A 57,671-nucleotide genomic window follows, 5' to 3' on the forward strand; every position below is an offset into this window, starting at 1 on the left:
GGAAGACGGGCAAGCGGAAGTCTTCTCCGATGGTCTCGAACGCGAGTGTCACCGGCAGGTCGAGACGGACAGCGTCAATCGGGCAATCGACCAGACGGGTGGCCATGCGGACCCCCTCGTCGAGTTCGACCACGGCGGCGATATAGGGAATGTCGGCCGCGAAGGCGGGATGTAGCGCTTGATGGACCACGGTCCACGAAAACACTGTGCCCTTGCCGCTGCTCTGCTCCCAGGCGAAGTCCGGCGATCCGCAGCGCGCGCACATGTAGCGCGGCAGATGCCGCCACGAACCACAGCTCTGGCACTTCTGGAAATGGAGGTGCCCATCCTGACAGCGGTCCCAGAACTCCTGTTCGACCGGGTCCTGCGGTCGCGGCAGCGGCTTGGGCGGGGCTGCGACTGCAGCGCGGGCCTTGGGGGGGAGATCTTCGTTCATCAGTCGAACCTCCGCAGGATGGCGATGCTGCCGTCGCCCAGATCGCCCCACCCGGTGACCAGCCCGGTCCGGGCGCCTTCAACCTGGCGTTCGCCGCAATCGTGGCGCAACTGGCGGACCGCCTCGATTACGTGGTTGAGCCCCCAGACGTGGGCTTCGCTGAGCAGGCCGCCATGGGTGTTGAGCGGATAGTTCCCGCCAAGCTCGATCTGACCGTCCTTGACAAAATCGAGCGCGCCGCCCGGTTCGCAATAGCCCATCGCTTCGAGCTGGAGCAGAACGACATAGGAGAAACAGTCATAAACCTGGAGAAAATCCATGTCGCTGCGCGATACTCCGGCCATTTCGAAAGCCTTGGGGGCGGCATAGGACAGGCCGATTCTGAACGGGTCGGGCCGGGATGGAATATCGTCGGCAGGGTACGGGTGCCCTTCGGCCGCGCCCGCAATCGTTACCGGAACGTGCGGCATGTCGCGCGCAAGATCGAGGCGCGATACCACCACCGCACAGGCGCCATCGGTTTCAAGGCAGCAGTCGTAAAGCCGGAACGGTTCCGAAATCCACCGCGCCGAATGATAGGTGTCCCAGTCCAGCGGTTTGCCATGGGTAAAGGCCTTGGGGTTGAGCTGGGCGTGCTTGCGGCAGGCCAGAGCGATTGCCGCAGTCGCTTCCGGGCCTACCCCGTAGAGCCGCGAATGCCGCATCGCCAGCCAGGCATACATCTGCACCGGCAGGAACACACCATAGGGAATGTAGTAGCCCTGGATGGTGTTGGTCAGGGTGTTCATGTTCATCGGCCGGGTCGGCGGAGCCCCGGGTTTGGGCCGAAGTGCCGAAAACCCGTTCCACCCGAGCGTGACCAGCACATGATCGCACAGCCCGGAGGCAATCGCCATCGCCGCGTTCTGCAGCGCTGTGGTCGGGCTGGCGCCGCCCATATGGACGGTCGCAGCATAGCGCAGCACCTCAATCCCAAGATTAGCGGCCAGCTCCTCGCTGGTGGTATAGATCGGCGGCGGCACCATGCCGTCGATGTCCGAAGGTTTCAGGCCGGCATCGGCAATCGCCTTGCGCGATGCTTCCAGCATCATGTCAACGGCAGTGCGCTCGGTTCCCTTGACGAAGTCGGTTTCGCCGACGCCGGTGATAGCTGCTTTGTCGGAAAAGCTCATGCCGGTTCCAGGTTTCTTTCGCGTTGCAATGCCAGTTCGCGGCGGACCTGGAATTCGACCTCGATCCGCTTGGCCTCGGGCTCAGCCGCGCGGTATCGGGGCGCGGGAGCCAGAAGTAGCGCTGCGCGAACCTCTTCGAGTGGGCGATCCAGAAATTCTTCCCACTGGATTTCGGAAAAGTTCCTGGCGGAGCGACCACGCCGCCAGGCTTCGATCATCGGACCCAATACCGGCAATTCGGGGTGCTCGCGCCTTGATTTGAACAGCCCAAGTAGAAGCAGGAAGGCAATTCCGTGATTGTAGAATTGGGCGTTGCCAAAGGTCAGCACGCAAATTTCGCCCAGTCCGTCACGGCCATAGCCGGTGACAATGTGATAGAGATCATGCGAATCTCTCATCCGGTTGCGGAAAAGGGCAACATCGGGGTCAACGAACGACCGGACACCACCTACTTTGCTCGCCTCGACCAGACCGTCGGCGCTCAGCCCTTCGCCATAGACAAATGCCAGATACCGCTGCCCCAGGCTTCCGATCGGGCAGCGTGCCAGCCGTTCGCGGTCGCGCAGGTGTTCGAGCAGATTGCTGCGGCTGGCCAGGATGCGCCTTCCGCCTTCGGATTCCGCAAATCGCCTGAAATGGTGATAATAGCTGTTTCCGGCCAAGGCCTCGACGATCCTGAAAACCTGAGCTGTGTCTTCCTTGTCGCGGAGCAGGACCTTCATCGCCGAGAAGGCTTCCACCGGTCGGATTCTGCGCTTCAGTTCTAGACCCTGCATCTTCGCCTCGCTAGCCATGTTGCCGCGGCCTCTTCACCCAAATCGCTTGGCCCCGGCCAAGGCCTTTTCGGCATCGGAGACCAGATCGCGCATCACCTCGGCCGCGGGCCGGACCGACTTGATCAGCCCGATGCCCTGTCCCGCAAAACCGGGAAGCACATCCATGCGCTTGTCGCGGATCGCCGCTGCCATGACCGGGCCGGCGACCATCGATTGGTACGGCATGGGTAATGGCTCTTTGCCGGCCTCGATCCAGGCATTGGCCCACTTGTTGGCGATCATCCGGGCCGGTTTGCCGGTAATCGATCGACTGACCACCGTGTCGCCATCGCCGCCTTCGGCGATGGCCTGCTTCTGGAAATCCTCGATCCCTGCCTCGTCAGTTGCCAGGAATGCCGTTCCTACCCAAGCCCCTTCCGCACCCAACATGAAGGCCGCTGCCACGCCGCGACCGTCAGTGATGCCGCCAGCGCCGAGCACCGGAACCCGATCGCCAACGGCATCGACCACCTGGGGGATCAGCGATATCGTCCCGACCGGCGAATTGTGCCCGCCGCCATCGTGGCCTTGCGCGACGATCATGTCGATCCCCGACTCTACAACCTGCAATGCATGTTTGACTTTGCCCACCACTGCCATGACGATCGTGCCGTTGGCGTGAAGGCGGTCCATCCACGGTCCGGGATTGCCCAATCCCGCCGCATAGACGGGCACCTTTTCCTCGATCACCACTTCCATCTGCGCCTCGAAGAATTCCTTCGAGAACAGCGGCGGGCCGCCCTCGCTTTCCGCCCCGGCGGCGGCGCGCATCGCTGCGATGGGATCGACCTCATCCAGTCCTTCGCTGGACATGAAATCGCGAGCGAACTGCTGGTATTCGCCGAACACCGCCATCGGATCTGCGGGGGCTGCACCGGTTTCCGGAGCTTTGCCCCGGCGGACCGAAGCCGGCAGCAAGGTATCGACGCCAAAAGGTTTGTCGGTGAGCGAGCGCGTCTCGCGGATCCAGCTGCGCAGGCGTTCGGGTGAGCAGGCTGCCGCTCCCAGCACGCCCAGACCGCCTGCATTCGACACGGCGGCCGCCAGGGCGGGGACACTTGCTCCGCCCATCCCGGCCAGGACGATGGGATGTTCGATCCCGAGCATTCTGCAAATTCGACTGTTCAGTGCCATTGCCCTCTCCATCCAAACCCGTTTGGCCGATCTAAGCCACCTCTCCCCACTGCACCTTTTGCGCCACAAGTTCGGGGCTTCGTTCGGCCAGATATTCGGAAGAACCCTTGACGAGCCGCTCCATATGGCGGCGGGCGGCGTCGGAATCACACAGGCGAACCGCACTCAGAATGCGGGCCAGGCAGCGCAACTGGTTGGCCCGTTCCTGTGCGGAATAGCCAAGCTCCACCGCCATGTCGCGGGTCAGCAGATGCAGAGCTGAAGTGAGCAATCCAAAGGTCGGGTTGCCGCTGGCCCAGCCCAGCAGGTCGTGAAAGCGGCGGTTGGTTTCCTCGAAAGCAGCAGTTTCGCTGTCACGTTCAAGCTGGGCATAACAATCAGAAAGCGCGGCCAGATCGGCATTGGTCGCTCGCTCTGCCGCCCGCGCCGCCATGTCAGGCGCAATTGCTTCGCGCAATTCGAGCAGCGCGCGCAGATCGGTGTCCATAAATTGCAGGATCAGCGAGAGCGAACTGGCGAAATCCCGGGTTTGCGGTCGCGATACCACAGGACCACCGCCCCTGCCCAGCTGGAGATGAATAACGCCCTGGAGTTCGAGGAACCTGAGCGCCTCGCGCAACGTCGCGCGCGCCACCTCGTAGCGCGCGAGCATGTCTTCCTCTTGAGGCAGCCTGTCACCGATTTCCCGTGCATTCGACTGGATGTCCAGAACGATTGCCTGTGCAACCTGCAATGCGCGCTTGGCCTTGATTGCGGCAACCGTGCCGGGATTTAGTGAGGCGTTCGATTTCGAAATCATAAAAAGGGTATAAGCATTAATTCATTGCGATGTCTAGGCTCAAATCATCCATCGGGCATTGGCTTGAATACAGCAGAAATCCGGACGCTCTCGCCTTGACCCCTACGTTAGGCAGTTCATGCTTGAGGGAAAGGCGTAAAAGCTGATAATCTTTATTGACTCGTGCGATCCATTTGGCTAGCAGCTGACGCATCAGGAAAGGGCAGATGCATGGCAACCTCGGCAGTCCATAACCAAACCGTCGATTCCATTCCGCTTGGCGAGATCAATGTCGCCAATCCGTACCTCTTCCAAAATGACACGGTGGGGGAATATTTTTCCCGGCTTCGCCGCGAAGACCCGGTCCACTATTGCGCAGAGAGCCGGTTCGGACCCTATTGGTCGGTGACCAAGTTCAACGACATCATGGCGGTCGATACCAACCACAAGGTCTTTTCGTCGGAAGCCAAGCTGGGCGGCATCTCAGTCCAGGACATGCACAGCGACGAAAGCGCGCTTGAGCTTGAAATGTTCATCGCGATGGATCAGCCCAAGCACGATCAGCAGCGCAAGGCTGTAAGTCCTGTTGTCGCACCTTCCAATTTGCTGCTGCTCGAGCCGGTCATCCGCGAACGTGCAGGCGCCATCCTCGATGCGCTGCCCATTGGAGAAGAGATCGACTGGGTCAAGCTGGTCTCGGTCGAACTTACCACCATGACGCTTGCGACGATCTTCGATTTTCCCTGGGAAGAAAGGGCCAAGCTTACGCGTTGGTCGGATGTCACCACCGCGTCCCCAGAGACTGGCATCGTTGAATCGTTTGAACAGCGCCGCGAAGAACTCATCCAGTGCGCGATGTATTTCAAGGGCCTGTGGGACCAGCGGATCGACCAGCCCGGCGGCAACGACCTGATCTCGATGATGGCGCATTCCCCGGCCACCCGCGATATGCCCTTCCTGGAATTTCTCGGTAATCTGTTGCTGTTGATCGTGGGCGGTAACGACACCACCCGCAATTCGATCAGCGGCGGGGTCCTGGCCCTCAACCAGAACCCCGGCGAATATCAGAAATTGCGGAACAATCCGGCGCTCGTTTCAAGCATGATCCCCGAGATCATCCGCTGGCAGACCCCGCTGACCCATATGCGCCGCACCGCGCTTGAGGACGTGAAGATTGGCGGGAAGCAGATCAGAACAGGTGACAAGGTGGTGATGTGGTATCTCTCGGGCAACCGCGACGACACCGTGATCGACCGGGCCGAAGAGTTCATCATCGATCGCCAAAATCCGCGCCACCATCTCTCGTTCGGGTTCGGTATCCACCGCTGCATGGGCAACCGTCTGGCCGAATTGCAACTTCGCATCATCTGGGAGGAAATCCTCAAGCGCTACAGCTTCGTCGAAGTTGTCGGCGAACCCGAGCGGCTACTGTCGAATCTGGTGCGCGGGATCACCCGGCTGCCGGTGAAGCTCCACGCGCACTGAAGCCTTGATTTCGCTTGAAATACGGAACATCGAAATGATCAAAGTGACTTTTGTTTCCGCCGATGGCACCCGTCGAACGGTTGAAATAGACGAGGGGCTCAGCGCTCGTGAAGCCGCCCTATTCAACAGTGTGCCGGGGATCGACGGCGATTGCGGCGGGGTCTGTGCCTGCGCCACGTGCCATGTCCATGTCGACCTGGCCTGGATGGATCGGGTCGGGCCGCCGGAAGAAGGCGGCATGGAGAGCGATCTGATCCAGTTCGCTGAGGGGACGACCGAGACTAGTCGCCTCGCCTGCCAGATTTCGATGGTCCCCGAACTCGATGGCTTGGTGCTGCATCTGCCAGAACTTCAGCACTGAGCAATACGCCATGCACATGACGTTTGACGGAAGCGGCGGCATCTCCATCGCCGCAAGCCTTGTCGGCGATGGCCTTGGTCGACCGCCAGTCTTACTGGCGCATGGCGGGGGGCAGACCCGGCGAACCTGGCGCAAGACGATGCAGCAATTGGCGCAGCACGGTTATCATTCGGTGGCGATCGACATGCGCGGCCACGGCGAAAGCGACTGGGCAGCCCCTGACCAATACCGCTTTACCGATTTCGGCAAGGACATCCTTGCGGTCTGCGACAGGCTGGATCAGCGGCCGCATGTGATCGGTGCATCGCTTGGCGGATTGGCCGCACTTGTAGCGGAAGGCGCGGTGCGGCCGGGCAGCTTTGCGTCGCTGACGCTGGTCGATGTTACGCCGGAAATGGACCCGGAGGGCGTTTCGCGAATTGTCGGATTCATGAACGCCCATGTGGAGCGCGGCTTCGCGTCATACGACGAAGCCGCGGAGGCGATCGCAGACTATATGCCGAACCGCGAGAAGCGAGGCGCCAGCGAGGGTCTGAAGAGCTATCTCCGCCTCGACGCTGACCAGCGTTACCGCTGGCATTGGGATCCTGGTTTTCTGAATCACATGGCCGCGCGCCGCGAACAGGACTATGCCCAAGCCCAGGCGGCTGCATGCGCCCTCGCGCTACCGGTCCACCTGGTGCGGGGCGGATCGAGCGACCTGATCTCCCTTGAGGCTGCGAAACGATTTGTCGCGACGGTGCCCGGCGCGCAGTTCACCGATGTCTCCGGCGCGGGACACATGGTCGTCGGTGACGACAACGACGTCTTCAGCAGGGCAATTCTCGAATTCCTCGAAAGCCAGGCCGAACCGGAGACAATCGCGTGACACTCGAAGATCTTAACCGCACACTGTTGGTCGCGCCGTTTCACCGGTGGCTGAACCTGCGAATGGTCAAAGCGGATGCCGAACACATTCTGATCGAAATGCCGTGGCGGGACGAGATGATCTCCAACCCGACGCTGCCGTCAATGCACGGCGGAATTCTTGCCTCGCTGATCGATCTGACAGGTTTCTACACTGTCCTCGCGTCAGGAAGCATGTCCAAGTCCACCGCCGATCTGAGGGTTGATTACCACCGGGCGGCGAGCCGCCAGACGCTCCTTGCCGAAGGGCGCCTGATCAAGGCCGGAAGATCGTTAAGCGTGGCCGACGTACGCATTCACGATGAAGCCGGAACACTGGTCGCCAGCGGTCGCGGGGCATACAATATGTAGTTGGCATTGTCGCACGCTCAAACCGACTTCGGTCGGGGTCGAGATCACTGATATTGGCTAACATCCTGGAGAGCATGGAGCGCATTTTGATCTGATCCCGAAAAGCTGGATCATTTTGAGTTAGAGTTTTTCGCCGTAGTCTCCCCTGGCTGGGAGGAGCGAAGGATGATGAAGGCATCCAGATTCTCAAACGCGTAGAAGGCGTTCATTCTGAAACAGGGCGCGGATGGCGTTCCGGTGGCAGACATCTGCCGCAGGGCCGGGATCAGCCAGGCGACCTGCTTCAACTGGAAGAAGAAGTATGACGGCATGCTGCCGCCGGATATGCGTCGACTGAAGCAGTTCGAGGACGAAAATGCGAAGCTGCGCAAGCTCGTGGCGGACCTGTCCCTGGACAAGGAGATGCTGCAGGATGTCATTCGCCGACAACTGTGAGGCCTGCTCGTAAACGCGAGCTGGTGAACGGGGTTCGCAGTGATTGGGGCGTGTCGAACCGCCGGGCTTGCCAGGTTCTGGAGATGGACACCTCAACCTACCACTGCAAATCCCGCCGCCGCGAGCAGGCCGGCATTGAAGCCCGCATCCGTGAGATTTGCGAGACCCGCGCCCGCTACGGCTACCGGCGGGTGCACGTTCTTCTTCGCCATGAAGGCTGGGAGATCAAAATGAAGCTAACGCACAGGATTTACAACGAGTTGGGCCTCCAACTGCGTAACAAGACGCCCAAGCGAAGGGTGAAGGCGAAGCTGAGGGAAGACCACTGCGCGGCCTCCCGCGAGAATGGTGTGTGGGGCATGGATTCGTCCATGACCAGTTGGCGACAGGCCGCAAGATCCGCGTACTGACGGAGGTCGTCCACCACATCACGTCAGCGCTTCAGCTAACGTGGCAAAGACGTCGTCCAGACCCTCGAGGTGACCTGCGCCATGGTTGGCTATCCGAAGACGATCCGGGTCGACCAGGGCTCCGAGTTCATCAGCCGCGACCTGGACCTGTGGGCCTATGCCAACGACGTCACGCTGGACTTCTCCCGGCCCGGCAAGCCGACAGACAATGCCTACATCGAAGCGTTCAACGGGCGGTTCCGGGCGGAGTGCCTGAACACACACTGGTTCCTGACGTTTGCAGATGCCCGCGAAAAGTTGGAGGAGTGGCGCAGATACTACAACGAGGATCGGCCGCATGGTTCCATCGGCAACAAGCCCCCGATCACGCTGGTAAATCCCGGTGGCGCACCCAGCCCGTCACCGTGATCAAGGCCGGGAAACTCTAACCCCGGGTGGTCCTGAGAATGGTGTAGGATCAGCAAGGCGGAAAACTCTAGACCGGAACGGTCCAAGGTTGGGCAGTAGTGTAGAAGGAGCCGGACTCTACCTCTGAATGGTAACAATCAGGGGCGCACGTCATCTGGTCCGACCGCCTCGACCTCGATGCCGAAAGCCACCTGCCGCTGCACACAAAACTGCAACTGTGTATCTGTGTCCGAATAATGCACAGGGGCCTATCCGAATAATTCAGCGCGGAAACCACCGTCGCGCGAAACGCCTCGAAATCAACAACCCGCGCCAGCACTTCCAGCGAATCGCCATCCGCCGACAACATCATCTTGTGGTCCGATAAGCCGAAAAGCCCCGATTGCCGCATCATTCGATACCATGATACGGAGCGATTGAATCATCCGTCAGCCAATTGGCGAGCGTTGAATAGAAATGTTCATTTGTGAAAAAGTTTCATACTATCTGCTAATAATATCGCCTGGACGCGATTTTTAACTCCAAACTTGGAAAATATGTTGTGGACATGCCATTTAACTGTGTCTTCGCTAATTCTGTGTTTTAGGGCGATCTCGCGATTTGAAAGACCTTCTTTGATCTTCTGGAGAATTGCCAATTCCTTTCTCGTAAGGATAGCATTTTTGATTTCTTTTGATGTGAAGGCAGGATAATCATTTAACTCGATGCGGTGGCTGCCAAAATCCTGATCGCCTGGCAGGAGATCGAGCAGCGGTATCGAGCTTGGTCCTAAAAATTCCAGATATTGACGCTCGTCAAGCAACGTTCGAAAACATCCCTTTCGTGCGGCGATATCGATGGCATCCGCTACGCGTTGCTCGGCAACCGCCAACCTTTCTGTTGCCGCATTGGCGCCTGCGAGGCACATCAGAGCTGAAATTTCCAGCCTGTTCGATTGGCTGCGACGCGCGTGATCCAACGTGGCGCTCGCTAACCGGCTCGACAGATGATGCTTCCCTTTTCGCGCTGCGATACGAGCTTCCGCGAGCGACCTCATGGCGCGTAAACATGGGCCGTGTGATGTCTGAAAAACAGGCTCGCTTTGCGCCGGCAAGATCGCAATGGCCTCGTCGGGGCCATCCAGGACCAGTAGATTGGCCAGGGCAAGACGCGCGAGCACATCAAGACGCGGGAAGGTGCATTCCCTTGCGATCAGGCGCGCTTCCCAAAGGAGTTCGCTGGCGACTCTCCGGTCGCCTTCGCGATTGGCGATGGCTGCCGCAGTACGAAAGGCCGAAAAGAGGAAATCGACCACGCCGTGTTGACGTACGAAATCCAGAATATTATCAACCCGCGAAGCGATACCGTCAAGTTGGTTCGTCTCGTATCGTAGTTCAAGCTCCAGTATTTCCAGGAGATTGGCAGAGAACGGTGTGGCATTGATCTGGGCTATGTTGTCGTTTCGCGCACATCTAAGGCGCTCGGCGGCGCCTTGCATATTGCCCCGCGAAATGTCGCTGTAGATTATCGCGCTGTGAAGCCAGCCGAGCGCATACCGATGGTCGGCGACGATGTTGACGGCGGATGCTTCAATACTCAATTTTTCCAGGTCGTCAAACCGCCGTTCGCTGGCCGCAATAAAACACAGGCATGTGAGGATTGCCCCCCTGGAGACGAGATCAGCATCACCATTCAACTTTATCCATAACTCGCATTGCCGTCTGCTTTCGGCAAGATTGTCCGCGGTTGCTTCGCCGATCGCGGCGACGAGATCGCACCACCACTTCGTCCGCCGCCGGGCCGTTTCGTCGGAAAGGCCGGCGCTGAGGGCGCGAAGTTCCGTCAGCAGCGCGGCCGCCTGTTTCTGGTCGTGACTGAAAATCTGCGCCCAGGCCGATCCGACAATGATCGTTGGGTCAGAGACAGCCTCGGAGAAGCTGCGCCGCCATAACTGGATCTGATCCACCTCGCCTTGGCGCAACGCGATGTCTATCATGCTCGTTGACGCGACCTCGGCCGCAGCGTCCAAATCGCCCGCTCGCAGATAGAGGCTGATACTTTCGCGACTATGACCGCTTGCCCGCTGCCATTGAGCAGCCCGGGCGAACAGTTCCGATTTCAGGCCGTGAAGCTCTACCGCAAACCTGTGCTCGAGAAATTCGCGGAGCAGCGGGTGAAATTCATAACATAACTGTGTTCGGTCCTGTGGGGTAAGCAGCATGCGTTCGGCGGAGAGCTTTTCGATGAAGTAGGCCCCATCGCCCCTGTTGAAAACATGGTTGAAGTAGTCGGCGGAGATCACCCCAAGGATCGAGGCGCGGATGCAGAACTCCCGCACATCACTCGGGAGACTGGCGAGTATGGCGCTGCGAAAATATCGATCCAGATCGCTATCGCGACCGGTAACACGATCGACGACCAGACGTCCCGCAGTTGCATGATTCGTTGAAGCGGCCTGTAACAAAAGGCATAGTGGTTCCGCCCAGCCTAGTGTTCGTTTCCAGAGCAAATGGATGTCCGGTTCCGAGATGAGAATTCCGGGCTCGCCACGCGCGACTGCATTCGCTTCGACAAGCGAGAAGGCGAGCGCATCCGTCCCGACTTCCCGGAGCTGTCGCCGGGCGGCGATGCGCGCAAAGCCGATGCCCGCAGTCGTTGCTGCCACGATCTCGACGTCAGCCGGCGCAGTCAGCATGAAGTCCTCGATCTCGTCCGTCAAATCCGGATGAAACCCGATGTCGTCAAAACAGAGGAGAATAATCGATTTCGTTTGATCAATGAGTTCCTGCAACCAGGCGGCGAGAGCGTGGAGCGTCTGAGGAACGGCGCCCGGAAGCGGTGGAGGGTCATTCCCGGTGGCGCGGTATGCTGCGACTATCTGCGCATGGATGCGCTCTGCGAGCAGACGGGGATTATAATCGCATTCCTTGGCGGACGTCCAGGCCACATAGGCCCCGCCTTGACGGCGATTGGCCCAGAACTGGGCCATCGCGACACTCTTTCCATAGCCAGAAGGCGCGCGAAGGAGGTGGCGGCGTCTAGCTTCATCAGCCATGAACAGGCGCGGGCGCGGAAGGCATCCAGACGCGAGCCTCGCTACCCGTTCATTGACACCATCCATGATCGTCGAACTTCCTCTCCTGCTCTAGCCTGCCTTTTCCGTCGGCTCTCAGCGGCACAACCGAACTCCTATATTACAGAGATTGTCATTCCTGCCAAACCCAGCCGGAACGCTGGTGACCATTCCCCCGCAACGCCTCCGCCGGCGATGTGCAAGGCGGGTCAGATGACGGCCTCCTTCAAAGGGATGGCGGGATTGCTCAGCTTGCTAGGGTCGATATTCGTGCGCGCGCTGATGAATTGCTTACCAACCAGGAAATCCTGTGGCGAATTGATCGCTTCGACGCACTGGATCCGATCGCCCTTCAAATGGAAAATCGCAAAGCCTGCGGCACACGGGGTGCCTCGCAGAAGGACATTGTCGACATCGGTCGCCTGGCCGGCGATCTGCAGTTTCATGTCATATTGGTCGGACCACTGCCAGGGGACTTCGTGGGTCGACGAGGGGCCGCCGACAATGGCGTTGGCGGCCTGTCTGGCTTGTTCGAGTGCATTGGGCACGCTCTCGAGACGAGCGACGTGGGCGTAGTGGGGGATGGGGCGACGGGCGACGTCGCCGATGGCGAAGATGGCGGGATCGGATGTGCGCGCTTCAAGATCGACGAAAATGCCGGCGCCTGTATTCAGCCCGGCATCCCGCGCGATTTCATCATTGGGAACGGCGCCGACGCCGACGAGGACGGCATCGCACGCGATCGTTCGACCATCGTCGAGACGCACACCGCTTACACGCCCATCATGACCTTCGAACCCCGACACGGTGACACCCAGTTCGAAGTGGACGCCCTGTTTCGCATGGTATTCGTGAAAGAAGGTGGAAAGTTCTGGGCAGGCTACGCGGGCGAGCAGCCGCAGGTCGCGCTCAATCACCGTTACTTCCGCTTCAAGCGCTCGTGCGGACGCGGCCACCTCCAGGCCGATGTAGCCGCCGCCGACTATGGCAAGGCGCCGGCCGGCTCGCAGGGCGTTTTTGAGTCGTTCCGCGTCGCCCGCCGTTCTCAATTCCATAACCCCGTCTAGGTCCGACCCCTCTACCTGCAGCTTGATCGGGCGAGCGCCCGTCGCGATGATGAGATAGTCATATTGCAGAACCTCGCCGGTCGAGAGTGTCACCGTCCTGGATTGGCGTTCCAGCTTGTCCGCCCGAATACCCAGGCGCAGGCCGATCTGGGATGCTTCGTAGAACCCGGCCGGTTTCAGGAGTGTCGGAGCTTTACCCGGTTCGGCCCGGAGCGAAGCCTTGGAAAGCGGCGGACGATGGTAGGGAAGGAGGGATTCTTCACCAACGAGCGTTATCAGCCCCTCGAATCCAAGCTGGCGAAGGATGGCTGCCGCCGTTCCGCCCGCGTGGCCCGCCCCCAGAATCACGACATGTTCATCCGCTCGGCCCATAGATGCTCTCTCCTGAAACGCTGTGGTTTGACCGGCAGGGCGATCATTCTGATCTTCAGGCTCATTCGATAGAAAATTCGGATAGGGATAAAACCCCACTTTAGTTGGGTTGTTCCACGAGATGAAGTAGCCAAGAATACAAAGCGGCACGACTTGCCCAAAGTTAGAGACGCAGGAAGTGCGTGCGCATCGAGAGGAAATGTCCATGAGCACAACCATTTTGAGTGACGGCGCGCCTGATCGCTATGTCGACAGGAAGCGTTATCTTTGGGTATTGTCGGTCGTTTGGCCGGCAGCACCGCTAATCGGGCTTTATCTCGTCCACCTGACGGGATGGAGCATCTTCTACGCATTCACTCTGTTCGTCTGGTACGGCGCAATCCCGGTCTTCGACGTCCTCTTCGGCAAGGATCCGAACAATCCTCCCGAAGCGGCAGTTGCCCGCCTCGAGGCAGACCGCTATTATCGAGTTCTCACTTGGCTTACCGTTCCGGTGCACTATGCTTCGCTGATCGGCTGTGCATGGTGGATCACGACGCAGCCGATCGCGTGGTGGGAGGTAGTGGCTCTCGCTTTCTCCCTGGGGATCGTCAACGGGCTGGCGCTGAATACTGGCCACGAACTCGGGCACAAGAAGGAACCCTTCGACCGCTGGATGGCCAAGATCGTTCTCGCCGTGGTTGGCTATGGGCACTTCTTCATCGAGCACAACAAGGGCCATCATCGCGACGTAGCGACTCCCGAAGACCCCGCCACTTCTCGCATGGGCGAGAGCATTTACAAATTTTCGCTCCGCGAAATTCCGGGCGCGTTCCTGCGCGCGTGGAATCTTGAAAAAGTGCGGCTGGAACGTGTCGGAAAGGGTGTCTGGAGCCTCGACAATGAGATCATCCCCCCGCTAATGATTACCTTGGCAGTCTACACCGCGCTTGTTCTGGCTCTCGGTCCCAATCCGAAGTTGCTGGTGTTCCTGCCCATTCAGGTCGCCTTCGGCTGGTGGCAGCTCACCAGCGCGAACTATATCGAGCATTACGGACTGCTGCGCCAGAAGATGGCGGACGGACGGTACGAGCGCGCTCAGCCGCGTCACTCGTGGAACAGCAATCACATCGCGTCGAATCTCATCCTCTTCCACCTTCAGCGGCACTCCGATCACCATGCTCATCCGACGCGCAGCTATCAGTCGCTGCGCGACTTCAAGGGCCTGCCGGAACTGCCCACGGGATATCCGGGCATGTTCTTCATGGCGATGATCCCGCCGATATTCCGGTCAGTAATGGATCCTCGCGTTGTCAAATGGGCCAATGGCGATATCGACAAGATCCAGATTGATCCGGCGCGCAGAAAGCGAATCGCCCGCAAATACGGTGCATCGCAGGGTAGCCGGCTTCCCGTAACATAAGTTCATACCGCAGGCGATCTGACTCGACTCGATCGCCCTTCAGAAGGTCGGACGTTCCTCCCAGTAGCGATGCTGGATGCAAGACCTGGCGACGGCGCCCCAGGCGGCGTCGCCTTTTCTCCGGAATTCGTCCACCGCTTAACGCAGGAAGAAAGCAGCGCGATGACCGAATATAAATGCCCAGACTGCGGCTACATCTACGACGAAGCCAAGGGCAACCCACATGAGGGCTTTGCACCCAACACGACATGGGCGCAAATTCCCGACGATTGGGCATGCCCTGACTGCGCCGTTCGCGACAAGGCGGACTTCATCCCTCTGCTGGCGCAGGGCGCGAGTGCGACGGCGATCGAGGCTTCAACAGACGCCGAACCGTTCGCGAAATGGCACTGCGTGACCTGCGGTCACATCTATGACGAGGCGGTCGGCGACCCGGCGACAGGTCTGCCGCCTGGAACCCGATGGTCCGATGTACCTGCGGATTGGTACTGCCCTGACTGCGGCGCGACGAAAGAAGATTATGAGCGTCTCGACTTCTGATGGGCGCCGGGTGCCGCGCTGTGGCTCTGGTCGCTGCGTCAGCTTGAGGGGAACTCCATGAATATCCAAGCATTCACGCGCGCCATTTCCGACTCGGGCGGCGGCATGAAGGAGGTTCAGTCCCTTTTTGCCTGTCAACGCGAGGCAGCCGAACGGGACAGAGCGCGGTTCGGCCTGCAGGAACGCCTGGATAGCCTGACGCGGCTGAAGAATGCGATCAAGCGGCGCGAAGGCGACATCATCAGGGCGCTAGATGCTGATTTCAGGAAGCCGGAACCTGAGGTGCGGCTGACCGAACTCTTCCCGGTCTATCAGGAGATATCCCACGCCCGGCGGAACCTGAAGTCCTGGTCGAAGCCGCACAGCGTTCGAGGCTCGCTCGGCATGTTCGGCACGACCGCGCAGGTTCGCTACCAACCCAGAGGCGTGTGTCTGATCATCGCGCCCTGGAACTATCCGGTCAATCTGACCTTTGGACCGTTGGTATCCGCCTTGGCCGCCGGTAATACGGTCATGCTCAAGCCGTCCGAGCTGACGCCGGCGACATCAGCCGTCATCCGGCAGATCGTGGAGGAAACCTTCCCGGCGAATCGGGTTGCCGTCTGCGAGGGCGACGCCTCGGTCTCGCAGGCACTGCTCGACCTGCCTTTCGACCACATTTTCTTCACCGGTAGCCCACAGGTCGGCAAGATCGTGATGGCGGCAGCCGCAAAGCACCTGACCTCGGTGACACTCGAACTCGGCGGCAAATCCCCAACGATCGTCGATTCGACAGCCGATATCGACGATGCAGCGCGCAAGATTGTCTGGGGGAAGTTCTCCAACAATGGCCAAACCTGCATCGCACCCGACCACATCTATGTCGCACGCGATCAGGCGAAGCCCCTGGTCGATGCCCTCCGCCGCGAAATCCGGGGCGTATACGGGGAGACGGAGCGCGATCAGAAATGCGGTGCGGATTACGGGCGGATCGTAAATTCTCGGCATTTCGATCGCCTCAGCGCGCTGCTAGACGATGCAACCTCGCGTGGCGCGCTGGTCCTCGAAGGCGGGGTCCGCGATCCGGATCAGAAATATCTCTCGCCAACGCTGATCGGGGGGACCGACCCCGAAATGGCAATTTCGCGGGAAGAAATTTTCGGGCCGATTCTGCCAGTGATCGAATATGACGATATCAGCCGCGTTATCGATACAATCAACACCGGCCCCAAGCCGCTCGCTCTTTATATCTTCAGCAAGCATGCCCCAGCTTGGGAATCAATCATCGAAAGGACCAGTTCCGGCGGTGTTTGTATCAACCAGAACGTCGTCCAGTACCTGCACCCCAATCTGCCGTTCGGAGGGGTCAACAACAGCGGTATCGGAAGCGCGCATGGCTTCCACGGCTTCAAGGCATTCTCGCACGAACGCGCAGTGTTGAGGGACAGGTTCTCTGTTTTGCGGCTTCTGTTTCCGCCCTACACGCCCGCCGTGAAGCGATTGATCGATATTACGGTTCGCATTCTAGGCTGAGCGCCCAGACAGAGAGTGGTCTTGGCACTACAGATCGGAGACATGGATGTTTGATTATATCATAGTGGGTGGGGGATCCGCTGGTTGTTTGCTAGCAGAGCGCTTGTCGGCAAACCCTGACATAAAGGTCTGTCTGCTCGAAGCGGGGCCGCCGGACCGCAGCCCGCTGATCCACATGCCCATCGGGATCGCGCTTCTTTCCAAGAGCAAGACGCTCAACTGGGCCTACGAGACTGAGCCGCAGCCCAACCTCGGCAACCGGAGACTGTTCTGGCCGCGTGGAAAGACACTCGGCGGCTCAAGCTCGATCAATGCAATGGTCTATATCCGTGGTCATCGCGAGGACTATGACGCCTGGGGAGAGGCGGCCGACCCAATCTGGTCCTTCGATAATGTCCTTCCGTTGTTCAAGGCGATGGAGGCGAACGAGCGATTCGGATCCGACGCGCACCACGGCGGTTATGGCGAGCTTCATGTCAGCGATCTTCGGACCGTCAACCGGCTGAGCGAAGCATTCGTGGAGGCTGGGCAAGAAGCGCAGTATTCGCACAACGCCGATTTCAATGGCGACACGCAGGATGGGATCGGCTTCTACCAGGTTACGCAACGCAAAGGGCGGCGTTGGAGTTCCGCCCGAGCCTTTCTGTCAGGCGCAAAAGGGCGGCCTAATCTCCGAATAGTAACCGGAGCGCGGGCAACGCGGATCATTCTGGAAGGGCGCAAAGCTGTCGGGGTGACCTATGCGTCGGGTGACAAGCTCACCGACCTGCGCACCAGGGGCGAGGTCATTCTGTCGGGCGGTGCGATCAATTCACCACAGTTGCTGATGCTTTCCGGCATCGGCGACGCGGCAGAATTAGGGGTGTTCGGCATTCCGGTCGTCGTCGATCTGCCGGCGGTTGGAAAAAACCTGCAAGATCATCTCGACATCACGATCATGCACGAGGCGAGCGATCGCACGCCGATCGGGGTTGCCCCATCATTCATCCCGCGAGCGCTGGCTGGCGCATTATCCTATGTGTTCCAGAGGCGGGGGTTTCTGACGAGCAACGTTGCCGAATCCGGCGGATTCGTCAAAAGCTCACCCTCACAAAGTCGCCCGAACCTGCAGTTTCACTTCCTTCCTACTCTGCTGAAGGACCACGGCCGCCAGATCGCCTTCGGCTATGGCTACACGTTGCATGTCTGCGATCTGTTGCCGAAGAGCCGGGGACGGATCGGGCTAAAGAGCCGGAATCCGCTCGACGATCCCTTGATCGATCCCGCCTATCTCTCGGCTCCCGAAGACATCGAGACGATGGTCTGGGCGGTAAGGATCGGGCGTCAGATCCTGTCGGCGCCGTCGATAGCGACCTTTTCGAAACGCGAGCTGGTTCCCGGATCGTCAATCGAGAGCGAAGCTGACGTCATAGCGGACATCCGCCATCGGGCCGAAACGATCTACCACCCGGTTGGGACATGCCGGATGGGAAGAGATCCGCATTCCGTCGTCGATCCGGCGTTGCGCGTCCGCGGGGTGGAGGGCCTTCGTGTCGTCGATGCCTCCATCATGCCCACCCTCGTCGCCGGGAACACCAACGCGCCAACGATGATGATCGCGGAACGGGCCGCCGAACTCATTCTCGGGAAAACAAGGCTCATGGCGGGCACGGAGGAGGGATCATCCTCCACCGTATCGCTAGGTGCCAGGCAGCGAAGTCAGGTCGGATGAACGGGCATTCCGACGGCTGATCTGGCCGACAAATTACAGACGACGTCCTGCAGTGGCGGCGCATCACAAGGAGAGGAGAATAACATGACCTTCATTCGTAAGCCTGCGGATCCAACGGCTTTGCCGCTTGCCGGAGCATTGTTCCTACTGAGTGCCGTTCTTGCCACGCCCGCTTCCGCGCAGGACTCGCCGAAACTGAAGCGATGGGCTGTCACTGTGAATGCGACCGAGGTTTTTGTGGATGAGAACGCCCCGAACATCACTCTGGCGGGCGCACCTCTACCCGGCTCTAACGTGCGAATTGGAAACGCGACTACGCCGACTCTGGACGTCGGGTATTTTTTTACGCCGAACATCGCCGCCAATGTGTTTTTGGGGGTGCCCGCACCTGCCGAAATCGACGGCACCGGCAGCATCGGACCGCTCGGGACACTGGCCAAGGTCCATTATGGACCAGTAATCCTTTCGGCTCAGTATCATTTCAATAGCCAGGGCAAGCTTCATCCCTATGTGGGAGTAGGCGTCGGCCGTGTCCTGTTCTTCAACAAGCACGACGGAGCATTGAGCGATTTCAACATCCGCGACAGTTGGGCGCCGACTGGGCAATTGGGCGTTCGGTACGAACTCAATAAATCATGGATGCTGAACGCTGACGTTCGGTATGTTCCATTCTCCACGCACGCGTCAGGTTCGCTAGGTGGAGCGCCCGCGCTGACCCGGCTCGACATCGACCCCATTCTGACGAGCGTTGGGGTTACCCTTCGTTTTTGAATATATATTCGAATACATCGCATGGAAAACTATATGTTGACCCTAATGATGCACCGCCCATTGCGTATCCCGCAGGTCATTCAACATATGACGGAGTAAAATGACGATGGTGGAATTGTTGCCTAGTCGATCTAAGGGGGTTGTCAATGGTCTGGGTGAGGAGGCACAGGCCGTCACCTTTAAGATTTGATTTGTGCTCGCCCCGGCAAGCCCCTGCGAAACTGATCTTCCGAGAATGATACTATGACTATTTATACCGCTCCCGTCGCGGATATCTCCTTCCTGCTGCGGCGGGTGTTCGGCTTCGACGCGATCATGGCCAGCCTACCTGGCTATGAGGAGGTGAATACAGAGCTCGCCGTCACTATTATGGAGGAGGCTGGCAAGTTCGCAACCAGTGTACTGGAGCCGCTGAACCGCCCAGGTGACGAGGAGGGCTGCACGCTCGAAAACGGTGTCGTCACCACCCCCAGCGGCGTTGCTGCCGCTTACCTCGCTTTCGCGGAGGCTGGCTGGTGCTCGCTCTCGGGCGACCCTGCCTATGGTGGCCAGGGTCTGCCGCGGGTGCTACAGATTCTGCTCGACGAGATATTGTCCTCGGCCAACCTGTCCTTCGGACTGTTTCCCGGCCTCACCCGCGGGGCGGCAGAAGCCATCGGCCATCATGCTTCAGCGGAATTGAAGGCAGCCTTCCTGCCGAAGATGATCTCCGGCGAGTGGACTGGCGCCATGGCGCTGACGGAGTCCTCCGCCGGAACCGACCTTGGCTTGCTTTCGACCCGGGCCGTGCCGAACGCTGACGGCTCCTTCGCTATCACCGGCACGAAGATTTTCATTTCCTCCGGCGATCAGGATTTCGGCGGCAACATCGTCCATCTGGTGCTTGCCCGCCTGCCGGACGCGCCCAAGGGCGTGAAAGGCATCAGCCTGTTCCTCGCCCCGAAATTCCTGGTGAATGCCGACGGCAGCCTTGGTGCACGCAATTCCATGAGCGTCGGTGCACTGGAGCGCAAGATGGGCATTCATGCGCAGCCCACCTGTTTGATGAACTATGATGGCGCTACCGGCTGGCTGGTGGGACAGCCGGGCCGCGGACTGAATGCCATGTTCACTATGATGAACGCGGAACGGCTGTTCGTCGGCATCCAGGGCCTCGGCATCGCCGAAGCAGCCAATCAGAAGGCCGTCGCCTATGCCAAGGAGCGCCTGCAGGGCGGCGGCAGCGACGGCACGCCAGGCCCAGTGGCAATTATCGACCATCCCGACGTGCGCAAGATGCTGCTGTCGGGGCGCGCCTTCGCCGAAGGCGCGCGCGCCCTCGCGATATGGACGGCGCTGCAGATGGATATCGCCGACCGCCATACGGATGCCGCAGTGCGAAAGGAGGCTGACCTCCTCGTGGCGCTCATGACGCCGGTGGTAAAGGCCGCCTTCACCGATTTCGGCTTCGAGACCGCGGTGGCCTCCCAGCAGGTGCTGGGGGGGCACGGCTACATCCGCGAATGGGGAATGGAGCAGTATGTGCGCGATGCCCGCATCGCCCAGATCTACGAAGGCACCAATGGCGTTCAGGCCATGGACCTCGTGGGACGCAAGCTCGCCCTCGACGGCGGCACGCTGACCCAACGCTTCTTCGCCCTGATCCGCGCAGAACTCGACGCCGCGCTGCCAACCGCCGGTGAAGGGCTGGTGGCGCCCGTGGCGCAAGCCCTGGCGCGGCTGGAGCGGGTGACGCAGCGCCTCGCCGGGAGTGGCGGTGGAGCGGAACTGGGTGCGGCGGCCACTGACTATCTGCGCCTGTTCGCTCTCGTCTCCTTCGGCTGGATGTGGGTGCGCATGGCCGCCGCCGTGCCGGCCCTGGACGAGGCGACGGCTGTGGAAGTGCGCAAGACCGCCCTTGCCCGCTTCTTCGTAGAGCGCATGCTGCCGCAGACGCTCGGCCTGGAAGCCGCACTCGCCAGCGGCGCGTCCTCGCTCATGGCGCTCGACGCCGACGCCTTTTGAAGATCTGGCCGAGACGACCGACGCCCGGAACCCACGCACAAGCACCAAATAATCGGAGGGAAACAATGCTCGGAACCATGATGGACGTGCCGCTGCTGGTGTCAGGGATACTGAGGCATGCTGAGGCGTATCACGGTGACGCCGAAGTCGTATCCGCCACGATGGAAGGCGGCCTCCACCGCTACACCTACGCGGACCTCGCCCGGCGCAGCCGACAGCTCGCGAGTGCGCTCGCGCGCATGGGTCTGGAGACCGGAGACCGCGTCGGCACGCTGGCGTGGAACGACTATCGGCACATGGAACTGTATTACAGCGTGTCCGGGTCCGGCTTCGTGTGCCACACCATCAACCCACGGCTATTCCGCGAGCAGATAGCCTACATCATCGAGCATGCTGGTGACAGCGTGCTGTTCTTCGACCTCACCTTCCTGCCCGTCATCGAGGAACTGGCGGACCAGTTGAATGGCCTGAAGGCGGTGGTGGCGATGACAGACACAGCGCACATGCCTGAATCCGACATCCTCGCGCAGAAGCTGCCAGACCTGAAGTGCTACGAGACCCTCATCGACGGCGAGCAGGACAGCTTCGACTGGCCAAGCTTCGACGAGAACACTGCCTCCGGCCTGTGCTACACCTCGGGCACCACGGGTGACCCCAAGGGCGTGCTCTATTCCCACCGCTCCAGCGTGCTGCACGCTATGGCCATCACTGCGCCGGATGCGCTGGGGCTCTCTGCCAATGACGTGGTGTGCCCCATCGTCCCCATGTTCCATGTAAATGCATGGGGCCTGCCCTTTGCAGTGCCCATGGTGGGCGCCAAGCTGGTACTGCCCGGCGCGCGGCTCGACGGGGCGAGCCTGTACGCATTGTTCGAGGCGGAGGGCGTCTCGTCCACCGCCGGCGTGCCCACCGTGTGGCTCGGCCTCTTGGATTGGATGGACGGCCACGCCAAAGAGTTTACCTCTCTCAAGCGGGTGATCATCGGCGGGTCGGCGGTACCAGCCATCATGATCAGTCGATTTCACCACAAGGGGGTGGAGGTGCGACAGGCCTGGGGCATGACGGAGACCAGCCCTCTGGGCCTTTCCGCGGCGCTGAAGCCCAAGCACCGTCTCCTGCCCGCAGAGGATCGTTTGGCGCTGGAATGCAAGCAGGGCCGGCCGGTGTTCGGCATGGAGTTCCGTGTGGTCGGCGGCGAAGGGCGCGAGGTGACGCACGATGGCAGGAGCTTCGGCTCGATGCTGGTGCGTGGACCGTGGGTGGCCGCGGCCTATTTCAACGCCGCCGCTGGCTCCGCCCACGAGCAGTATCCAGGCTGGTTCGACACCGGCGACGTGGTGACCATAGACAAGGACGGTTTCATCCAGATTGTCGACCGCACCAAGGACGTTGTGAAATCCGGTGGCGAGTGGATCTCCTCAATCGATCTGGAAAACATCGCCCAAGCTCACCCAGCCATAAAGGAGGCGGCCATCGTCGCCCGGCCGGACACCCGTTGGGGAGAGCGCCCGGTGCTGGTGGCAGTGCTGAAGCCCGGTGCCGAATTTAGCCGTGCCGAAATGCGTGCCCATTACAAGGGCAAGACCTCCAAGTGGTGCGTGCCGGATGATCTTATCATCGTTGACGAACTGCCGCACACCGCCACCGGCAAGCTCTCCAAAAAGGACATCCGGCAAATTGTATTGGAAGACCCTCGTACCTTTTCCTCGGAGTGGCGAACATGAGAACGGATTACTTGCAACGTTTGGTGTCCGCGCCTGACGGCGGCGATGTTTGATCGGAATCGGCTTTCTAGACGAAGGGGTGCGGGTCATAGGTGTTGTTCCGAGATAAAACAGTTGATGGCGTCCTGCAGATCGACGACGGAGTGGAATATGCCGTTTTTCAACCGCCGTCGGGTGAGCTTGGCATAGAAGCGTTCGACAGCATTGAGCCATGAGCAAACGTTAGCAAATCCTATCCCGGTTTCCACCAACCCGGCCGCAGGCCAGTCAGTGTCTCCCTCAATCCGAGCGCTTGGTGGTCAGTTCGTATCAATTGCCGGATTTGCCGGTGACGACGCGCCATCGAAGATCCGGGGCGCTTCATATCCGCAAGAACCTCTCGTAAAGAAGGGGTACGACAAAGATGGTGAGCGCGGTCGAGGCAAGCGTACCGAAGATAAGCGAGATGGCGAGGCCGCCGAACACGGGGTCGGGAAGCATGATGGCCGAGCCCAGCACAATGGCAAGCGTAGTCAGCAGGATCGGGCGCAGGCGCACGGCGCCGGCCATGCGGGCAGCCTCCGCGAGAGGCATGCCATGCTTCTGGTTGTCCTGAATGAAGTCGATAATGAGCAGCGAGTTACGGATCACCACGCCGGAGAGTGCGATGATGCCGACGATCGAGGTCGCGGAGAAGTCGGTACCCAGCAGCCAGTGCCCCGGAAAGATACCAATGATCCCGAGTGGCACAGCGGACATCGCGATCAGCGGAATGAGGAACGACTTGTAATAGGCGACGAGCAGGAAATAGACTGCGGTCAGCGCAGCGCCGAGCGCCATCAGCATGTCGCGGTAGATATCGAGCGTCATGCGCATTTCACCATTCCAAAGAAGTTGGTAGCCGTTGATGATATCAGGCGCGGCCTCGCTGAGGCTGAGATTACCGATGGCGAGTGGCTGGCCGTCGGGCGCGTGCATCCTGGACAAGCGGCGGTTAAGATCGAGCACGGCATAGACCGGCACGCTGTGCGAGAGTTCTCCCCCGATGAAGATCACGCGCTCATTGTCCTTACGCTGGATCGGCTTGTCGGCCTCGGTCGGAGTGCGTCGGACGAGTTCGGCCAACGGAATCTGACGTCCCTCCCGACCGGTCACATAGAGACCCTCGAGTTGGGACGGCGCAGGCTGCTCTGCTCGCGGCACATAGGCCCGGATCGGAACGGGATTGCGCTCAGGATCGATATGCGCGCGCCCGACTACCTGACCATCGTAGACGAGGCCCAGGACATTAGCGATATCCGCGGCCGATACGCCGGAAAGTGCCGCTTTTTCACGGTCTGGCACGAAGCGCCATTGCGCCACGTCGGTGGGCTCGCTGTTTGAGATATCGACCATGTCGTAGGTCTTGGCAAACTCGGCTTCGACCTGTTTAGCCAGTCGACGCAGGCCTACCAGATCCTCGCCGTGTAACTCCGCCAATACCGTGGCGCGCACAGGCGGCCCCGGCGGATCTTCGACCAGCCTCACCTGGGCGCCCGGATAACGGGCACGGATGGCATCGACCTTCGTGCGCAACTCGCGAACAAGCATGATCGAACTTTCCGAACGATGTTGCTTGTCCACAAGGTTGACGCGGATTTCGGCGACATTCTCGCCCGTTCGAAGCGAGCTGCCCTGCATCAGCCCATTGAAATCCGGGACGCCGGCCTGTCCGATCCAGTTCTGATAGTTCGTCACCAGCGGATCAGCGGCAAGAAGTCCGTCGATCTCATGGACCATCCTGGCCGTGTTTTCGACCGGGCTGGCTTCGACCATGGTGATGACGATGTTGAAGGTGTTCTTGTTGTCCTTGGGCAGAAAGCCCATGGCGACGCCGAGCGGGGGCACTGGCCCGCCCACGCCGGATGGGCGGATGAACTGCCAACCGCCTTGCGCCGCCGATAGGAGCAGAGCGAGGATTGCACCGATCATCAGGGCCCGGCGCGCGCTCGAACGCTCCTGCAACGGCTTGATCAGCCAGAGATAGACGTCCCGCAACTTGTCGGGCTTGCGCTCCTCATGGGTGTTTGCCTCTGATTCTGCCTCGCTTCCATCATCCAATATGCCGCCGGTCGGAGCCGGTCGCTTGACCCAGCGGTTCGCCGCCCATGGGGTGACGATATAGGCGACGACGATGGAGGCGAGCATCGCGATCGGGACATTGTAGGCGATGGGGTAGAAATAATCGCCAGCCATGCCGGTCACGAGCAGCAGCGCCGCGAACACCAGCATCACGGCAAAGGTCGCGAGATTGGTGGCGCCGCCGATTTCGTTGGTGGCGAGGACGGTCACGTCCTCCTTCGCGGCCGTAGAGTGGCCATGATAATGGCGGTGGATGTTCTCGATGACGACGATCGACGCATCGACCAGCAAGCCCAGCGCCAGGATCAGCGCGAACAGAGTGATGCGGTTGATCGTCACCCCGCCAAGCAGATCGGCGCCAAGGGTGATCGAGAAGATGACGGGCACCGTCACCGAAACGATCAGCGCCTCGCGCCAGCCGAGGAACAGCAGCATGATGAAGCTGACGGTGATGAGCGCGATCGCCAGATGCTCCATCAGCCCGTCGACGGCCTCGTCGGCTTTCTGGCCGTCGTCCCGGGTGGTGACGACATGGACCGCGCGGGGGATGAAGCTCGCCTGCATCCGTTCGACTCGGTTGGCCACGGCTTCGGACACGGTGACGGCATTCTCACCCTTTTTCTTCGCCACGGCGATGGTGACCGCGGGCATTTCGCCTTCGCCCAGCTTGGCGCGAGGGTCGCCAGCCGCGAAGGCGAAGCGGCTGAGATGCATGATCTCGTCGCGCGGGCCGTCCGACACCGTGGCGACATCGCCGATCTTGATCGTGCGGCCGTTGCGCACGCCGATCACCAAGTCACGAACCGCTGCCGCCGATCCCAGTTCGCCGGCATAGCGTAGTCGTTCGAGTTTGCCCGCCTCCACCGGTCCCGACAGGTTAAGGCCTACATCGGAGGCGGCCAACGCTCCACGCGCTTCGGCGAGCGATATCGAGAAGGCTTGGAGCCGGACCGGATCGAAGGCGACATCAATCTCGCGGTTGCGGCCACCATAGACGGACACCACCGAGACGCCTGGCGTGCTCCGAAGCCGTTCGGCCACCGAATCCGCCAGTCGCTTGAGCCCGTAATCGTCATAGGTGGGGGAAGCGAGCGTCACGGTGACGATGGGCACGTCGTCGGCGTCGACGGCCTGGATCAACGGGATACCCGCGTCCGCTGGAAGCCGGCCACGGTTGGCGATCACCCGGTTGTAAAGCTTGACCAGCGAATCTTCGGGCGGCTGGCCGACCTTGAACTGGACCTGCACCATGCCGACGCCGGGCTGGGCCACGCCATAGCTGTGATCGACGCCGGTCATTTCGCTGAGCACGCCTTCGAGTGGAGCGACCACCAGCCGGTCCACCTCCTCGGCAGTCGCGCCAGGCAGCGCCACTGTCACCATCGCGCCCGGTACCACGATTTGGGGATTTTCCTCGCGCGGGGTCAGCGCTACGGCCAGCGTTCCCAGCAGCAGCGAGGCGAGCAGGAAGACGATGGTCAGCTTGGAAGTGATGAACGTCTTTGCGAGGCGGCCCGCGAGATTGAGCGGGGCTTCTGTCATCGCGCCGCTCCGTCGGCAAGGCGCGCGCCGTCTCGGACAGTCGGGTCGACGCGGGCCAGGATGCGCTCGCCTGTCGAGAGGCCGGAGGTCACGACGACACGATCACCAACAGGGTCGCCCAGCCGCACCCATCGGAAGGTGACGCGCTGGTCCTTGCCGACCACGAACACGCCGGTCAGCCCGCCGCGATCGGCGACCGCGGCGGCAGGGACGGAAACAGCGCTTCCGCTATTGCCCTGGTCGCCCACCGAAGGAAGCCGGACACGTCCGAACATGCCTGGCATGATCCCGCTATCGGCGGGAAGGACGACCTCAACTGTATAGCGCCGCGTCGCGGGATCGGCCGAGGGGACGACGCCCCGGACCCGGCCGGTCACGGGGCGATCCTCTCGCCCGTCGAGCAGCACCGGAACCGTCGAGCCGGGCGCGAATAGCCCGAGGCTCGCCTGGGGAGCGGCAAAGCGGAACAATAGTCGACCCCGGCTTTCCACGGTCACCAGCGGCGAACCGGGCATCACCATGTCGCCGTCGTGAATCTGCCGGGAGACGACGACACCGTCGATCGGGCTGACGATGGAGGTATAGCTGCGATCCGCTTGCGCTGTGGCGAGCGCCGCCTGTGCTTGGGCGACTCCGGCCACCGCCGCGTCGTTGCGGAGCTGCTCCTTGCGATAGGCATCCGTTGCGAGGGCCCCGCTCTGGGCGAGTGGTGCATCGCGCGCGACGTCGCCACGTGCGTCATGCTGCTCGGCGAGAGCCGCATCCAGCCCGGCGCGTGCGCGGCGAACCGCGGCCTCGGCTTGCCGGGCGTCTATGGTCGCCAGGATCTGTCCGCGCCTGACAGGCTGGCCATCGTAGAGACCTGCCGCACGGATCGTACCCGAAGCGCGAGCGACGAGTTGTGCCCGGTCATCGGCTTCGACGGTGCCGCTTGCCGTGGCGCCGTCCATCGATGCCGCCGGAGAAGCGGTCGTCACCGGAAGATCGACCGCCGGAGGTTCCGCCGATTGCGACGCTTCGTGTCCGCTGCCGCAACCTGCGAGCAGCAATGGGAGTGACAGGGCAAGCGCCTTCATCGGCGGGAAATCGCGGCCCATGTCAGGCCTCCACCGTCGCGGGTTGGATCAGGGCTAGGAACCGCGCCACCACCCGATCCACTGTGTCGGCTGTCTCGCTTTCTCCGGTCAGCCCGGGCGCTAGAGGCAGAACCAGTACTTGCCCCAGGGCGAAGCCGACTAGCGACAGCGCGACTTCCCTGGCGGGCACGTCCAACCTGCCTTTCCGCACTGCCGCGACGATGGAATGAAACGGCTTTTGGAGCACTGTGCGCGAAAGGGCGGCGATGCGGGCTTCGTCCCCGTCCAGCAATTCCCGATAAAGCAGACGGGCGAAGATCCGGTCGGTCATGAGCATCTGGACGAACCATCGAACGAAGGCTTCGATCTGGTTCGAGGGATGCCGGGCCAGCCACGCATCCAGCTCCTGGGCGCGGGCCTCGAACACCGAGGCAAGCGTGGCCTCGATCAGGTCGGCCTTGTCCCGGAAATGGTAATAGAGGTTGGCCTGCGTCACGCCGACCAGCTTGGCGATGTCCCGCATCGACACGGCCTTATAGCCGCGCTCCGCGAACAGGCGGGCGGCTGTGTCGAGCAGTTGGGATCGCATATCGGACATCAGAAAAGCTCACTTGTTGAACGACCGTTAAGTGCGCTAGTAAGCGATTCGCCGATGGCTGTCCAGCGGGCTTGTGCCGAGGCGATCCGAACCGGAGATTCTGCCAATGCGTGTGCTTCCTCTTGTCCCGCCGCTCCTGCTGATACCGATGCTCGGTGGATGCATGATGGGGCCGAATTTCCATGGGGCACCGCCGCCGCCGGCTTCGATGAGCAAGACCTTCGTGCGCGCCGATCAGGCCGCGATGCCGGTACCGCCGCAATTGACGCCATGGTGGCGGACCTTGAACGACCCGCTTCTCGATCAGCTGATCACACGCGCGCTGTCTTCGAACCCGTCCATCGAGGTGGCCGAAGCGCGCGTCCGACAGGCGCGATCCCAGATGCGCGGCGCGCGCGCGGCCCTGGCGCCGGTTGTCGGCGCCGGGGCCGGTGCGGGGAATATCCAGGCACCGGGGTTGGTGACGGGCGGAGAGGCCAAATCCTCGTCGCTGTTCCTCGCGGGGTTCGACGCGCTGTGGGAGATTGATCTCTTCGGCGGCGCGCGACGGAACATCGAGGCGACGCGCGCGCAATTCGGCGCGGCGCAAGCCGATGCGGACGATACGCGTCTCACTCTGACTGCAGAGATCGCGCGCCAATATATCGCGCTGCGCGCAAGCCGGCAGCGTCTGGAGATTGCCCGCTATTTGCTCACCAACCAGCAGAAGATCGCCGATCTCACCGCGCAGCTCGAAGGGGCGGGCAAGGTGTCGCGTATCGAGCGCGAGCAGACCGACCGCGGCGTGGAGGCCAGGCGACAGACGGTTGCTGCCCTGGAAGCGGAAGTGAACGATCACAAGGACGCGATCGCCGTGCTGGCGGGAGAGGCACCGGGTGCGCTCGACACCATGCTCGATGGGCCCGGCACGGTTCCGCTTCCTCCGGTCGAGGTGGAGGTAGGCGATCCTGCGGCCATGCTTGCACGGCGTCCCGACATCAGGGCAGCCGCGCAACGTCTTCACGCCGCAAACGCCGGTATCGGCGTGGCGGAAGCTGCCCGGATGCCCAGGGTCAGCCTTGCCGGCGTAGTCGGTCTTGGCGGCGCGCTGAAGGGCGATATCACGAGTGCGGACAATCTCTGGTCGGTCGCGGGCCCGACGATCCAGTGGAATCTGGCCGACTTCGGGCGCGGGCGGGCAGGTGTGGATCAGGCTGTCGCCGGTCGCGATGAGGCTGCAGCAGGGTATCGCGCCACGGTGCTCGCCGCCCTCCAGGATGCGGAGGGCTCGCTCAACCGGTTCGGCGAAGCCCGCAAGATGTTTGCGATGCAGGCGCGCAATGGCCTATCAGCCGTTCACAGCAATGACCTTGTCCAGCAATCCTGGCGCGTGGGGCGATCTTCCGCGCTCGTGGCTCTGGCCGCCGAAAATGAGCAATTGGCGGCAGAAGATCTCCTGGTCCAGGCTCGCATGGCTCTGACAACGCAGTTTGTTGCGCTCCAAAAGGCGTTGGCGATGGGGGTGAACTGATAACCGTCGAGTCTGGGAGATGATAACGGATTGTATATCATCTTCTCTGGCGGCTGCATGTTACATGGTATTTGATGCGGGTGATCTCGTGTTCGTCGGCTTTTGCATCGTAAGAGCGGTGTCTCACACCCACCTTGTGCGTGTGGGGGTGAGTGCTGTGGCGCGTCGCCATGGGTTGGATCCGTCGCAGATTTGCGCCTGGCGCAAGAACTTGCATCGGCAGTTGGTGGACCACAGATTGGCGCCGTTAGCGGCAGAGCCGGTCTCCGAAACGTTTGTGCCAGCACTGATCGAACCGACCGTTCCACCGGCACCTGCCGCTTCTCCAACTCCGGCGCGACGCGGCAAGCGGCGACGGCCATGGAACTGGAGATCGACGGCGTTGCGGTGAAGATCGCGAGTGGCGCCGATGCTGGAATGATTGCGGCCGTGATCGAAGCGGAGGGCATAGCGTGGAAAGTACGCTAAACAACGCTAAGCGAGAACGCATGGCGAACGCTCGATGCGAACGGACGGGCGCTTAATCAGGCGGGCCGTTCGATTCCCATCCTACGCATTTCGCGATAAATGGTCGATCGGCCGATGCCGAGTTGCCGCGCTGCTTCGGTAGGCGAGATACGAGCTTCGACCAGCTTGATGGCCGCATCCACTTTGGACATGTCCAGCGGCTGACGGCCAGGCTGTTTGCCCTTAGCACGGGCGGCGGCAATACCATCTCTGGTTCGCTCAGAAATCAGCCGTCGCTCAAAATGGGCGATGGCCCCAAACACATGGAAGATGAGCTCGCCGGCAGCTGACGAAGTGTCGATCTTTTCTTCAAGGCTCAGGAGCGCGATGCCCTGACCGCGTAGCGTCTCAACCGTGGTGAGAAGTTCGGCAAGCGAGCGCCCAAGCCGATCGAGGCGGACCACCGCCAGCGTGTCACCCTTGCGGGCATAGGCGATTAGCTCAGCCAGACCGGGCCGTTCCATGCTCTTACCTGAAATGACATCGGTGAAGATTTTGATGGCGCCAGCCTTCTCCAGACGCATGGTCTGGCCCGCAACGTCCTGATCGCCGGTGCTGACGCGGGCATAGCCCAGAATATCACCCATGCCGCACGTCTCCCAAACGGTCGTTCTGTGGACGCTATGGAGGGCAGCCGCTGCGCCCCACCCATATCCGTCCACATACTATGTCTCTTTACTCCTCGCTGTCCATAGGCCCAGATGACCTTTTGTGGACAGGAAACGGCATGACGAAGCGCAAGCATCAACTCCTGACCGAGAGCGAACGCGATCAGATACTCGCCATCCCGACCGATCGCGACCATTTGGCCCGGCTCTATACCTTCGAGCCTTCCGATATCGAGATCATCGGCGCGCGACGGGAGCGACGGAACCAGTTGGGCGTGGCGCTGCAACTCGCGCTCCTGCGGCACCCGGGCATCACGCTTGCGCAGTTGATACAGGACAGGGGAGCAATACCCCATGATCTCGCCGCTTTCGTCGCGGAGCAACTTGGTCTGCACGTAACCGAGCTGGCCAACTATGCGGCGCGGGATCAGACAATGACGGATCATGCCCGTGAGCTGGCGGCGCGTTTGGGGCTTCGGGGGCCAACCCGCGCCGATATTCCCTTCATGGTCGAGGCGGCCGCGAGAACGGCATGGGCGACCGACAAGGGGATGACGATTGCGATGGGCGTGGTCACCGCCCTGCGCGAGGCCCGGATTTTGCTGCCGTCCATCTCCACCATCGAACGCGCCAGCAGCGCGGGACGTGCCCGCGCGCGCAAGCAGGCCGCCCACGCCCTGATCGCCGATCTCAGCGCCGAACAGGTCCAGGCCCTCGATCAGCTCTTCGACGCCGCCGGCGGCATGAGCCATCTCGCCTTGCTTAAGACCATCCCCGTCGCGGCCAAGCCCGATCACGTCCGCCAGATCCTCGACCGTCTGAGGCAGGTGCGGAAGATCGGCATTTCCCCCGACGTCGCGGGCCGCATCCACGCGGACCGATTTCGGCAATATGTCAGGGAAGGCCGTGCGTCGCCTGCCTATATGATCGAGCGCTATATTCCCTCCCGGCGACGCGCCACGCTCGTTGCCTTCCTGCTCGATCTTGAAGAACGGCTGACGGACAGCGCCCTGGAGATGGCGGACAAGCTGATCGGCGGCATCTTCACCCGCGCGAAGAACGCCCAGGCGCGCAGCTATGCCGCCACGTCGAAGAACGTGGCCCGGCTGATGCTGATCTTCCGCAGGACGATCGACGCGCTCACCGATGCAGTCGATACTGGCGAAGATCCTATGGAGGTCCTGGATGCCTCAGTAGGATGGCACACCCTCCTGAAGGCCAGACCGGAAGTGGCGACGATCGCGGAAACCGCCAATCTTGATCCGCTGAGGGTCGCGGCCGACCGCTATGCGACGTTGCGCAAGTTCGCCCCTGATCTGCTTGAAGCGCTGCAGTTCAGGGCCGGAAAGGGCAGCGCGAAAACGATTGCCGCTATCGAGATGCTGCGCGACCTCAATAGGTCGGGCAAGCGCGATCTGCCTGCCGACGCTCCGATGCCCTTCCGCAAGGAATGGCAGAAAATCGTCATGGGCGATGACGGCAAGATCAATCGGCGGCTCTGGGAAATCGCGACTATCGCGCATCTGCGCAACAAGCTGCGCTCCGGTGATGTCTGGGTGGAACGATCGACGGGATACCGCCAGTTCGACAGCTACCTGCTAAGCGAACCGAAGGCCAAGCCGATCGTGTCGGCTCTTGGTCTGCCACCCACAGCCGGCGAATGGCTCGAACAGCGGGGCCGCGAACTGGACTGGCGGCTGAAGAAATTCGCCCGGAGCCTGAAGCGCGACGCTCTGGAGGGTGTGCGATACCGCGACGGCCGCCTCCAGATATCCCCCGTTCGCACGATCGCAACGCCCGACGCCGAAGCCCTGGCCGACCGGCTCGATGCGATGATGCCACGCATCCGTATCACCGAACTGCTACATGAGGTGGCGCAGGAAACTGGCTTTCTTTCGGCGTTCACCAACCTGCGCACCGGCGAGCTATGTCCCAATGAAAATGCGCTGCTCGCCACGATCCTCGCCGACGCCACCAATCTCGGCCTGTCGCGCATGGCCGCCGCGAGCCAGGGCGTCACGCGCGATCAACTCCTATGGACCCATGACGCCTATATCCGCGACGAGAGCTACCGCGCGGCGCTCGCCGTCCTCATCAACGCGCACCACCGCCTGCCATTCTCGCGGGTATGGGGCGACGGCACAACGTCCAGTTCCGATGGTCAGTTCTTCAGGGGCGCGAAGCGCGGCGCATCGGGCGGCGACATCAACGCCCGCTATGGCGTCGATCATGGCTTCAGCTTCTACACCCATGTTTCCGATCAGCGCGGGCCCTACCACGTCAATGTGATCTCGGCCGCCACGCATGAAGCGCCCTATGTCCTCGACGGCCTCATCAGCCATGGCACCGATCTCAGGATCGTCGAGCATTACACCGACACCGGCGGAGCGACCGATCATGTCTTCGCCCTGTGCGCGATGCTGGGATTTCGCTTCTGCCCGCGCCTGCGCGACTTTCCGGACAGGCGGCTTGCGCCGATCGCGCCGGTTTCGGCCTATCCGTCCATCGCCCCGTTGTTGGGCAAGCGTATCCGCACCGACATCATCAATGAACAATGGGACGACGTGCTGCGCCTCGTGGGGTCGATCAAGGCTGGCCACGTCGCGCCGTCGGTCATGCTGCGAAAGCTCGCCGCCTACGAACGGCAGAACCAGCTCGACGTCGCACTACAGGAGATCGGCAAGATCGAACGGACCCTGTTCATGCTGGACTGGCTTGAAAATCCCGATCTGCGCCGGCGATGCCATGCCGGCCTTAACAACAGCGAGCAGCGCCATGCCCTGACGCAAGCGATCTACACCTTCCGCCAGGGCCGCATCATCGACCGCAGCCATGAAGCTCAACAATATCGGGCATCAGGCCTCAACCTAGTCATCGCGGCGATCGTCTATTGGAACACGATCTACATGGCCGACGCCGCCCAGCATCTGCGATCGGCAGCGGCCCCGGTCCCCGATGATCTGCTTGTCCATACGTCGCCGGTTGGCTGGGAGCATATTGCCTTTTCCGGCGATTTCCTCTGGGATCGAGCCGCCGCTTCCGCTGGCCGCAAGGCCCTCAATCTTCCGCCGGACAGCCGCGCCGCCTAAGCGTTCCTCGGTTGTTCTCCCTTAGCGTTGTTTAGCGTACCTTCCACGCTATGCCCTCACCCGGGGCATGAAGTGGAAGACCCGCGCGGCCACGGCCTCGGGCGTTATGCTTCTGATTTTCGCCGGCGGTGTGCTCCTCGATGTCGGACGCCGATATCTTCAAGGCAGCGAACCGATCGGCACGACGATGATGATCATGTCTGCGGTTGCCGCTATAGTGAACTATACGTGTCTTCGGCTATTGCAACGCATCGAGAAACCCGACGTAAATCTTCGGGCCGCCACCACATTCAGCTTCAACGATTTCATCTCGAACGGCGGCATCCTGATAGCCGGCGTGCTTGTCTGGTGGCTGGGAACGAACTGGCCCGATTTGCTTGTGGGGTTCGCAACCGCCCTCATCGCCATCAAGGGCGGCATAGAAATCTTGCGGGATGCACGCCGTGAAAGTCAGCAAAAGGCGGCAAAATGACGGCTTCGCGCCTTTAGAAGTTACGGCACCCTCACAGTATCAACGGGAGGCGCCCGACGACTCTGGCCGGTCCCTTTACCTTCGCTGCCGGAGGCATTAGATTGCAGCCATGGCAAGCGTAACAACCCCTCGCGAACAGGCAGAGACCTCGGAAGCCGCCCGCAAGGTCGGCGGCTATGTCGAGCTCTTGCGCCTGCAGGACGAACGCACCGCGATCCGCCGGCGCGGCCTGATCGCGAAGCTGACCAAGAATCCCCAGACTGGCCGTTTCAAATATATCGCCGCGAGCTGATTCATGACGCTCACGCTGGCCGTCCTCGCCAGCATGCTCATTCTGCTACCCGGCCTGACCTTTCTTGGCTTCTGGAATCTGAAAGGTGCGCGTAGCGGCGCTGCACGGCCCGAATTGCCTCTCGGATCTGCAACAACACTGCTGCTCGCCGTGGGGATATCTCTCATGGCCCATTTTCTCGGCTGGGCTTGCGTCGAGTTAGCGCGGAACCTCTTCATCGCAATTCCAGATATTTTGCCCGCGACTGGGATGATGTGGACGCCGATCGAGACGCTCCTTCGCCCCGCGGGGACGTATCAGCCGATCGTCGCAAACCCAATCGAAGCAATGGTGCGATATGCCGACGGCGGGCATCTCCAGATGCACGAGCTTGCCATGTTCAGCGGGCTGGTTGTTCTTGAATCGTTTCTCGTCGCCAAGTTCGTCTCACATGACGGATTCGACCTCGTGTTCGACGGCACCGACCTTAATGGCCAGGGGTGGGTCTATCACCATTACCTCAGGCCGACCCAGCATGGCTATCGGCCCGTCTGCCATGTGCTCACCACCTTTCAGCAAAACAACCTGGGGATCGGCTATATCGGCGCGATTGCCGACATTCGGCATAGCGAGAAGGGCGAGCTGCTCTCGCTGGCGCTGCTCAATCCCGACCGGTTCCTGTTTCAACTGAAGCCCGCCGTCGCCGGGAAGAAATGGCAGGAGCCAGGTGAGAAGCCGAAATTCGACAGCTATGGCCGTGAACGGATAGGCGGCGTCGTTGCTCTTGACGGGAAGTCGGTCGCAAATCTATTGGTGCGGACACTCGACAAGGCCCTGCTCGATGACATCGAGACCGAGTCAAAAAACACCCCAGACCCAGAGCCGGAGTTCGAGGACACCGCTGCCCTGCCCGTGGCCGAGCTATGATTAAACTGCTCGCCTTCCTCGCGGCGCTGATCACATTCGCTGCCCTGATCTTCGGTCTAACCGTACTAATTTGTGCGCCTTTCCATTGGCTCGCGATTGCCTTCATGAGTTATTGCCGACCGCGTCTGGTGCTGGCGCGCGCTGCCATATGCTTCATGACAATCTGGCTGCTTGCGATCATTGCGCTACCGCCGGGCACCGGCGCCCTAATCGGTATGCTGCTCGCTATCTTTTTAACTCCCTGGCCCGCCCGTGTTTGGGCGAACCACGCTGCGTTTCGCGCGGACGATTCCGAGCAGCGGTCCGCAGCCGCCGACATCCGGAACATGAATTGGGAACGCGAAGGCTCCCGGCTTCGCGTGACGGCTGACAAGCCTTGGCGCGAATATATCACCGACAGCGAACGGGCCCGTTTGATCTCTACCTATCAGCTGCCGGCGTCGTTCCCCCGATAATCAGCCAACTAAAACTGAACGCCATATCGCATCGCGCGATCAAACTTTATTGGCCACGCAAGCGCATGTTGATGAAAGGTTCGAGAAATGACTACACCGGGAAGCTGCTTGTGTCGTGCGGTGCGATACGAGATCGATGAATTGGCAAGCCCCATCGGATTTTGTCACTGCCAAACTTGCCAAAAGGCCCACGCCGCAGCGGCTGCCCCGACGGCCCGGGTCCGACGCGACAACTTCCGTTGGCTTGCGGGTAGTGAGCTCGTCAAAGGCTATGAATCATCGCCTGGCAAGGTGCGCCATTTCTGCAGCCAGTGTGGATCGCATATCGTTGCTACACGCGTTGGGCACGACGAATGCGTTCTGCGCGTTGCCACCCTCGATGCCGATCCGGGAGTTCGCCCTGCGGTGCATATCTGGACATCTCATGATGTTTCCTGGCTGGTGAGCGACAATCTTCCGATGATTCCCGAGGGCCTTTCGTTGCCATGATTTTTCATCCCGCTTCCTGGTTGTTATTCTGCTCCGGTATCACATAGGTAGGCACGCATGGACAAAACACCGACAGACGAATCCGCCCAGGTTGGCAACGCCTTCGCCAGCGCGCAGGACTTAGCACATGACATGATCGAAAAGGGCTATGACCCGCAGGCGATAGCCGAAGGCCTGTTAGAAGGCGCTCGCTCCGTGCTCGCGAACAATGAAGAATTTGAGGCCGTGCTCGGCCGCTGGAAAAAATTGCACGGCCAGTGATCGGCGGCGCGAATGATCCTCATGGGCTCCCAATAGCAGCAAACTATGCCTTCGCTTCACCGCGCCGCATTCGCCCGATGACGCGCGCCGCGGCATTGCTACCGGCAGCGAGCTCGCGAGCGTAGCCGAGCGCGGTCGTCGGCGACGACCAGCGCAGCGCCAGCGCGATCCCGGCGCCGTCCTCGCCGGCGGCGAACAGATCCTGCGTGAGCCCGACCCGGAACGAATGCGCGCTCAGCGCCGCCACCGCATCCTGACCGGGTTCGACAACCGCATGACCTTCCTCGATCGCCGCGGCCGCGCGGCGCCGCAAGATCGAGACAACCCCTTGCCGCGTCAGCGCATGGCCGCCGATATGATGGCTCAGAACCGTCTCGCCTTCATCAGCGCCTTTGTGGGTCAGGATATTGATGCGGCGGAACACCGGGCCGTCGGCGATCCCGCTCGCGGTCAGCCAGGCCGAGAGCCGGTCCATCGTCTCGGCCGAGAGCCAGACGATAGCCCCCGCCCCCTCCTGGTCGGTTTTCGAGCGCGGGATGGTGAGGCGGCCGCTGCCGTCGGTCATCAGCCGCAGATCCGCAACCGTCGCGGCGACGAGCTCGGAGACGCGAAGCCCCCCATCATAGGCCATCGAACAGAGCGCAGCATCGCGCAGCCCGACCAGATCGGTTGAACATGCCGCGAGCAGGCTTTCGATCGTCAGCCCGCCGGGTTCGCCCTCCCCGTCCGGCTCGGGCTCGGCCGACGACGGCGCGCCGGGCTCCGGCATGGCGCGGCCGAGGCGCAGCGGCGCGGCCTGGCGCTGGCGGACGCCCGCCTTGCGCCGGATGCCCTTGAGCGTGTCGCGGACCATACCCGCCTGCGTCGGCAAGGCTTCGCTGTCGCCGAACCCGAGGATCCGGTGAACACGCGCGATGCTCGCGAGGCGCCGCGCCAACGTCGCCGGCTTTGCGGCCGCGCGCGTCTCGGTCGATCGCGCCAGCCAGCGCAGATAGAGGACGAGGGTTTCGGGGGCCGCGGGAACCGCGGTCGCGATCGGCCGCTGCAGCAGACACCAGCGCAGATAGCATTTGAGGTCGGCGACGATCGCTGCCTTCGTCGCCGGCGCCATTGCGTCGGCCGCGGCCTCGATCGCCAGCGGCTTCGCCTTGCTCCAGTCGACAAGGCGGCCATGCGCGGACAGCACCAGCTCGAGCGACGAAGGCAACGGCGCGAGCTCGGTCATCGGCCGTGACCCGGCACGTCAGCCGAAAGGGATTGAGCAACGAGCGCGGCGCCCTTGGTCGACAGCTGCCAGCCCGCCCCGCCGCGCGGGCCCGGACTGTCGTCGACCAGCCCGCGCGCTTCATAATCCCACATCAGATCGAACGCAGCCTCGCGCGCGCTGACGCGGTTCGCAGCGACGCTGCGCTGATTGAGCGCACGCGCGATCGCGGCGGCCGAGCGGCGCGCGCCCACGTCGGCACCGAAGAGCTGGCGAAGGTCGGCCGCGATACGGTGATCGATCGTCATGGCGCGCCCTCCTTTTCGCGGCTCCGATGGCGCGCGATTCTCGGCCGAACGGCTCGATTTGGCAAGCCTGGTTTTACCATAATGTCCGATTATGGAAAGTCCGAAGAGTTCACGGGGAATAGATAGGATACTAAAATGCCATTTCGGTAAACTCTCGTTTTGACGCCGATTCCGCCCACGGCTATGATTGCCGCGCCACCCGGAGCCGCCATGTCCCCCTCCCCTCACACAGTCGCCATCGCCTTCCGGCAAGGTCAGATCGATGCGCTCGCGCGCACCCTTTTCGCCTCCCCTGCCCTCTATCCCGCGGAAATGCGCCAGTGCTTCGCGCTTCGCACGCTTGTCCGCGCCTGGTCGCAGTACCGCGAGGACCGCGCGGTCATGATGGGCGAAAACCTCATCGGCGGCGAATGCGCCGCCGAACGCGACGCCTTTCTCACCCTACTCGCGGCGGCCCTCCCCGACCCGCGTTCGGATCTCGCCCGGGCTATCCAGCGCGTTCGACAAACCGCCATTAGGCCCCTTGCCGCGGAGGCCGCAGCGACCGCGGTCATCGTCGACGCCGGGCTTGAAGAACTCGAGGCCGTCCGCCTGGTCGCCGCGAGCCCGAACCTGCCTGCCGACCCAGCGGCCCGTCTGCTCGCCATCGTTCGCAGACTACGGCGATCGGCCGACGTCGATGGCGATCCCCTGTCCGCCACCGCGACGTCGCCCTGTTGGGCGGTCAACCTGCTTGCCGTCGCCGAGCCCGCTCTGTTCGGCCTCACACCGCATCCCCTGCCCTTTCCCGGGCTCGTGTGCCGGCGATTGTTTCGCGCCGATCGCGACGCCGATCGCGATCGCGACGACATCGCCGTACTCGTGCTCGAGGCATTGCATGAGTCGCTCTGCGACATTGCTCGCATACCGCGCGCTGCGGCGGCGTTTGGCGAGGCGTTTCCGGCGTTGAGAGAGCATTCGCGGCTGCATTCCGTTTGGATGCTGCTTTTCGCCTACGGCTCTATAACACCTGCTCAGCTGGCAAGAGCACTACCCTGCACGAAGGCCGGTGCTGCAAAACTCCTTCGCCAGCTCGCAGGCCAAAGCTTCGCCGTTACGCACGGGAGATATGATCCATATGTCTGCAATTTGCGCTTTTCCGTGGATTACTAGTCCATCGCCAATCACAGTTTCGGGCCGCTTGTAGCACGGCGGCCCAAATGATGCAGTCGCCTCGATAATGGCAGGCGCGCAGCCCCGCTTCTTATCTCGCCGCGCCGCGATAGCCCTATGCGTCAATCCATGAACCGAGAGCCTTCTATTTAGGTCACAGTGCCGGGTAGCGCCTTGTCGCCCTCCCGGCGCTGCTGGTGCTCGTCCGGCGTCATTCCCTGGCCCACAATCATTCGCAGATCGGTTCGGGACGAGCACCGCCGGGGTGAGCGAGCCGGAGGCCCGGCCTGCTGGCCGAGATCACCAACCGAATTGCCCGCTGGCGTCAGCGTGCTTCGAGTATTCCCTCGATAGCCCGTAGCAATTCCTCCCGCGACGCTCCCGACTTCGGAAGGATCTTCAGCGTCATTCCGCCCCTCGGGCTGTGGCTGTAACGCAAGATCGCCTTGTCGCCCTTCCCTTTCACCTCGATTTCGCCGCCGGCCTTCTGACGCTGGCTGACGGTCGCCCTGATCAATCGCTTTGCGACTTCGGGACCAGTCAAGCGAATACCGAGATCATCGCGTTCGGCGACTATTGCCGCAGCCTCTTTCACCATCAGCTTCATCGGGCGATCCTCGCCGCAAAGCGGCTTGATGTCCCGCGCAACGCGTACGGTGATATCATGACGATCTGCGAACGCAGCGATGATAGCCTCAGGGAGTCGAACGACATCGAGTAGACGACTGAGCCAAGATCTCGAGATTTTGAGATGCTCGGCCATCTCATTCTGGGAGCCATTGTAGAACTCTGCCAGAGCCCGCGAGTATTCAATCCCGCGCTCCCAGTCAGTAATGTCCTTCCGAGATCTGTTCTCGACGTCTGAAACGCGGAACGCCTCTTCGTCGGTTACACTCTGGATCGTTACCAAATAATCATATTCCGGGTGATGATGGTCGCGGAGCCACTTGACCGTCCACCAGCGCCTGACGCCGGCGACGATTTCGAAGTCAAAATCCGGGTCGCCTTGCAAACGCCGGACGATTGCCGGGATGCGCTGCTTCTTAGCCGCGAGGAATGCATCGATGAGATCCCGGCAACTCTCCTCCGTCAGATGATCGAGGTCACGATTGTGAAGGCGCCAAGGGCGGCACCTAGCGGGATCGACCCATTCGGTTCGGTCGGTCACCATCTTTCCTGACGCAATCCGGGCAAGCGTCTGGCTCCTGCTGGCCATGATGCTTTCAGCGGGCGCGGTAACATCCAACTCCGCCTCATCGTCCAGACCTGCAGTGAGGCTGCTGCCGAACCCTTTGTTACCCTTTGCCATTATTCATCTTCCTAGTTTCTCTTCTCGAGCGAGCCAAGTTGCCACGTGGCAACTCGTGCTCAATTCCGCCCGTCACGAGCTGACGGACAACCCATTGAACGATCAGCCAGCTAAGACACCACCGCCAATTGCCTAAACGACTGAATTCGACTGAGAGCGGAGCATCAGATTGTTTTATAACGGCATTTTGGCCTAGCGTGTCGCTAGTTGCCACGTGGCAACTCACCGCCGATCGCCTCCCGCCCTGCTCTCCCAAGTCCGCAGGACCTCGACTTCGATGTCCTGACAAACTTCGGTCAAAAGACGGACGCTGCGCGTGTGAACCCCGTGCGACGTGACAGGCCGATCGAGTTCGAACACCGTTTTCATGCGGGAACTCGCATTGTCGATTTCGGCGCTCGTCCGAAGCACCGAATTGATCATCGATCCGCCGAAGACCTGCCGCATCATCGAGAGAATCTCCCGGTGCATTGACTTGCTGTCATCCACGCGGCTCGCGACGATCTTAATGAAATTATAGGCTGGCTTGGCCCTCCCCCCAAGGCGCTCAAGCTGCGCCATGGTGGTCCGCGCCATATCGATGAAGGACACAGTCGAGGCAAAGTCGATCACGCTCGGCGGCATTGGAATAACCATGGCGTTGGCAGCTTGGAGCACCGCCATCGACACCATGCCAAGTGCCGGCGGCGGATCCATGATCACGACGTCATAATCATCGACCACGTCTTCAATCGCCTGTGCGATCATATCGATGATGTCGAAGCTTTGATTCTGCGCGAGATAGCCCGCAATCTCGTATTCGAGATTGTACAGCTTCAGATTGGCCGGGATCAGATCCAGGCCGTGGAAGTGCGTCTTCCGGATGATCTTCCGAACGCCGAGCAGCTCCGGGTTATGGAAATGCCCGTAAAGAGTATCGTCCTCGCCAAGATCCACGTCGGGCCGATAGCCAAACATCATGGTCGTGCTAGCTTGGCTGTCGCAGTCAACGAGAAGCACGCGATATCCCCGAATTGCAAAGTGCTGAGCCGCGTGCAACGCCAAGGTCGTCTTTGCGACGCCCCCCTTGAAGTTCGAAATCGAAATGATCGCGGGCGTGTCGGTTGCCGCTCTCCAGGGCCGCGTTCCGAATACCTCGCGCATCTGGTCGAGTTCCTCGAGCGAATAATGCACCCGATGCCCCGATCCGGTACGGCCCCGCTCGGGCAGGCGGCCATCCCGTTCGGCTTCTCTGATGGCAGAAGCCGTGCGACCGACCAGCGCCGCGGCCTTCGAAATCGGGAATGTCGGACCCTTCTTAGCGCCCGTTTCCGGATCGATCGCGCCGTCCCGAATGCGTTTAAGGATCGTAAGCGCTTTCCGGTGGAGGGTACCGAGATCATCGCTCATGAGATCATCAGTTTGCGCGTCGAAGGTGGGTTCTGTCGCCATTTCTGCCATTTCTTGTGAGATTGGTGCCCCACATTAGCGTTGTTGGCAGTTTCGAGCAATAATTGACCACCAATCCTACAACTCGACCGATGATCTCCGAGCCGTTTTCGAGCATGACAATCACTCTCTCCCCGTCAATGGATCCAAGACCGATGATGTTGGAGCCGCTTGGAACACCCGCCAGCTGGAGGATTGGACGAGGGCGATGTCATGGTGATCGGCTAGGCCGTTGAGCAGCAAAGTGAGCGAACGACTACCGATGATCTCGGTGCAAGCCGATGATTACGGTGCGTTTTTCCGATGAACTCGGTGCGAGACAACCGATGATGTCGGAGCGCATACCTATACTCTCTGAATCCCTATAGAAATCCGATTCGCGAATCGCTTTTTCAATTTTCGGGAGGGAAGGGGGTTCGCCTGCACAAACTGCTCCGAGTTCATCGGTCAAGTTGGAGGTTTCACCCCCAGATTACCGCCAAAACTGCCAACATGCTTGCTTTCCATCACCAAACCTGTTGATACCGAGGTCATGGAAAGGCCCCGGACTCGGGGAAGGGCGGCGCATAATGAATGGGGATAGCTCGAAGCCGATCGGACACCAATACGCGCTCGCCATGCTGGATGGCGGCGAGGAGAAAGTCCGCTCGGTGGCGCTCGCTGCCGGATCCCAGCTTACCATGGACGCCTTCCTCCGTGTCCACGACGAAGAGCCGGTTCCGGCCTTCCTCCACTCAGCGCTTTGCGCGATGTCGCTTCCAACCAAGCGACCAAAGGATGACACGCTACCGATCGTGCGCGAAGATGGCCGCTACGCCTTGGCTATCAACCCGCGTCCGGTTCTCCAAACGGTGGACGGTAAGTCCGTCATGCGCAGCCTGGGCGTGCCTTACGGTGCTTATCCGCGGGTGGCCCTGATTTATCTCCTTTCACAGGCCGTCTCGAAACAGTCTCGCGATGTCTATCTTGGGCGCAACTTCACCGAGTGGATGCGACGCCTTGGATATCAGACGATTTCCTACGGTCCGCGCGGTACGGCCAACCTAATGCGCGAGCAGGTCGACAGACTGCTTGCTTGCGAATGGCAGATCCGGTGGGACGGTCAGGACGCCGGCGACAACGCATTTGCCGTCCGCGACGTCAAGATTTCAAACGAGTATGCTGGCTCGCTCGACAAGAATGGCGCCTTCGCTCGCGAGATTCGCATGTCGGAGGCGTTCTACAGCCATTTGGTAGATCATGCCGTGCCTTTGAACGAGGTGGCAATTCGCGAGCTCAAGGGTATCCCTACCGCGCTCGATCTCTACACCTATCTCGCCTACCGTCTGCCGCGGATCACGAGTGAGAGGGGACAAATCATCTCTTGGGACCAGCTCGCAAAGCACCTCGGCAATGAAGCGGATAGCAAGCGGTTCCGGCAAACTGTTCGTGAAACCATGCAGATCGTCTCGGCCGTGTATCCGAACGCGAATGTGGATCTATCGGGACGGAAGGTGGTGCTGCACCCTTCGCACGCGCCGATGGAGCGCAAGCTGGTCGGTCCCCATCTGCGACTTGTGGATTCGCGCCCAGCCAAAACGGCACCGAGATCATCGGTGTCTAAAGCAGCGGCGAAAGCTAAGCTCGACTCAGCCGAACAGCTGCTGCCATTTCCTTCCGGATCGTTGACCTATGGGAGCCGGGAAGCAGCCTTCCGGGCGATCGGTCTTGATAAGGGCAGCCCTTGGGCCGTCGATACCATGGCCGAAGCGTTCCGGGCCGGATTCCCGGATATAAAAAAGCTCCGGACGGACGCGGAGTGGCTGAGGGTCTGGGAAGCCTTCGTGCTCCGCTATGCCGAACGGCGCAAGTATTCCGGTGATTGACCGATGAACTCGGAGCGGTTTCAGCCCGCTTGACGGCCTCTGATCGCCGGGATTGAGGAAAGCGCGCCGAACTCGAATGGCCAGACCGGGCAAATAATTAGACCCCAAAAGGACAGGTGGCCACCGGAGCGCGGTACTTCTCCCGAGACCGGATCCCAGCATTTGCTAGCCAGTTTTGTGCAAATTCCGGTCGGTGTGCGAAGCTTTGACGACGAACCGCCGATACCTGCCCAGGGGAGACCGAGTTACGCCCCCAATCGGTCAGGATGAGCGCCGGACGGCGCGAACGTGGGTAGTCCCGAGGCGATCGGGCTATAGAAGCATCGCCGGCTTCCCACCTGAGGGCCAACCGAGCCATGGCTCGTCGGAAGGCGTGATAGCCACGAGCTCGCTAGGAAACGCGCGTTCCTGGAATGCGATTAGATCGTCGAAGCTGCCATGAAGCCACTGGTCATATTCGTGCTCGTGGAGGAGGACTGGCATCCGATTATGGACTTTCGCTGCGACCTCGTTCGCATCGGTCATCGCACCCGAATAGACCGGACCCCATTCGGCACTGTCGCGCCACAAGCCGCCCCATGCAAAAATCGGACGGTCTTTCAGGGACAGCCAGGTTCGGGTCTTACTTCCCTTGATCCCCGCGGGTTCCGCCCAGGCCGTTAGCGGAATCAGGCAGCGCCACTGCGGTTTACGGGCGAGGCCCACCCACATTGGTTTGCGCAGATCCGCGATATTATTAACCGCCTTGGGCTTCGAACCCGGCTTCATCGAGGCTAACTTCAGAGGAAATCCCCAACCCATCGATTGAAGAATTCGTCGACCGCTTTCAGCGCGGACCACCATACCGGGCGCGCCGGGGTGAACTGTCGACGGTGCATTAGTTGCAACGATGTCGGGAACGTCTACGCCAAAGTGGGCTGCGACTTCAGCGGCGCTGAGGCGCTCCGTATAGAGATTGCACATGGCTTGCGGCCCTTTCCGAGCTGGGAACGCTGCATAGGAAGGTGCGTAGCGCTAAAGCGCCGGAGGAGGAACGCCAAAGATCCCCGCATTCTGCGCTTACGGGCACTTCAATAAGGCGCAACAAGCACGGCACCGGGCAGGGGATCGGCATGACCCCAGAATTGAACAACGGCGCGTGCATAGCGCCGAAGTTCGTCCTGACCGATCCGCAACTCCTCACTCGTCGGCACCGGCGCGGGGGCGATATCGTCATAATCGAAGGATATCCGAGTCCAGAGTTGCGGGGCCTTCGCGAGCAATTTCGTGCAGGCGCCGCCATCGCCATGCCTGGCGACATTGGCGGCGAGGTGCATTTCGTGGAGATCGCTTGCCACGCCGATCGCACCCACATCGATCGCAGCGATTTCCCGCGCTGCTCGTGACAGATCGGTTGCGCCAGAGAACTTCACGCCGTGCGCCCGAGCCCACCGCGCGAGCTGGCGTTCGAACAGCCCGTCGAGCGTGAGGACAAAGGCCTTGGCGGCCTCGTTGACCGTGTAGTTGTCGATTTGCGCGGCGCACCGATCAAGGAATTCATCCATATCTGACGCTTCGCCCACAACCAGCGTTTCGTGCGTCGGAAGGTCGCCAAGCGTCTTCAGGATGACGCGCTGATAAAAGCGGTCAACGTTCGCCTGGAACGTGCGCGGCAGCATGTCTCTATCGGCCATTGTCATGCCCATAGCGGCGAGAAGCCTCCCGCGTGAGCATCCAACGTGCCATACGATCCCCGTCTCATTGCAAAGCGAGTTGCGGCTCGGGTGGCCCTTTGCCGCTGTTCCAGCGATCATCGGTCGGCTCGACGATCATTCGTTCGGCGGCGAACGGCGGGCGGAACTGGAACCCAATTACTTCGCGAACGGAGCCACGAAACCACTGATCCCACTCGGCGCGCTCAAGGAGCACCGGCATCCGGTCGTTAGTCGGCATGACCGCCGCATTCGCACCCATCGTCATGCCGGCATAGACAGGCCCTTGGTCCGGGAGGTTCCGGCAGAAACCCGCCCACGACATGATCGGCTGATCCTTCACCGAAAACCAGGTCCGGGTCTTCGCGCCGGGGGTCCCGTCGGGGTTTCCGAAATGGGTCAGCGCGATGAGACAGCGATAGCGCGGCTCCACCACCATCTCTTCCCACATCGGATTGGTGAGGTCGGCGACAAGCCCGATGCGCCCCGGCGGCTCGCCGCGCTCGCGCATTTCGCGGGTCAGGCGCGGAAAGCCCCAGGTGACGGGCCGCAGCAATCTGCGACCGCCCTTCTCGAAGATGACGAGACCGGTCAGCCCTTCCTTGATGTCGCCTTCGGGCACTGTGAGGGCCGCCGGCGATTCGGCTTCGAAATAAGCCGCCACATCGCTCGCGCTCGCCGCGATGACATGAAGCCGCGACATGGCCTCAACTCACCACGGAATCTCGTCATCGGTGATCGGCTCCAGATCCGGTGTCTGGACCGCTGCCGATTCGCCCGAGTCGCGGTCTCGCATGGCGCTCTCCGCTGTGCCAACAGCCTCCGAAGGCGTTTCGCCCGACAGGCGAAGTTTGAGGGGCTTGCGCTTCTCCATCCCGTTTTTCCTTGATCTTTCATGCCATTAGTGGGGCCACCGCGGTCGCGGCGACTCCGGCCCGTTGACTCTCGGCCTTTATAGAACAAAAATAGAACATAACCAACCGCCAAAGCCATGGAGGCCCTTCATGACGGAGAGAGGGCCGCGCCCTCATCTGACGACGCTACGCGCCCGGATTGCCCGGATCGAGGGGGCTGAACGGCGTTCGTCGGGCACTTTGCCGTTTGGGCTCGACGCGATCGACAGGCGCTTGCCCGGTGGCGGGCTGGCGCTCGGCGCCCTCCACGAAGTGGCCGGCGGCGCGCAGGGCGCGACCGATGCGGCCGCCGCCGCCTTGTTCGCTGCCGGCATCCTCGCGCGCGTCAAAGGCAAGATACTCTGGTGCATGACGCAGTCCGACCTGTTCGCGCCGGCCCTCGCGCTGGCCGGTCTCGACCCCGACCGGGTCATCTACGTCGAGGCTCGCGACGAGACTTCGCTCCTGAGCTGCTTCGAAGAGGGGCTTCGTCATGGCGGCCTCGGCGGTGTCATTGCCGAAGCGGCCCGGCTTTCGATGACGGCCTCGCGTCGTCTGCAACTGGCGGCCGAAAGCACCGGCACCATCGGCATCGCCATCCGCCGCTGGCGCCGGGCGGCCGAAGCTTCCGATTTCGGCCAGCCGACTGCGGCCGCGACCCGCTGGCGCGTGACCAGCGTGCCGACCGTGCCGCTCCCGGTTCCCGGGGTCGGGCGGCCGCGCTGGTTTGTCGAGCTCATCCGGTGCCGGGCTGGCGAGAGCGCCGATTTTCTCGTGGAAGGCTGCGATGCGACAGGTCATCTCGCTCTTCCTGCCGACCTGGCCGACCGATCGGCTGCGTCGCAGGCTTGGCTCCAGCGCGCCGCCTCCTGACACACCGCTGGTGCTGGCGGCGATGGAAGGGCAGCGCGGTCTCCTGACCGCGGCGAATGCGGCGGCGCGCGCAATCGGTCTTGTCCCCGGTATGACGGTCGCGCAGGCTCAGGCGCTCGTTCCCGATCTCCAGATCCTCGATGCCGAACCGGATGCCGATCGCGCCGCGCTGGAGAAGCTCGCCCGCTGGTCGCTGCGCCGCTACGCGCCGATCATCGCGCCCGATCCGCCCGACGGCCTCATGCTGGATATCACCGGGGCCGCGCACGCCTTTGGCGGACCTGAAGGAGTCCTTCACGATCTCATCCAACGCCTTGCGGAGGTGGGGACGGCCGCGCGCGCGATCTGTGCGCCGACCTATGGCGCGGCGCACGCGCTTGCGCGCTACGGAGCCGACTCCCTCCGCGTCGTCGATCCACTCGACTTTGCCGCGGCGATCGGCGCGCTGCCCATTGCGGCACTGCGCCTCGACGACGACATGGTGCTCACTCTCGGGCGCCTCGGTCTCGAAACGATAGCCGACCTTGAGGCGATGCCGCGCGCCTCGTTGGCCCTGCGCTTTGGATCGGCACCCGGCCAGCGCCTCGACCAGGCCTTCGGCCGTCTCGCCGAACCCTTCGAACCGATCCAGCCGCCTGAACCCATCACCGTCGAGCGGCGGTTCGCTGAGCCGATCGGCGCGCCCGAGACACTCGCGCGCTATACGGGCAAGCTGGTCGACGAACTGACCCGGCGTCTGGAGGAAGAAGGCGTCGGCGCCCGCCGGCTCGATCTCAGCTTTCACCGGGTCGATAATCGGATCGAGGCTATTCGGGCGGGCCTTGCCAAGCCGAGCCGCGATCGCACGCAGATGACGCGGCTGCTCTGCGACCGGCTGGAGACTGTCCATCCGGGGTTCGGTATCGAGCGGATGCAGCTCACCGTCCCGTTGGCCGAGCCCTTGACCTTCCACATGGTTTCCAATCTCGGCGAGGCCCCCGTCCCCGACGTCGCGGCCCTCGTCGACCTGCTCGGGAACCGGATAGGGGAGGGGCGGCTCTTTCGGGTCGCCGCGCGAGAGAGCGATATTCCTGAGCGTTCGGTTGCCCGCATCGCGCCGATGTCCGATCCGACTGAGATCCGGTGGCCGGCAGCCTGGCCACGCCCGACGCGGCTTTTCGCACGCCCCGAGCCCGTCGACACCATGGCCCTGCTGCCCGACCATCCGCCGGTGCATTTTGTCTGGCGGGGCGTCCGGCGCCGGGTGACGCGCGCTGACGGTCCTGAACGCATCTATGGCGAATGGCATTTGAGCGACGCCGAATTTCTCGGCGTTCGCGATTATTTCCAGGTCGAGGACGAAACCGGCGCGCGCTATTGGCTCTTCCGGAACGGCGACGGCATGGACAGCGCCACCGGCGGCCAAGGCTGGTTCCTGCACGGGCTATTCGCATGAGATATGCCGAACTCCAGTGCGCGTCGCATTTCTCGTTCCTGCGCGGGGCGTCGTCGCCTGACGAACTCTTCGCCCAGGCCGAAGCCTGCGGCCTCGACGCACTTGCGATAACCGACCGAAATACGCTCGCCGGCATCGTGCGCGCCCATGAAGCGGCCAAGCTCGCCGGGGTTCGGCTGATCGTCGGCTGCCGCCTCGATCTCTCCGAAGGCCAGTCGCTGCTCGTCTATCCGATGAACCGCGCCGGTTATGCCCGTCTTTGCCGCCTCCTCAGCCAGGGAAAGACGCGGGGAGGGAAGGGCAAGTGCGTGATCGGGTGGGCGGATGTCGAGGCGTTCGCGGACGATCTGCTCGCGATCTTCCTGCCCGACGAGGTGGCTGACACCGAAGCCGTGTTGGGCCGTTTCGCGCGGATTTTCGAGGGGAGGGGCTATCTGGCCCTGACCCTGCGCCGCCGTCCGGGCGATCAGCTTCGCCTCCATGATCTGACGAACCTCGCGGCCCGCCATCGGGTGCCCACCGTCGTCACCGGCGACGTCCTCTATCATCATCCGCATCGCCGCGTGCTCCAGGAGGTCATGACCTGCACCCGTCACCGCTGCACGATCGACGCGCTCGGTGCGCGGCGTGAACGCTATGCCGACCGCTTCTTGATGCCCGCGGCCGAAATGCACCGGCTCTACCAGCGCTATCCCGCGGCGCTCGCGCGCACCCTCGACATCGCCGATCGCTGCCGCTTCTCGCTCGACGAACTCAAATATCAATATCCCGAAGAAGCCGGCATCGAGGGTATCACCGCCCAGCAGGCACTCGAACGCATGACATGGCAGGCGGCCGAGGATCGTTATCCCGAAGGCGTGCCCGACAAGGTCCAGCGGCTGCTCCGCCACGAACTCCGATTAATCGGCGAACTCGATTACGCGTCCTATTTTTTGACGGTAAACTCGATCGTTCGCTTCGCGCGCAGCCGCGACATCCTCTGCCAGGGCCGGGGATCGGCGGCGAACAGCGCGGTCTGCTACGTCCTCGGTATCACCTCGATCGATCCCGAACGGTCGGATCTCCTTTTCGAGCGTTTCGTCAGTCAGGAGCGCAAGGAGCCGCCCGACATCGACGTCGATTTCGAGCATGCGCGGCGCGAGATCGTCATGCAGTGGGTGTTCGACACCTATGGTCGCGACCATGCTGCGCTCTGCTCGACGGTCATCCGCTATCGCACGAAGGGCGCCATCCGCGATGTCGGTAAAGCGCTTGGCCTGTCCGAGGATCTGATCAAGGCGCTCTCGAGCCAGGTCTGGGGGTGGAGCGACGAGGGCGTCGACGAGAAGCAGGCGGCCGAGCTCAATCTCAACCTGGGTGATCGCCGGCTGCGGCTCGCGCTCGATCTCGCGCGTCAGCTCATCGGCACGCCCCGCCATCTCTCGCAACATCCCGGCGGCTTCGTCCTGACCCATGACCGGCTCGACGAGCTCGTCCCCATCGAGCCCGCCGCCATGCCGGATCGCCAGGTGATCGAGTGGGACAAGGACGATATCGACGCGCTTAAATTCATGAAGGTCGACTGCCTCGCGCTCGGCATGCTCACCGCGATGAAGCGCGGCTTTGATTTGCTCGCCGAGCATAAGGGCATCACGATGAATCTCGCGTCGATCCCGCCCGAAGATCCGCGCACCTATGCGATGATCCGCGCGGCCGACACGCTCGGCGCCTTCCAGATCGAGAGCCGGGCGCAAATGGCGATGCTGCCGCACATCAAGCCGCGCACTTTTTACGATCTCGTCATCGAGGTCGCGATCGTCCGGCCCGGTCCGATCCAGGGCGACATGGTCCATCCCTATCTTCGTCGCCGCGCCGGCACCGAGAAGGTCGAATATCCGAAGCCCGAACTGGAACGCGTGCTCGGCAAGACGCTCGGCGTCCCTCTCTTCCAGGAACAGGCGATGCGCGTTGCGATCGAATGCGCGGGCTTCACGCCGTCTGAAGCCGATCAGCTCCGCCGCGCTATGGCGACTTTCAAGCACACCGGCGGGGTCTCGAAGTTCAAGGAGAAGCTGATCACCGGCATGGTCGAGCGCGGCTATACGGCCGAATTCGCCGAGAAGACCTTCAGGCAGCTCGAAGGCTTCGGCAGCTATGGCTTTCCCGAAAGCCATGCGGCGAGCTTCGCTCTCATCGCCTATGCGTCCTGCTGGCTCAAATGCTGGCATCCGGAGATTTTCTGCGCCAGCCTCCTCAACGCGCAGCCGATGGGATTCTATGCCCCCGCCCAGATCGTCCAGGATGCGCGGGCGCACGGTGTCGAGATGCGACCGATCTGCATCAATGCCTCGCGCTGGGACTGCACGCTCGAACCGATAGGCGAGGATCGTTTCGCGGTGCGCCTCGGCATGCGGATGGTGCGCGGCCTCAACGAACAGGATGCCGCGCGGATCATCGCCGCGCGCGCTGACGAGCCATTCGCCAGTATCGAGGAGCTATGGCGTCGCGCCGACGTCGGCATGGGCGCGTTCAACCGGCTGGCCGAGGCCGACGCTTTCCGTGTGGCGATGCGCCTTGCGCGCCGCGATGCGCTCTGGGCGATCAAGGCGCTGCGCGACGAGCAGCTTCCCTTGTTCGCGGCGGCGGACGCCCGCGAGAACGGATTTGTCCATGAAATCGTCGAGCAGCCCGTGCGGCTCAAGCCGATGCAGGAGGGGAGGGAGGTCGTCGAGGATTATGGCCATGTCGGCCTGACCCTGCGGCAGCATCCGGTTGCGTTTCTGCGGAGCGAGCTTGCCGCCCGCAAGATGGTTCCCTGCAACGCGCTCGATGGAATTCGCGATGGCCGCTATGTCTGGCTCGCCGGGCTCATCCTCGTCCGTCAGCGGCCTGGATCGGCGAAAGGCGTCATGTTCATCACCATCGAGGACGAGACAGGCATCGCCAATCTGATCGTCTGGCCGCGAATGTTCGAGGAAAACCGCCGCGTCGTCATGGGTGCGCGGCTGCTCGGCATTTATGGCCAGGTCCAGCGCGAAGGTGAGGTCGTCCATGTCATCGTGAAGAAGCTCATGAACCTTTCGGACGTGCTCGACACACTCACCCAGCGCGACGCATCGTTCCGCCTGGCCCTGGGACGCGCCGACGGGGTAATGAGCGGCGGCGGACCCGATCCGCGAGCGGAGAAGGGGAGGGTGGAGATGCCCGCTCCCGAGCTCGTCAAGAGCCGTAACTTTCATTGAGCCGGCGGGCGTCGGCCAATTACTTAACGGTGGGCTCCACCACGTCGAGATAGAATGCCCCGCCTTTCCAGTCGCGCGTGACACCGGCTTCCTCGGCTTCCTCATATTTCGCCTTGCAGAAGCAGCGAACCTCACCGTCAACCTCGATCTTGACGGCAAGATCTTTTCCCTCCGGTTCGTCATCGCAAAGACCGATGACCCGGCGCTCCAGCATGATCGTGCCATCATCGAGACGGCTGCCGCGAATACGATGGGACGCTATCGGTGGAACTGGGCCGCGTCCGTACGTTGCTGTCTCCGGATAGAAGCCGATCACGATATCTGCGGTGAGCAGGTTGGCAGGCAGGCCGAACGATCGCCGGAGGATTCGCCGCGCGGTGATCTTGCCCCACTCGCTCAGGTCACCGTACCGCTCAAAACCGTGACGCTGCCAGAAGGTCCACGAGCTTCGCGGCGAACATTCGATCGACAAGACATTCACATTGTCGTTCATTGCCCGCTGCAACGACGCCGCAAACAACGCGTCGCCGAGCCCCTGACGGCGGCAATCCTTGCGGACGCTAACAATGTCGGCCGCATAGTCGCCCACTTGCACGGCTACGGCTTCAACGCCGCGGCGAATGACCCAAAGGTCGCCATGCTCGAGGGCATTCTCGATGATCCGCCGATTGCACCAGAAGCCCTCGCCATCCTCCGCATACTCTCGTTCGAGCCACGCGAGAACTGCGGCGAGATCGGTCGGCGTTGCCTTGACCACATCCATGAATCAAATCTCCCACGGACCACCGGGACGCCAGCGCCCCTCAAAGCCCGCGCCGCTGGCGAGGGCTAAGGCTGGCGGCATCACCAAACGCTCGATCTGCGCCTGAACATCCGGAAACGGCTCTGGCGCGAGTACTATCTCGGTGCGCCTGAGAAAGGCCGCCCACTGGGCTTGCCTCTCGTCCGCATAGGCCGCGGTGAGTGCGGCCGGAATCTGAGCCGGGACTTTCGTCTGGCGCCGCTCGAACGTCGCCGCAATCGCGCGCGCCAGCACGGTGCCGTCAAACTCGAAAGCATTCGCGATCGCCCAAAGGTCATAGAAATCCTTCAGGCGGGTGTTGATCATGTCGAGCGCCACCATCGCCTGGAATTTCTCGGCAACAACCGTTTCCGGCGGATAGGCGCGCAGTTCCGCCATCGGCTGGTCGAGCATCGACGGATAGCGGATGTCGACAGGCGCCGGGGTGACGGCATCGCCAAAGCCGATGTCGACGTGCATTGGCAGCCGTGCGCCCGCGAGTTCGGCGAGAAAGTCGATCCGGACGCCAGCATATTCATCCTCCGCGCGCGCGGCAGCAGCCCTTAGCGTGTCCGGCCTGAATAGGATCCCATCATCCTCAACCTCCACCGCGAAGATTTCCTGAAATATGGAGGCGAGCTTGTCTGGCGTGTTCTCACCCGCGCCAAGCAGATCAAGATCGCCGGTCGCGCGATACGGCGCGTCGGCCCACAGGCTGAAAAGCATCGCACCCTTCAGGATGAAGCGGTCGCGGTGCTGAGAACGACTCAGCCGATAGAGCAGCCGCTCGATGACATAGTGTGTCATCAGGAGCTGCGCATTTTCCCGCCGGCTGCGCGCCCGCGCGACGAGCCGGTCGCGGACCGAGATCGCGACATTCTTGGGTACTGCGCTCACACGATCGCCTCAAGATACGGCCGCATCACCGATTGAACGCGATCGAGCTGCGCATAGCGGTAAATCTGGTTGAGGTCGCGGCGGGAACGGATCTTCATGAAGTCGCGCAGCGCCTCGACCGCCACGTCGATACCGATCTTGTTCCGATGCTTGAAGCAGTCGGCGACCGTTTTTGCCGGGTCGGTGATCGGAACCGGCACGCCATCGATCATGTGGGTCTCGACACCCGCAGTAAGCGCTTCACCGCTCGCGCGCACGATCTTGAGCGCGACCGATGCGTTCACGGGAGCCCAGTCTTTCTGCCCTAGCATCATCCAGACCATATGTGGCGTCTGGGTAGTCAGCTCATGGAACTGCAGCGCCGAGAGGAGGCAGATGACGCCCCTCGGCTGGATCCGGGCAGCCTCCGCCAAGCTGGTGCCGCTATCAATCGGCGCGTCGGCGAGTTTATAAAGTCCACGCCCGATCTGCTGAAGTACCCCTTGGTCGCACAGCCGTTTCACGGTTGCGCGCGTGACACCAGCCGCGTCGAAATCGCGGCCGCGTGCGATGCCGCACTGACGTGCCACCTCAAGGGCCCGATCGCGGTGACTCACTGCTTCCATAGCAGTGATATAGTTCCTTGGTATTTATGCGCAATGACCAAGGATTTGTATCGCGGTTGCGAGTGCGATGCTATCGCTTCCGCATGATGGGCTCAGCTTCATTCTCGGAACGCCACGGCTATCACGGCGCCGATGTTGAAATCACTACCAGAGGAGATGCCCCGGAGGAGGTTCGAGCTGCTGTTCTGATGCACGGTTGTGCCGCTGGCATTGGACCAGGCGGCATGCGCGGCATGGCTGCTAGGCGCTGCTCAAGCGACCCGATTCCAATAATTGTTCGCCGGGCAATATCGAGCATGAGGTCCATCGGCTGATCGACGATGCGCCTTGGTACAAGGTCTACGACATCGCCGAGCGCATCCACGCCGAGCTTGCAAGCCAAGATTATACGGGCGCCAAACAGGTGCTTGCTCTTCATCGCACTGACGTTATTCCCTTCTGAGCCATGGAATGCTTCCGGATCGACGAAAGCGGCTACACCGGGTTCGATCTCCTGAACCGTGACCAGCGGTTCCAGGGTGCCGCCGCCATCGCAATCGAAGATGAGGAGGCCGCCCGGCTGATCAGGGAATATTTCCCGCGATTACAGGCTGGCGAGCTGAAATATCGCGCACTTTCGCGCCGTGCCGGCAACCATCCACGCCTGCTTGCGCTCCTCGCCGAGCTGCTGCGCACATATAAATCTGTGACCTATGTCTGCGACAAGCGGTTCCTGCTGATCCTCATGTTCTGCGACTATGCCGTCGAGCCATGGTATTATGAGCGGGGCTGCAATTTCTATGAAGACGGCCAGAATTATGGGATGGCCTCGCTGCTGGCGACGGCAGGTCCCACGCTGCTCGGCAAGCCGGAGTTCGAAGCGATGCTCGCCGCATTCCAGCGCGCCACGAAGGAAAAGACGCGTGCGGCTCTTACGGACCTTGTCCAAGCAGCGCGCAAGACGAAGTGGGAGGAATTTTCCGAAGCCATCGGTCCGCTCGCCCAATATGCCGCCCCGGAATGCCTGTCGGCGATCGCGACCGAAGGTGTAACGACCGATGCGGCATTGGTTGTCCTGCAATCGCTCATCACCCGCATGGAGGTGATGAGCGATGGTCCCTATCGCGTCGAGCATGATCAGTCGAAGAATCTCGCAACCTATCATGATCTCCTGTGCAGCTTCATTGACCATGAGGGCGAGATCGAGCTTCGCCAATCCGAGATCGCCAGCTTCAAATTCCCGCTGAAGCTGACAGAAGTCGTCCAGGTCGACTCAAAGACGAGCCCGGCCGTCCAATTGGCAGATGTCATGATCGGTGCGGCACTCGAGGCGGCCAATGTCATGACAGGCTTGCGAAGCGAGGGCTTGGACCCGGAGAAGCTGATGCCGCTCTATGCCGAGGATCAATTCATTCACCTGATTCCAACCGTCGACTTCGCGGCGCAGAAACAGTTTCGGCGTGGCACCCAAGCGGCCCAAGTGATCGACTATTTTGCCGCGAATTTCGTGCCAAAAAAGTGACGCCTTAAGGCGGTCTGATGGGAAGAGCGAACTCGATGAATCCCCTCTCGCAGGCGCAAGCGACATTACGCCGATCCAGCAACGCACCGTGACTTGTTGGCCACCACGCGCTGCAGGTGATCCTGATCTTCTACTATGCTGAGGACCGGAGAGCGAATAATAACCGGGGTCTCGACATCGACATGCTGGCTTCGTGATCGGAAGGTCCACATGCTCCGTCACGGCGTCTGAACCAAATTGACGCGGCCGTGCAGGCGGCTCGAAACCCTGCCAGGTCAAAGGGGCGGCTCACAACCGGGTCGTGCATCTCCAGAGGGCGACGATGCGGTATAAGCAAGTGTCCATCTCGGACATGTCAGCCAAATTCATCATGCACTTGTCCCCACGCGACTTGACCTTCCGCTTGCCGTTGCTGCGCCTGCAGCCACTGCCAGGCACGAGCGATGCAGTTGTTTCTCAACAATGCGGCGGTCCATTTCCCTTGCTCGTTGTCGATGAGCGCCAACTCAATCCGAGCCTTGGCGGTCCGGTGCCCGCCCGTGACCTCGACCGTCAGGATGTAGGTCTTGTCGAGGAGGAAGGTTGCATCCCCTGCGGGATGCGTCACGCACCATCCCAACGCGCCATCGCTTGCCAGCGACGCGATTTCAAATTTATCGGTAGCACCGGCAGCCAGCACGAAATCAACTGATAGAGGCGCTTGGGTCTGCGACCGGTGTGCTTCGAGGGCACCTTTTGTCGAAAGTTCGAAAGGCGGAAGCGCTTGGACCGGGAATGCCGGGACCTCAGGTTCGACCCGCGTCAAGTGTGTCTGGACGCCCTCGATCTTTGTGCGCGACCGGTTCTTCACGGTCAGCCAAAGGGCGCTGCTGCCCTGACTGGGGGTGTCGATGGCCACTTCGAGCGCTCTGATCATTAATGGCGAGCGGAGGCCTATATAGGCAGCGATGCCGCCGACCGCGATCAGCGCCATAATGATCCAGCCTGCGTGATCGACGAGTCCGGAAGCAATGTGCAGAGGCGGGCTATCCCCGCCTGCCCGCCTTAACCACTCGGCCAAGTTTTGATCAGCGTCCCGCAGGAACGCGGCGGGCGACGTGCGTGCCAACCAGATTAGGCCTGAGAGCGCCGCTGACAGCCCGACGCAAGCCGCTGAAATATATTTCCACACCGGATTCCCCTTTGATCAAGTGAAACTAAGTTCCGCGCGTCGCGCAACAATTTCTGCCCGCGCGACCATCGATCAAGCGGGCTCGCGGAAAGGGGCGGGTGAAGGGGAACCGAGCCCCGGGATTACAGGATCAATCCCCAGCATTGGCCTGTTCATGCTTTACCGAGCAACTGCAGCGTCATCGGGTCGCGCGCACCGCTAAACCAACGATCAAGCGCAGCGCTGAACAGCGGATGTGGATAGGCTAGCTCGAAAAGGGTGAGCGATGAGCGAAGCTTCTTGGCGTCAATCTCTCCGAAGACTGCATCCGCATCGCTGGTATTGAGGTCCTGCAGAGCCGTCACGCATTCCAGATAACGTGGCCCTAGAATCGGATGGTCCAGATAGGCCTGAGCCTCCTTCACAGAATGAATCGCAAATTGCTGCGCTGTCGAGCTGCGACCTAGCTTCGCAAGCTGAGGAAAAATCCACCACATCCAATGCGTCCGCTTCGCCCCTCGCCGTAATTCGGCGAGCGCAGGCGCATAGGTGAGAATTTGAACCTCCACAAAGCGATCGAGCGGAAATTTTTCAGTCATGCAGACCC

48 protein-coding genes and 4 pseudogenes (1 of these 52 only partly in view) are annotated in these 57,671 nt (G+C 61.6%); 27 read left to right on the top strand and 25 right to left on the bottom strand.

Annotated elements, in window-relative coordinates; translation table 11 throughout:
• The 5 genes in view from CD928_RS22265 to CD928_RS22285 are tightly spaced (at most 31 nt apart) and all read right to left on the bottom strand, a layout consistent with a single transcriptional unit that may run on beyond the window.
• Positions 1-436 carry the 5' portion of a Zn-ribbon domain-containing OB-fold protein gene (locus CD928_RS22265; protein WP_176473672.1) on the bottom strand. It extends 11 nt beyond the left edge of the window, so the window shows 436 of its 447 coding nt (coding positions 1-436); it begins with the start codon at positions 434-436; its stop codon lies beyond the left edge, outside the window.
• The gene (locus tag CD928_RS22270) at positions 436-1,608 is read right to left on the bottom strand and encodes a transporter (RefSeq protein WP_066272562.1); all 1,173 of its coding nucleotides are present in this window, start codon (positions 1,606-1,608) and stop codon (positions 436-438) included. Before CD928_RS22270 ends, CD928_RS22265 begins: the two co-directional genes overlap by 1 nt.
• Positions 1,605-2,402, bottom strand: a complete 798-nt coding sequence (locus tag CD928_RS22275; protein ID WP_231731334.1) for a ubiquinone biosynthesis protein COQ4 — start codon at positions 2,400-2,402, stop codon at positions 1,605-1,607. The genes CD928_RS22270 and CD928_RS22275 overlap by 4 nt, the downstream gene beginning before the upstream one ends.
• A gap of 15 nt (positions 2,403-2,417) precedes the next feature.
• The gene (locus CD928_RS22280; RefSeq protein ID WP_066272559.1) at positions 2,418-3,557 is read right to left on the bottom strand and encodes a nitronate monooxygenase family protein; all 1,140 of its coding nucleotides are present in this window, start codon (positions 3,555-3,557) and stop codon (positions 2,418-2,420) included.
• 31 nt (positions 3,558-3,588) lie between these two features.
• Complete coding sequence (locus CD928_RS22285; RefSeq protein ID WP_052209041.1) at positions 3,589-4,356, bottom strand: FadR/GntR family transcriptional regulator; 768 nt, start codon at positions 4,354-4,356, stop codon at positions 3,589-3,591.
• Positions 4,357-4,566: 210 nt separating this feature from the next.
• On the opposite strand from CD928_RS22285, the gene CD928_RS22290 reads away from it, so the two are divergent.
• The 5 genes and pseudogenes from CD928_RS22290 to CD928_RS22310 all read left to right on the top strand — a co-directional run bounded on the left by CD928_RS22290 (position 4,567) and on the right by CD928_RS22310 (position 8,691).
• Positions 4,567-5,820 carry a cytochrome P450 gene (locus CD928_RS22290; protein ID WP_066272554.1) on the top strand — a complete coding sequence of 418 codons (1,254 nt, stop codon included), beginning with the start codon at positions 4,567-4,569 and terminating at the stop codon, positions 5,818-5,820.
• A 34-nt stretch (positions 5,821-5,854) separates the two neighbouring features.
• Complete coding sequence (locus tag CD928_RS22295; RefSeq protein ID WP_040110207.1) at positions 5,855-6,181, top strand: 2Fe-2S iron-sulfur cluster-binding protein; 327 nt, start codon at positions 5,855-5,857, stop codon at positions 6,179-6,181.
• 10 nt (positions 6,182-6,191) lie between these two features.
• Positions 6,192-7,049: an alpha/beta fold hydrolase gene (locus tag CD928_RS22300; RefSeq protein WP_066272550.1), complete on the top strand. Its 858-nt coding sequence runs from the start codon at positions 6,192-6,194 to the stop codon at positions 7,047-7,049.
• Positions 7,046-7,438 (top strand): PaaI family thioesterase, encoded by a 393-nt coding sequence (locus CD928_RS22305; protein WP_228383948.1) that lies wholly within the window; start codon positions 7,046-7,048, stop codon positions 7,436-7,438. The genes CD928_RS22300 and CD928_RS22305 overlap by 4 nt, the downstream gene beginning before the upstream one ends.
• Before the next feature lie 207 nt (positions 7,439-7,645).
• Positions 7,646-8,691, top strand: a pseudogene (locus tag CD928_RS22310) (IS3 family transposase).
• A 460-nt stretch (positions 8,692-9,151) separates the two neighbouring features.
• On the opposite strand, the gene CD928_RS22320 reads toward CD928_RS22310, so the two are convergent.
• Entirely contained in the window at positions 9,152-11,659 is a 2,508-nt protein-coding gene (locus CD928_RS22320) for a LuxR C-terminal-related transcriptional regulator (protein WP_040110211.1), read from the bottom strand.
• A 293-nt stretch (positions 11,660-11,952) separates the two neighbouring features.
• A complete protein-coding gene (locus CD928_RS22325) occupies positions 11,953-13,389 on the bottom strand; it encodes an NAD(P)/FAD-dependent oxidoreductase (RefSeq protein WP_202189422.1) in 1,437 nt (478 codons plus the stop codon).
• On the opposite strand from CD928_RS22325, the gene CD928_RS22330 reads away from it, so the two are divergent.
• The 8 genes and pseudogenes from CD928_RS22330 to CD928_RS22360 all read left to right on the top strand — a co-directional run bounded on the left by CD928_RS22330 (position 13,388) and on the right by CD928_RS22360 (position 22,846).
• A complete protein-coding gene (locus tag CD928_RS22330; protein WP_202189423.1) occupies positions 13,388-14,584 on the top strand; it encodes an alkane 1-monooxygenase in 1,197 nt (398 codons plus the stop codon). The two genes, CD928_RS22325 and CD928_RS22330, sit on opposite strands and share 2 nt — an antisense overlap.
• Positions 14,585-14,746: 162 nt before the next feature.
• A pseudogene (locus CD928_RS23650) lies at positions 14,747-14,896 on the top strand (rubredoxin); the annotation flags it as partial.
• Between the two features lie 36 nt (positions 14,897-14,932).
• Entirely contained in the window at positions 14,933-15,124 is a 192-nt protein-coding gene (locus CD928_RS23655; protein ID WP_202189424.1) for a rubredoxin, read from the top strand.
• 57 nt (positions 15,125-15,181) lie between these two features.
• Entirely contained in the window at positions 15,182-16,636 is a 1,455-nt protein-coding gene (locus CD928_RS22340; RefSeq protein ID WP_040110215.1) for an aldehyde dehydrogenase family protein, read from the top strand.
• A gap of 46 nt (positions 16,637-16,682) precedes the next feature.
• The gene (locus CD928_RS22345; RefSeq protein ID WP_052209042.1) at positions 16,683-18,347 is read left to right on the top strand and encodes a GMC family oxidoreductase; all 1,665 of its coding nucleotides are present in this window, start codon (positions 16,683-16,685) and stop codon (positions 18,345-18,347) included.
• 84 nt (positions 18,348-18,431) lie between these two features.
• Positions 18,432-19,118, top strand: coding sequence for an OmpW family protein (locus CD928_RS22350; RefSeq protein ID WP_052209043.1), 687 nt, complete (start codon positions 18,432-18,434; stop codon positions 19,116-19,118).
• Positions 19,119-19,361: 243 nt separating this feature from the next.
• A complete protein-coding gene (locus tag CD928_RS22355; RefSeq protein ID WP_040110216.1) occupies positions 19,362-21,122 on the top strand; it encodes an acyl-CoA dehydrogenase C-terminal domain-containing protein in 1,761 nt (586 codons plus the stop codon).
• A 65-nt stretch (positions 21,123-21,187) separates the two neighbouring features.
• On the top strand, positions 21,188-22,846 hold the full coding sequence (locus CD928_RS22360; RefSeq protein WP_040110217.1) for a long-chain-fatty-acid--CoA ligase: 1,659 nt from the start codon (positions 21,188-21,190) through the stop codon (positions 22,844-22,846).
• Between the two features lie 5 nt (positions 22,847-22,851).
• Here CD928_RS22360 and CD928_RS23970 read toward each other — a convergent pair.
• The 4 genes and pseudogenes from CD928_RS23970 to CD928_RS22380 form a co-directional block, all read right to left on the bottom strand.
• Positions 22,852-23,064, bottom strand: a pseudogene (locus CD928_RS23970) (IS630 family transposase); the annotation flags it as partial.
• A gap of 142 nt (positions 23,065-23,206) precedes the next feature.
• The gene (locus CD928_RS22370) at positions 23,207-26,488 is read right to left on the bottom strand and encodes an efflux RND transporter permease subunit (protein WP_040110218.1); all 3,282 of its coding nucleotides are present in this window, start codon (positions 26,486-26,488) and stop codon (positions 23,207-23,209) included.
• A complete protein-coding gene (locus tag CD928_RS22375) occupies positions 26,485-27,585 on the bottom strand; it encodes an efflux RND transporter periplasmic adaptor subunit (RefSeq protein WP_052209044.1) in 1,101 nt (366 codons plus the stop codon). The genes CD928_RS22370 and CD928_RS22375 overlap by 4 nt, the downstream gene beginning before the upstream one ends.
• Before the next feature lies 1 nt (position 27,586).
• Positions 27,587-28,162, bottom strand: a complete 576-nt coding sequence (locus CD928_RS22380) for a TetR/AcrR family transcriptional regulator (RefSeq protein WP_052209045.1) — start codon at positions 28,160-28,162, stop codon at positions 27,587-27,589.
• A 148-nt stretch (positions 28,163-28,310) separates the two neighbouring features.
• Between CD928_RS22380 and CD928_RS22385 the strand changes: the two genes are divergently transcribed.
• Positions 28,311-29,672, top strand: a complete 1,362-nt coding sequence (locus CD928_RS22385) for an efflux transporter outer membrane subunit (RefSeq protein ID WP_255247307.1) — start codon at positions 28,311-28,313, stop codon at positions 29,670-29,672.
• Between the two features lie 524 nt (positions 29,673-30,196).
• Here the strand turns inward: CD928_RS22385 and CD928_RS22390 are convergent.
• Positions 30,197-30,766: a recombinase family protein gene (locus CD928_RS22390; protein WP_011607925.1), complete on the bottom strand. Its 570-nt coding sequence runs from the start codon at positions 30,764-30,766 to the stop codon at positions 30,197-30,199.
• A 140-nt stretch (positions 30,767-30,906) separates the two neighbouring features.
• Here CD928_RS22390 and CD928_RS22395 point away from each other — a divergent pair, with 140 nt between their 5' ends.
• The 7 genes and pseudogenes from CD928_RS22395 (at position 30,907) to CD928_RS22425 (ending at position 36,751) form a co-directional block, all read left to right on the top strand.
• Positions 30,907-33,876, top strand: coding sequence for a Tn3 family transposase (locus CD928_RS22395; protein WP_053556553.1), 2,970 nt, complete (start codon positions 30,907-30,909; stop codon positions 33,874-33,876).
• 52 nt (positions 33,877-33,928) lie between these two features.
• Positions 33,929-34,348 (top strand): annotated as a pseudogene (locus CD928_RS22400) (cation transporter); the annotation flags it as partial.
• A 109-nt stretch (positions 34,349-34,457) separates the two neighbouring features.
• A complete protein-coding gene (locus CD928_RS22405; protein ID WP_058801116.1) occupies positions 34,458-34,640 on the top strand; it encodes a hypothetical protein in 183 nt (60 codons plus the stop codon).
• 3 nt (positions 34,641-34,643) lie between these two features.
• On the top strand, positions 34,644-35,546 hold the full coding sequence (locus CD928_RS22410) for a hypothetical protein (RefSeq protein ID WP_095389299.1): 903 nt from the start codon (positions 34,644-34,646) through the stop codon (positions 35,544-35,546).
• A complete protein-coding gene (locus tag CD928_RS22415; RefSeq protein WP_095389302.1) occupies positions 35,543-36,001 on the top strand; it encodes a hypothetical protein in 459 nt (152 codons plus the stop codon). The genes CD928_RS22410 and CD928_RS22415 overlap by 4 nt, the downstream gene beginning before the upstream one ends.
• Before the next feature lie 87 nt (positions 36,002-36,088).
• Positions 36,089-36,490 carry a GFA family protein gene (locus CD928_RS24085; RefSeq protein ID WP_141237232.1) on the top strand — a complete coding sequence of 134 codons (402 nt, stop codon included), beginning with the start codon at positions 36,089-36,091 and terminating at the stop codon, positions 36,488-36,490.
• Positions 36,491-36,547: 57 nt separating this feature from the next.
• Positions 36,548-36,751, top strand: coding sequence for a hypothetical protein (locus CD928_RS22425; RefSeq protein ID WP_037555858.1), 204 nt, complete (start codon positions 36,548-36,550; stop codon positions 36,749-36,751).
• Between the two features lie 43 nt (positions 36,752-36,794).
• Here the strand turns inward: CD928_RS22425 and CD928_RS22430 are convergent, their stop codons facing one another.
• Entirely contained in the window at positions 36,795-37,976 is a 1,182-nt protein-coding gene (locus CD928_RS22430) for a tyrosine-type recombinase/integrase (protein WP_235211535.1), read from the bottom strand.
• Positions 37,973-38,263 (bottom strand): hypothetical protein, encoded by a 291-nt coding sequence (locus tag CD928_RS22435; protein WP_037555859.1) that lies wholly within the window; start codon positions 38,261-38,263, stop codon positions 37,973-37,975. The genes CD928_RS22430 and CD928_RS22435 overlap by 4 nt, the downstream gene beginning before the upstream one ends.
• Positions 38,264-38,473: 210 nt before the next feature.
• Between CD928_RS22435 and CD928_RS22440 the strand changes: the two genes are divergently transcribed.
• Entirely contained in the window at positions 38,474-39,415 is a 942-nt protein-coding gene (locus tag CD928_RS22440) for a hypothetical protein (RefSeq protein ID WP_095389305.1), read from the top strand.
• A 325-nt stretch (positions 39,416-39,740) separates the two neighbouring features.
• Here CD928_RS22440 and CD928_RS22445 read toward each other — a convergent pair whose 3' ends face one another.
• Positions 39,741-40,724: a ParB/RepB/Spo0J family partition protein gene (locus CD928_RS22445; RefSeq protein ID WP_095389308.1), complete on the bottom strand. Its 984-nt coding sequence runs from the start codon at positions 40,722-40,724 to the stop codon at positions 39,741-39,743.
• Positions 40,725-40,946: 222 nt separating this feature from the next.
• Positions 40,947-42,155, bottom strand: coding sequence for an AAA family ATPase (locus CD928_RS22450; RefSeq protein ID WP_095389424.1), 1,209 nt, complete (start codon positions 42,153-42,155; stop codon positions 40,947-40,949).
• Positions 42,156-42,721: 566 nt separating this feature from the next.
• On the opposite strand from CD928_RS22450, the gene CD928_RS22455 reads away from it, so the two are divergent.
• Positions 42,722-44,017, top strand: a complete 1,296-nt coding sequence (locus tag CD928_RS22455; RefSeq protein ID WP_095389311.1) for a replication protein RepA — start codon at positions 42,722-42,724, stop codon at positions 44,015-44,017.
• A gap of 312 nt (positions 44,018-44,329) precedes the next feature.
• Here the strand turns inward: CD928_RS22455 and CD928_RS22460 are convergent, their stop codons facing one another.
• The 4 genes from CD928_RS22460 to CD928_RS23550 all read right to left on the bottom strand — a co-directional run bounded on the left by CD928_RS22460 (position 44,330) and on the right by CD928_RS23550 (position 46,582).
• A complete protein-coding gene (locus CD928_RS22460) occupies positions 44,330-44,980 on the bottom strand; it encodes an SOS response-associated peptidase family protein (protein ID WP_095389313.1) in 651 nt (216 codons plus the stop codon).
• 107 nt (positions 44,981-45,087) lie between these two features.
• Positions 45,088-45,690: a hypothetical protein gene (locus CD928_RS22465; protein ID WP_255247299.1), complete on the bottom strand. Its 603-nt coding sequence runs from the start codon at positions 45,688-45,690 to the stop codon at positions 45,088-45,090.
• 64 nt (positions 45,691-45,754) lie between these two features.
• Positions 45,755-46,411 carry an SOS response-associated peptidase family protein gene (locus CD928_RS22470; protein ID WP_095389317.1) on the bottom strand — a complete coding sequence of 219 codons (657 nt, stop codon included), beginning with the start codon at positions 46,409-46,411 and terminating at the stop codon, positions 45,755-45,757.
• A gap of 9 nt (positions 46,412-46,420) precedes the next feature.
• Positions 46,421-46,582 (bottom strand): hypothetical protein, encoded by a 162-nt coding sequence (locus CD928_RS23550; protein WP_160292470.1) that lies wholly within the window; start codon positions 46,580-46,582, stop codon positions 46,421-46,423.
• Between the two features lie 130 nt (positions 46,583-46,712).
• Here CD928_RS23550 and CD928_RS22475 point away from each other — a divergent pair, with 130 nt between their 5' ends.
• The 3 genes from CD928_RS22475 to CD928_RS22485 are packed head-to-tail and all read left to right on the top strand — an operon-like array spanning position 46,713 to position 52,130.
• Positions 46,713-47,474: an ImuA family protein gene (locus tag CD928_RS22475; RefSeq protein ID WP_095389319.1), complete on the top strand. Its 762-nt coding sequence runs from the start codon at positions 46,713-46,715 to the stop codon at positions 47,472-47,474.
• Entirely contained in the window at positions 47,389-48,909 is a 1,521-nt protein-coding gene (locus CD928_RS22480; protein ID WP_095389321.1) for a DNA polymerase Y family protein, read from the top strand. The genes CD928_RS22475 and CD928_RS22480 overlap by 86 nt, the downstream gene beginning before the upstream one ends.
• A complete protein-coding gene (locus CD928_RS22485) occupies positions 48,906-52,130 on the top strand; it encodes an error-prone DNA polymerase (RefSeq protein WP_095389323.1) in 3,225 nt (1,074 codons plus the stop codon). Before CD928_RS22480 ends, CD928_RS22485 begins: the two co-directional genes overlap by 4 nt.
• Positions 52,131-52,149: 19 nt before the next feature.
• Here the strand turns inward: CD928_RS22485 and CD928_RS22490 are convergent, their stop codons facing one another.
• The 3 genes from CD928_RS22490 to CD928_RS22500 all read right to left on the bottom strand — a co-directional run bounded on the left by CD928_RS22490 (position 52,150) and on the right by CD928_RS22500 (position 54,413).
• Positions 52,150-52,893 (bottom strand): GNAT family N-acetyltransferase, encoded by a 744-nt coding sequence (locus tag CD928_RS22490; protein WP_095389326.1) that lies wholly within the window; start codon positions 52,891-52,893, stop codon positions 52,150-52,152.
• A 3-nt stretch (positions 52,894-52,896) separates the two neighbouring features.
• Entirely contained in the window at positions 52,897-53,718 is an 822-nt protein-coding gene (locus CD928_RS22495; RefSeq protein WP_255247300.1) for a nucleotidyl transferase AbiEii/AbiGii toxin family protein, read from the bottom strand.
• Between the two features lie 86 nt (positions 53,719-53,804).
• Entirely contained in the window at positions 53,805-54,413 is a 609-nt protein-coding gene (locus CD928_RS22500) for a type IV toxin-antitoxin system AbiEi family antitoxin domain-containing protein (protein ID WP_095389330.1), read from the bottom strand.
• A gap of 445 nt (positions 54,414-54,858) precedes the next feature.
• On the opposite strand from CD928_RS22500, the gene CD928_RS22505 reads away from it, so the two are divergent.
• On the top strand, positions 54,859-55,914 hold the full coding sequence (locus CD928_RS22505) for a DUF3800 domain-containing protein (protein WP_095389331.1): 1,056 nt from the start codon (positions 54,859-54,861) through the stop codon (positions 55,912-55,914).
• 355 nt (positions 55,915-56,269) lie between these two features.
• On the opposite strand, the gene CD928_RS22510 is transcribed toward CD928_RS22505, so the two are convergent.
• Positions 56,270-56,887 (bottom strand): hypothetical protein, encoded by a 618-nt coding sequence (locus CD928_RS22510; protein ID WP_095389332.1) that lies wholly within the window; start codon positions 56,885-56,887, stop codon positions 56,270-56,272.
• Positions 56,888-57,237: 350 nt separating this feature from the next.
• On the bottom strand, positions 57,238-57,663 hold the full coding sequence (locus tag CD928_RS22515) for a DUF1810 domain-containing protein (RefSeq protein ID WP_095389335.1): 426 nt from the start codon (positions 57,661-57,663) through the stop codon (positions 57,238-57,240).
• Positions 57,664-57,671 lie beyond the last annotated feature (8 nt).

The organism is Sphingopyxis sp. GW247-27LB (assembly GCF_002277025.1).
Lineage (GTDB): Bacteria > Pseudomonadota > Alphaproteobacteria > Sphingomonadales > Sphingomonadaceae > Sphingopyxis.

What these genes read in the sequence shown, in the direction of transcription:
- CD928_RS22270 (WP_066272562.1), bottom strand. Translation starts at nt 1,608, where the DNA reads ATGAGCTTTTCCGACAAAGCAGCTATCACCGGCGTCGGCGAAACCGAC.
- CD928_RS22275 (WP_231731334.1), bottom strand. Translation starts at nt 2,402, where the DNA reads ATGGCTAGCGAGGCGAAGATGCAGGGTCTAGAACTGAAGCGCAGAATC.
- CD928_RS22280 (WP_066272559.1), bottom strand. Translation starts at nt 3,557, where the DNA reads ATGGCACTGAACAGTCGAATTTGCAGAATGCTCGGGATCGAACATCCC.
- CD928_RS22285 (WP_052209041.1), bottom strand. Translation starts at nt 4,356, where the DNA reads ATGATTTCGAAATCGAACGCCTCACTAAATCCCGGCACGGTTGCCGCA.
- CD928_RS22290 (WP_066272554.1), top strand. Translation starts at nt 4,567, where the DNA reads ATGGCAACCTCGGCAGTCCATAACCAAACCGTCGATTCCATTCCGCTT.
- CD928_RS22295 (WP_040110207.1), top strand. Translation starts at nt 5,855, where the DNA reads ATGATCAAAGTGACTTTTGTTTCCGCCGATGGCACCCGTCGAACGGTT.
- CD928_RS22300 (WP_066272550.1), top strand. Translation starts at nt 6,192, where the DNA reads ATGCACATGACGTTTGACGGAAGCGGCGGCATCTCCATCGCCGCAAGC.
- CD928_RS22320 (WP_040110211.1), bottom strand. Translation starts at nt 11,659, where the DNA reads ATGGCCCAGTTCTGGGCCAATCGCCGTCAAGGCGGGGCCTATGTGGCC.
- CD928_RS22330 (WP_202189423.1), top strand. Translation starts at nt 13,388, where the DNA reads ATGAGCACAACCATTTTGAGTGACGGCGCGCCTGATCGCTATGTCGAC.
- CD928_RS22325 (WP_202189422.1), bottom strand. Translation starts at nt 13,389, where the DNA reads ATGGACATTTCCTCTCGATGCGCACGCACTTCCTGCGTCTCTAACTTT.
- CD928_RS22340 (WP_040110215.1), top strand. Translation starts at nt 15,182, where the DNA reads ATGAATATCCAAGCATTCACGCGCGCCATTTCCGACTCGGGCGGCGGC.
- CD928_RS22345 (WP_052209042.1), top strand. Translation starts at nt 16,683, where the DNA reads ATGTTTGATTATATCATAGTGGGTGGGGGATCCGCTGGTTGTTTGCTA.
- CD928_RS22350 (WP_052209043.1), top strand. Translation starts at nt 18,432, where the DNA reads ATGACCTTCATTCGTAAGCCTGCGGATCCAACGGCTTTGCCGCTTGCC.
- CD928_RS22355 (WP_040110216.1), top strand. Translation starts at nt 19,362, where the DNA reads ATGACTATTTATACCGCTCCCGTCGCGGATATCTCCTTCCTGCTGCGG.
- CD928_RS22360 (WP_040110217.1), top strand. Translation starts at nt 21,188, where the DNA reads ATGCTCGGAACCATGATGGACGTGCCGCTGCTGGTGTCAGGGATACTG.
- CD928_RS22370 (WP_040110218.1), bottom strand. Translation starts at nt 26,488, where the DNA reads ATGACAGAAGCCCCGCTCAATCTCGCGGGCCGCCTCGCAAAGACGTTC.
- CD928_RS22375 (WP_052209044.1), bottom strand. Translation starts at nt 27,585, where the DNA reads ATGGGCCGCGATTTCCCGCCGATGAAGGCGCTTGCCCTGTCACTCCCA.
- CD928_RS22380 (WP_052209045.1), bottom strand. Translation starts at nt 28,162, where the DNA reads ATGTCCGATATGCGATCCCAACTGCTCGACACAGCCGCCCGCCTGTTC.
- CD928_RS22385 (WP_255247307.1), top strand. Translation starts at nt 28,311, where the DNA reads ATGCTCGGTGGATGCATGATGGGGCCGAATTTCCATGGGGCACCGCCG.
- CD928_RS22390 (WP_011607925.1), bottom strand. Translation starts at nt 30,766, where the DNA reads ATGGGTGATATTCTGGGCTATGCCCGCGTCAGCACCGGCGATCAGGAC.
- CD928_RS22395 (WP_053556553.1), top strand. Translation starts at nt 30,907, where the DNA reads ATGACGAAGCGCAAGCATCAACTCCTGACCGAGAGCGAACGCGATCAG.
- CD928_RS22405 (WP_058801116.1), top strand. Translation starts at nt 34,458, where the DNA reads ATGGCAAGCGTAACAACCCCTCGCGAACAGGCAGAGACCTCGGAAGCC.
- CD928_RS22410 (WP_095389299.1), top strand. Translation starts at nt 34,644, where the DNA reads ATGACGCTCACGCTGGCCGTCCTCGCCAGCATGCTCATTCTGCTACCC.
- CD928_RS22415 (WP_095389302.1), top strand. Translation starts at nt 35,543, where the DNA reads ATGATTAAACTGCTCGCCTTCCTCGCGGCGCTGATCACATTCGCTGCC.
- CD928_RS24085 (WP_141237232.1), top strand. Translation starts at nt 36,089, where the DNA reads ATGACTACACCGGGAAGCTGCTTGTGTCGTGCGGTGCGATACGAGATC.
- CD928_RS22425 (WP_037555858.1), top strand. Translation starts at nt 36,548, where the DNA reads ATGGACAAAACACCGACAGACGAATCCGCCCAGGTTGGCAACGCCTTC.
- CD928_RS22430 (WP_235211535.1), bottom strand. Translation starts at nt 37,976, where the DNA reads ATGACCGAGCTCGCGCCGTTGCCTTCGTCGCTCGAGCTGGTGCTGTCC.
- CD928_RS22435 (WP_037555859.1), bottom strand. Translation starts at nt 38,263, where the DNA reads ATGACGATCGATCACCGTATCGCGGCCGACCTTCGCCAGCTCTTCGGT.
- CD928_RS22440 (WP_095389305.1), top strand. Translation starts at nt 38,474, where the DNA reads ATGTCCCCCTCCCCTCACACAGTCGCCATCGCCTTCCGGCAAGGTCAG.
- CD928_RS22445 (WP_095389308.1), bottom strand. Translation starts at nt 40,724, where the DNA reads ATGGCAAAGGGTAACAAAGGGTTCGGCAGCAGCCTCACTGCAGGTCTG.
- CD928_RS22450 (WP_095389424.1), bottom strand. Translation starts at nt 42,155, where the DNA reads ATGGCGACAGAACCCACCTTCGACGCGCAAACTGATGATCTCATGAGC.
- CD928_RS22455 (WP_095389311.1), top strand. Translation starts at nt 42,722, where the DNA reads ATGAATGGGGATAGCTCGAAGCCGATCGGACACCAATACGCGCTCGCC.
- CD928_RS22460 (WP_095389313.1), bottom strand. Translation starts at nt 44,980, where the DNA reads ATGTGCAATCTCTATACGGAGCGCCTCAGCGCCGCTGAAGTCGCAGCC.
- CD928_RS22465 (WP_255247299.1), bottom strand. Translation starts at nt 45,690, where the DNA reads ATGGCCGATAGAGACATGCTGCCGCGCACGTTCCAGGCGAACGTTGAC.
- CD928_RS22470 (WP_095389317.1), bottom strand. Translation starts at nt 46,411, where the DNA reads ATGTCGCGGCTTCATGTCATCGCGGCGAGCGCGAGCGATGTGGCGGCT.
- CD928_RS23550 (WP_160292470.1), bottom strand. Translation starts at nt 46,582, where the DNA reads ATGGAGAAGCGCAAGCCCCTCAAACTTCGCCTGTCGGGCGAAACGCCT.
- CD928_RS22475 (WP_095389319.1), top strand. Translation starts at nt 46,713, where the DNA reads ATGACGGAGAGAGGGCCGCGCCCTCATCTGACGACGCTACGCGCCCGG.
- CD928_RS22480 (WP_095389321.1), top strand. Translation starts at nt 47,389, where the DNA reads ATGCGACAGGTCATCTCGCTCTTCCTGCCGACCTGGCCGACCGATCGG.
- CD928_RS22485 (WP_095389323.1), top strand. Translation starts at nt 48,906, where the DNA reads ATGAGATATGCCGAACTCCAGTGCGCGTCGCATTTCTCGTTCCTGCGC.
- CD928_RS22490 (WP_095389326.1), bottom strand. Translation starts at nt 52,893, where the DNA reads ATGGATGTGGTCAAGGCAACGCCGACCGATCTCGCCGCAGTTCTCGCG.
- CD928_RS22495 (WP_255247300.1), bottom strand. Translation starts at nt 53,718, where the DNA reads ATGACACACTATGTCATCGAGCGGCTGCTCTATCGGCTGAGTCGTTCT.
- CD928_RS22500 (WP_095389330.1), bottom strand. Translation starts at nt 54,413, where the DNA reads ATGGAAGCAGTGAGTCACCGCGATCGGGCCCTTGAGGTGGCACGTCAG.
- CD928_RS22505 (WP_095389331.1), top strand. Translation starts at nt 54,859, where the DNA reads ATGGAATGCTTCCGGATCGACGAAAGCGGCTACACCGGGTTCGATCTC.
- CD928_RS22510 (WP_095389332.1), bottom strand. Translation starts at nt 56,887, where the DNA reads ATGGCGCTGATCGCGGTCGGCGGCATCGCTGCCTATATAGGCCTCCGC.
- CD928_RS22515 (WP_095389335.1), bottom strand. Translation starts at nt 57,663, where the DNA reads ATGACTGAAAAATTTCCGCTCGATCGCTTTGTGGAGGTTCAAATTCTC.